Origin of the sequence: Leptospira borgpetersenii serovar Javanica (assembly GCF_003046425.1) — a bacterium.
Taxonomy (GTDB): domain Bacteria; phylum Spirochaetota; class Leptospiria; order Leptospirales; family Leptospiraceae; genus Leptospira; species Leptospira borgpetersenii.
This window is the reverse complement of record NZ_QAJG01000009.1, coordinates 57,672-115,342: the sequence shown is the minus strand read 5'-3', so window position 1 is coordinate 115,342 and position 57,671 is coordinate 57,672. Positions and strand designations below refer to the sequence as shown.

General features: G+C 40.3%; 49 protein-coding genes and 2 pseudogenes (1 of these 51 only partly in view). 18 read left to right on the top strand and 33 right to left on the bottom strand.

Features of this window, described 5'->3' with window-relative positions; genetic code table 11:
- Positions 1-902, top strand: the 3' portion of a protein-coding gene (locus CLV95_RS09305; protein WP_002732109.1) for an MBL fold metallo-hydrolase. It extends 199 nt beyond the left edge of the window; only the last 902 of its 1,101 coding nucleotides appear in the window; its start codon lies off the left edge, out of view; it ends in the stop codon at positions 900-902.
- 12 nt (positions 903-914) lie between these two features.
- Positions 915-1,721 carry an SDR family NAD(P)-dependent oxidoreductase gene (locus CLV95_RS09300; RefSeq protein WP_002722184.1) on the top strand — a complete coding sequence of 269 codons (807 nt, stop codon included), beginning with the start codon at positions 915-917 and terminating at the stop codon, positions 1,719-1,721.
- Between the two features lie 1,257 nt (positions 1,722-2,978).
- Here the strand turns inward: CLV95_RS09300 and CLV95_RS09290 are convergent.
- The 4 genes from CLV95_RS09290 to CLV95_RS09275 form a co-directional block, all read right to left on the bottom strand.
- Positions 2,979-3,875, bottom strand: coding sequence for a tyrosine-type recombinase/integrase (locus CLV95_RS09290; RefSeq protein ID WP_002722257.1), 897 nt, complete (start codon positions 3,873-3,875; stop codon positions 2,979-2,981).
- A gap of 115 nt (positions 3,876-3,990) precedes the next feature.
- Positions 3,991-4,530 (bottom strand): shikimate kinase, encoded by a 540-nt coding sequence (locus tag CLV95_RS09285; RefSeq protein ID WP_002722209.1) that lies wholly within the window; start codon positions 4,528-4,530, stop codon positions 3,991-3,993.
- Positions 4,527-5,378, bottom strand: coding sequence for an HDOD domain-containing protein (locus CLV95_RS09280; RefSeq protein ID WP_002722244.1), 852 nt, complete (start codon positions 5,376-5,378; stop codon positions 4,527-4,529). Before CLV95_RS09280 ends, CLV95_RS09285 begins: the two co-directional genes overlap by 4 nt.
- A 6-nt stretch (positions 5,379-5,384) precedes the next feature.
- Complete coding sequence (locus tag CLV95_RS09275; protein ID WP_002722220.1) at positions 5,385-5,891, bottom strand: chemotaxis protein CheD; 507 nt, start codon at positions 5,889-5,891, stop codon at positions 5,385-5,387.
- 174 nt (positions 5,892-6,065) lie between these two features.
- Between CLV95_RS09275 and CLV95_RS09270 the strand changes: the two genes are divergently transcribed.
- From CLV95_RS09270 to CLV95_RS09260, 3 genes are read left to right on the top strand one after another with little or no spacing between them, the layout of a single operon-like run.
- On the top strand, positions 6,066-7,292 hold the full coding sequence (locus tag CLV95_RS09270; protein ID WP_026054827.1) for a TraB/GumN family protein: 1,227 nt from the start codon (positions 6,066-6,068) through the stop codon (positions 7,290-7,292).
- The gene (locus CLV95_RS09265; RefSeq protein ID WP_107694931.1) at positions 7,289-9,415 is read left to right on the top strand and encodes a 7TM diverse intracellular signaling domain-containing protein; all 2,127 of its coding nucleotides are present in this window, start codon (positions 7,289-7,291) and stop codon (positions 9,413-9,415) included. The genes CLV95_RS09270 and CLV95_RS09265 overlap by 4 nt, the downstream gene beginning before the upstream one ends.
- Positions 9,416-9,985, top strand: a complete 570-nt coding sequence (locus CLV95_RS09260; RefSeq protein WP_002722249.1) for a CsgG/HfaB family protein — start codon at positions 9,416-9,418, stop codon at positions 9,983-9,985.
- 244 nt (positions 9,986-10,229) lie between these two features.
- Here CLV95_RS09260 and CLV95_RS09255 read toward each other — a convergent pair whose 3' ends face one another.
- Entirely contained in the window at positions 10,230-11,201 is a 972-nt protein-coding gene (locus tag CLV95_RS09255; RefSeq protein ID WP_002722178.1) for a hypothetical protein, read from the bottom strand.
- A gap of 51 nt (positions 11,202-11,252) precedes the next feature.
- On the opposite strand from CLV95_RS09255, the gene CLV95_RS09250 reads away from it, so the two are divergent.
- The 3 genes from CLV95_RS09250 (at position 11,253) to CLV95_RS09240 (ending at position 14,510) form a co-directional block, all read left to right on the top strand.
- Complete coding sequence (locus tag CLV95_RS09250) at positions 11,253-11,660, top strand: hypothetical protein (RefSeq protein ID WP_002731450.1); 408 nt, start codon at positions 11,253-11,255, stop codon at positions 11,658-11,660.
- Positions 11,648-13,066 (top strand): UTP--glucose-1-phosphate uridylyltransferase, encoded by a 1,419-nt coding sequence (locus CLV95_RS09245; protein WP_002722171.1) that lies wholly within the window; start codon positions 11,648-11,650, stop codon positions 13,064-13,066. The genes CLV95_RS09250 and CLV95_RS09245 overlap by 13 nt, the downstream gene beginning before the upstream one ends.
- A gap of 88 nt (positions 13,067-13,154) precedes the next feature.
- Positions 13,155-14,510, top strand: a complete 1,356-nt coding sequence (locus tag CLV95_RS09240; RefSeq protein WP_002722253.1) for an EAL domain-containing protein — start codon at positions 13,155-13,157, stop codon at positions 14,508-14,510.
- Between the two features lie 490 nt (positions 14,511-15,000).
- On the opposite strand, the gene CLV95_RS09235 is transcribed toward CLV95_RS09240, so the two are convergent.
- From CLV95_RS09235 to CLV95_RS09170, 14 genes are all read right to left on the bottom strand, one after another.
- Positions 15,001-17,400 carry a C1 family peptidase gene (locus tag CLV95_RS09235; protein ID WP_002732135.1) on the bottom strand — a complete coding sequence of 800 codons (2,400 nt, stop codon included), beginning with the start codon at positions 17,398-17,400 and terminating at the stop codon, positions 15,001-15,003.
- Positions 17,401-17,412: 12 nt separating this feature from the next.
- Positions 17,413-17,871 (bottom strand): LIC_20196 family exoprotein, encoded by a 459-nt coding sequence (locus tag CLV95_RS09230; RefSeq protein ID WP_002731420.1) that lies wholly within the window; start codon positions 17,869-17,871, stop codon positions 17,413-17,415.
- A gap of 173 nt (positions 17,872-18,044) precedes the next feature.
- Entirely contained in the window at positions 18,045-18,683 is a 639-nt protein-coding gene (locus CLV95_RS09225) for an energy transducer TonB (RefSeq protein WP_002722212.1), read from the bottom strand.
- Between the two features lie 18 nt (positions 18,684-18,701).
- A complete protein-coding gene (locus CLV95_RS09220; protein WP_002722169.1) occupies positions 18,702-19,106 on the bottom strand; it encodes an ExbD/TolR family protein in 405 nt (134 codons plus the stop codon).
- A gap of 22 nt (positions 19,107-19,128) precedes the next feature.
- Complete coding sequence (locus CLV95_RS09215; RefSeq protein WP_002732150.1) at positions 19,129-19,743, bottom strand: MotA/TolQ/ExbB proton channel family protein; 615 nt, start codon at positions 19,741-19,743, stop codon at positions 19,129-19,131.
- Between the two features lie 79 nt (positions 19,744-19,822).
- Positions 19,823-20,326 (bottom strand): hypothetical protein, encoded by a 504-nt coding sequence (locus tag CLV95_RS09210; RefSeq protein ID WP_032850922.1) that lies wholly within the window; start codon positions 20,324-20,326, stop codon positions 19,823-19,825.
- Between the two features lie 3 nt (positions 20,327-20,329).
- The gene (locus tag CLV95_RS09205; RefSeq protein WP_002732199.1) at positions 20,330-22,930 is read right to left on the bottom strand and encodes a TonB-dependent receptor plug domain-containing protein; all 2,601 of its coding nucleotides are present in this window, start codon (positions 22,928-22,930) and stop codon (positions 20,330-20,332) included.
- A 10-nt stretch (positions 22,931-22,940) separates the two neighbouring features.
- A complete protein-coding gene (locus tag CLV95_RS09200) occupies positions 22,941-23,348 on the bottom strand; it encodes a hypothetical protein (RefSeq protein ID WP_002722240.1) in 408 nt (135 codons plus the stop codon).
- A gap of 1 nt (position 23,349) precedes the next feature.
- Positions 23,350-23,886 (bottom strand): hypothetical protein, encoded by a 537-nt coding sequence (locus CLV95_RS09195; protein ID WP_002731434.1) that lies wholly within the window; start codon positions 23,884-23,886, stop codon positions 23,350-23,352.
- Positions 23,858-24,235 (bottom strand): LIC20211 family lipoprotein, encoded by a 378-nt coding sequence (locus tag CLV95_RS09190; RefSeq protein ID WP_002722203.1) that lies wholly within the window; start codon positions 24,233-24,235, stop codon positions 23,858-23,860. The genes CLV95_RS09195 and CLV95_RS09190 overlap by 29 nt, the downstream gene beginning before the upstream one ends.
- 665 nt (positions 24,236-24,900) lie before the next feature.
- On the bottom strand, positions 24,901-25,953 hold the full coding sequence (gene meaB / locus CLV95_RS09185) for a methylmalonyl Co-A mutase-associated GTPase MeaB (protein ID WP_002722187.1): 1,053 nt from the start codon (positions 25,951-25,953) through the stop codon (positions 24,901-24,903).
- Positions 25,954-25,960: 7 nt separating this feature from the next.
- Positions 25,961-28,159, bottom strand: coding sequence for a methylmalonyl-CoA mutase (scpA, locus tag CLV95_RS09180; protein ID WP_002732214.1), 2,199 nt, complete (start codon positions 28,157-28,159; stop codon positions 25,961-25,963).
- Positions 28,156-30,036, bottom strand: a complete 1,881-nt coding sequence (locus tag CLV95_RS09175; protein WP_002732133.1) for a methylmalonyl-CoA mutase family protein — start codon at positions 30,034-30,036, stop codon at positions 28,156-28,158. Before CLV95_RS09175 ends, scpA begins: the two co-directional genes overlap by 4 nt.
- Positions 30,037-30,126: 90 nt before the next feature.
- The gene (locus CLV95_RS09170) at positions 30,127-31,116 is read right to left on the bottom strand and encodes a TerC family protein (RefSeq protein ID WP_002722165.1); all 990 of its coding nucleotides are present in this window, start codon (positions 31,114-31,116) and stop codon (positions 30,127-30,129) included.
- 88 nt (positions 31,117-31,204) lie between these two features.
- Between CLV95_RS09170 and CLV95_RS09165 the strand changes: the two genes are divergently transcribed.
- The 4 genes from CLV95_RS09165 to CLV95_RS09150 all read left to right on the top strand — a co-directional run bounded on the left by CLV95_RS09165 (position 31,205) and on the right by CLV95_RS09150 (position 35,420).
- Positions 31,205-31,831 carry a lysoplasmalogenase gene (locus CLV95_RS09165; protein ID WP_002736651.1) on the top strand — a complete coding sequence of 209 codons (627 nt, stop codon included), beginning with the start codon at positions 31,205-31,207 and terminating at the stop codon, positions 31,829-31,831.
- Positions 31,832-31,893: 62 nt separating this feature from the next.
- Positions 31,894-32,793, top strand: a complete 900-nt coding sequence (locus tag CLV95_RS09160) for a ferritin-like domain-containing protein (protein WP_002732095.1) — start codon at positions 31,894-31,896, stop codon at positions 32,791-32,793.
- Positions 32,793-33,950, top strand: a complete 1,158-nt coding sequence (locus CLV95_RS09155; protein WP_002732177.1) for an aminotransferase class V-fold PLP-dependent enzyme — start codon at positions 32,793-32,795, stop codon at positions 33,948-33,950. Before CLV95_RS09160 ends, CLV95_RS09155 begins: the two co-directional genes overlap by 1 nt.
- Before the next feature lie 528 nt (positions 33,951-34,478).
- Positions 34,479-35,420, top strand: a complete 942-nt coding sequence (locus tag CLV95_RS09150) for a bile acid:sodium symporter family protein (RefSeq protein WP_002732116.1) — start codon at positions 34,479-34,481, stop codon at positions 35,418-35,420.
- 265 nt (positions 35,421-35,685) lie between these two features.
- Here the strand turns inward: CLV95_RS09150 and CLV95_RS20075 are convergent.
- Together CLV95_RS20075 and CLV95_RS20070 are read right to left on the bottom strand one after the other, a co-directional pair.
- Positions 35,686-36,241 (bottom strand): annotated as a pseudogene (locus CLV95_RS20075) (transposase); the annotation flags it as partial.
- 69 nt (positions 36,242-36,310) lie between these two features.
- Positions 36,311-36,670 (bottom strand): annotated as a pseudogene (locus tag CLV95_RS20070) (IS110 family transposase); the annotation flags it as partial.
- Between the two features lie 1,040 nt (positions 36,671-37,710).
- Between CLV95_RS20070 and rpmG the strand changes: the two are divergent.
- From rpmG to CLV95_RS09130, 3 genes are all read left to right on the top strand, one after another.
- On the top strand, positions 37,711-37,875 hold the full coding sequence (gene rpmG / locus CLV95_RS09140) for a 50S ribosomal protein L33 (RefSeq protein WP_002722197.1): 165 nt from the start codon (positions 37,711-37,713) through the stop codon (positions 37,873-37,875).
- A 17-nt stretch (positions 37,876-37,892) separates the two neighbouring features.
- A complete protein-coding gene (locus tag CLV95_RS09135; RefSeq protein ID WP_002722265.1) occupies positions 37,893-38,351 on the top strand; it encodes a TraR/DksA family transcriptional regulator in 459 nt (152 codons plus the stop codon).
- Positions 38,352-38,458: 107 nt separating this feature from the next.
- A complete protein-coding gene (locus tag CLV95_RS09130; RefSeq protein WP_016762598.1) occupies positions 38,459-40,558 on the top strand; it encodes a hypothetical protein in 2,100 nt (699 codons plus the stop codon).
- Here the strand turns inward: CLV95_RS09130 and CLV95_RS09125 are convergent.
- From CLV95_RS09125 to CLV95_RS09115, 3 genes are all read right to left on the bottom strand, one after another.
- Complete coding sequence (locus CLV95_RS09125; RefSeq protein WP_002722214.1) at positions 40,541-41,932, bottom strand: PrsW family glutamic-type intramembrane protease; 1,392 nt, start codon at positions 41,930-41,932, stop codon at positions 40,541-40,543. The genes CLV95_RS09130 and CLV95_RS09125 overlap by 18 nt on opposite strands.
- Positions 41,933-41,975: 43 nt before the next feature.
- Positions 41,976-43,907 (bottom strand): LruC domain-containing protein, encoded by a 1,932-nt coding sequence (locus CLV95_RS09120; protein ID WP_002738164.1) that lies wholly within the window; start codon positions 43,905-43,907, stop codon positions 41,976-41,978.
- 148 nt (positions 43,908-44,055) lie between these two features.
- Positions 44,056-44,790 (bottom strand): ubiquinone/menaquinone biosynthesis methyltransferase, encoded by a 735-nt coding sequence (locus tag CLV95_RS09115; protein ID WP_002732074.1) that lies wholly within the window; start codon positions 44,788-44,790, stop codon positions 44,056-44,058.
- Between the two features lie 399 nt (positions 44,791-45,189).
- On the opposite strand from CLV95_RS09115, the gene CLV95_RS09105 reads away from it, so the two are divergent.
- Entirely contained in the window at positions 45,190-45,705 is a 516-nt protein-coding gene (locus tag CLV95_RS09105; protein ID WP_002721075.1) for a MotA/TolQ/ExbB proton channel family protein, read from the top strand.
- A gap of 13 nt (positions 45,706-45,718) precedes the next feature.
- Positions 45,719-46,135 (top strand): ExbD/TolR family protein, encoded by a 417-nt coding sequence (locus tag CLV95_RS09100; protein WP_002721107.1) that lies wholly within the window; start codon positions 45,719-45,721, stop codon positions 46,133-46,135.
- Here the strand turns inward: CLV95_RS09100 and CLV95_RS09095 are convergent.
- From CLV95_RS09095 to CLV95_RS09055, 9 genes are all read right to left on the bottom strand, one after another.
- The gene (locus CLV95_RS09095) at positions 46,132-46,476 is read right to left on the bottom strand and encodes a nucleotide pyrophosphohydrolase (RefSeq protein ID WP_002721082.1); all 345 of its coding nucleotides are present in this window, start codon (positions 46,474-46,476) and stop codon (positions 46,132-46,134) included. The genes CLV95_RS09100 and CLV95_RS09095 overlap by 4 nt on opposite strands.
- Complete coding sequence (locus CLV95_RS09090) at positions 46,473-47,543, bottom strand: DUF1574 domain-containing protein (RefSeq protein WP_002721084.1); 1,071 nt, start codon at positions 47,541-47,543, stop codon at positions 46,473-46,475. The genes CLV95_RS09095 and CLV95_RS09090 overlap by 4 nt, the downstream gene beginning before the upstream one ends.
- A gap of 9 nt (positions 47,544-47,552) precedes the next feature.
- A complete protein-coding gene (locus tag CLV95_RS09085; RefSeq protein WP_002721099.1) occupies positions 47,553-48,950 on the bottom strand; it encodes an MBOAT family O-acyltransferase in 1,398 nt (465 codons plus the stop codon).
- Positions 48,947-50,107, bottom strand: coding sequence for an SGNH/GDSL hydrolase family protein (locus CLV95_RS09080; RefSeq protein WP_002721094.1), 1,161 nt, complete (start codon positions 50,105-50,107; stop codon positions 48,947-48,949). The genes CLV95_RS09085 and CLV95_RS09080 overlap by 4 nt, the downstream gene beginning before the upstream one ends.
- Positions 50,108-50,120: 13 nt before the next feature.
- Positions 50,121-51,536, bottom strand: coding sequence for an MBOAT family O-acyltransferase (locus CLV95_RS09075; RefSeq protein WP_002721086.1), 1,416 nt, complete (start codon positions 51,534-51,536; stop codon positions 50,121-50,123).
- Between the two features lie 71 nt (positions 51,537-51,607).
- A complete protein-coding gene (locus CLV95_RS09070) occupies positions 51,608-52,990 on the bottom strand; it encodes a hypothetical protein (RefSeq protein WP_002732102.1) in 1,383 nt (460 codons plus the stop codon).
- Positions 52,991-53,210: 220 nt separating this feature from the next.
- A complete protein-coding gene (locus CLV95_RS09065) occupies positions 53,211-53,813 on the bottom strand; it encodes an LIC20162 family protein (protein ID WP_002721114.1) in 603 nt (200 codons plus the stop codon).
- Between the two features lie 4 nt (positions 53,814-53,817).
- Entirely contained in the window at positions 53,818-54,960 is a 1,143-nt protein-coding gene (locus tag CLV95_RS09060) for a glycosyltransferase family 4 protein (RefSeq protein WP_002721072.1), read from the bottom strand.
- Complete coding sequence (locus tag CLV95_RS09055) at positions 54,935-56,533, bottom strand: glycosyltransferase family 87 protein (protein WP_002721101.1); 1,599 nt, start codon at positions 56,531-56,533, stop codon at positions 54,935-54,937. The genes CLV95_RS09060 and CLV95_RS09055 overlap by 26 nt, the downstream gene beginning before the upstream one ends.
- Before the next feature lie 4 nt (positions 56,534-56,537).
- Between CLV95_RS09055 and queA the strand changes: the two genes are divergently transcribed.
- Positions 56,538-57,581 (top strand): tRNA preQ1(34) S-adenosylmethionine ribosyltransferase-isomerase QueA, encoded by a 1,044-nt coding sequence (gene queA, locus CLV95_RS09050; RefSeq protein WP_002721103.1) that lies wholly within the window; start codon positions 56,538-56,540, stop codon positions 57,579-57,581.
- The last annotated feature ends 90 nt before the right edge of the window (positions 57,582-57,671 follow it).

Sequence of the window (57,671 nt, the reverse complement as noted above, 5' to 3'; positions counted from 1 at the left end):
TAATCAGAGTTCCTTATCCTACACGTTATGCACTTTTAAATGCTTACAGTCTTCCAACTCCGTACATGCATATTCTCAATCGATTATTCATCATCCAGTATAAAACTCAGGAAGGAATCAAAACGCTTTTATTTTCTCCTTCGGATTTGGATGGAAATACGGAGACCCCGTTTTTTAAAAGACTTTCCGAATCTTTCGGACCGTTTCAATCCATCGGAAGAAAGATCATCGCACCGATTTTAAGCACAGTGGAAGAATGTCTGAAAGACGCGGGGATTTCTCCCGAAAAAGTCGATTATATTTCTTATGATCACCTTCATACACAGGATATCCGTAAGTGGTTGGGAGCAAACGGAGAAAAAGGCTATTTCCCGAACGCAAAACTTTTGGTAATGAAACAAGAATGGGATTCGGTTCAGGGACTTCTTCCTCCGCAAGCCGATTGGTATTGTCCGAATGGAACCGGAGGAGTCGCAAGTGATCGGATTCTGGTCTTGGACGGAGACGTTTCGTTGGGACAAGGAATCGCTTTGATACGTACTCCGGGACATACTGCGGGAAACCATTCTCTTGTGGCTCATACTCCCGAGGGAATTTTTGTTTCGAGCGAGAACGGGGTTAGTGCAGATAGTTATTCTCCGTTAAAGTCCCGGATCCCGGGAGTAAAAAAATACGCGAAGACGACCGGTATGGAAGTCATCTTAAACGGAAACACGCTCGAAAGCGGGTTGGAGCAATATATTTCCATGGTTCAAGAAAAAGAAATGGCGGGAATTTCTTCCAGGAATTCGGACTTTTACAACGTTATGCCTTCTTCGGAAATGACAAGTTACTGGTTGTTTCCAGGGACGGCCCCTACTTTTAGTTTCGGAAGATTGTCTTTCGGTTCTCCGGTGATTTAAGGGAAATGAAAAATGATTTTATTCATCACAGGTTGTGCGGGTGGCCTTGGAAAAAAATTAGCAGAAGAAGCTTTTACCGCCGGGCATTCGATTTTAATCACAGACATCAATGAGAAGGAACTTAAAAAATTCGCGGCTCCCTGGAAAAATGAGAAAAATCGGGTACTTGTTTCCAAGCTTGATGTAACTTCTCCTGCCGATTGGAAAAAAGTAATGGATCTTGCGATCAAAAAATGGGGTAAGATCGATGTACTTCTCAATGTTGCAGGTTATTTGTTGCCCGGCTATATTTATGAAGTCCCTCCGAATCATATCGATCGGCATATCGATATCAATACAAAGGGAGTTATGTACGGAACGAGGGAGGCCGCAACTAAAATGGTAGAGGCAGGGGCGGGGCATATCGTAAATATCGCTTCCTTGGCGGGAGTTGCTCCGATTTCCGGAATTTCTTTATATTCTACCTCCAAGTTTGCGGTGAGAGGTTTTTCCCTTGCGATTGCTCAAGAATTGAGAGAAAAGAATGTTTATGTTACGGTCGTTTGTCCTGACGCGATTAAAACTCCGATGCTGGACCTACAAAAGGATTATAAACAGGCCTCGATGACTTTTTCCGGGGGTAGGATTTTAACGGTGGAAGAGGTTTCTAAAATCATCCTCGGTAAGGTTCTTGCCAAAAGGCCGCTTGAAATTTTGATCCCTAACGGTCGTGGTATTCTTGCAAAGATCGGAAACCTATTCCCTGCAACTGCCGCAATCTTGGGCCCGATTCTCCGAAAAAAAGGTCTAAAAAAACAATTTGTTTATACCAAAAACTAAAAATCTATCTCAAAATCTGAAAAGAAATATTTCTAAACGGTCCGGTAAGTTTTTAAAAGAATGTAGGAGTTCCCACGTTTAAAGGACTAATGACAGTGTTGTGGCAATACCACTCCCACAGAAGACGGAACAGTTTTGGAACAAACTCTTTTGAATTTGTTCATAAAATCATAATTTGCGGTATCTCACATTTTAAGAATAAATTTACAAAGTTCAGATTCCAATTTGTTTTTAGAAAAATAAATGTTCTTACTTCAAACTCACGTTATTTATTAGCTTTCGAATAAGAGCCGGTCTCAAAACCTTAGGAACGTAGGAGCTATTACAATCTTAAACGACGGGAGAAAACCTTCAATACGACGGTTTCTGTGGGAACTCTCACGTTTTTTAAAAACTTGCCGGATCGTTGAGAGATATTTTTCTTCAGGTTTTGAGACGGGCTCTAAGTTCCGTTGTTAAATTTCCGTCGTAATTTCTACATTTTTGTGAAACTCAAGGTATCTCGCTTCTTCTATGTTTCTTATATCAAACCCTTTATTTTTTATATAAATAATTCCTGTAATGTATCTTAAGGGTCATGTTACAGGTTGAGTTTCACTCTAAGAGTAACTTGCGACGAAGTTAGAAAGTAACCGCCCAACGAACAACATTTTTTCAATATATGTTTAAACGTATATACTACAGGAATGAAAAAAACAGGAATCGACTGGGCAAACGGATTTCAAGAATTAGCGAGAAGCGGACTATCACAGCCAGCTTACTGCAAAAAACGAGGCTTTTGACTTACAAAAAGTATGATTTTCTGATAGAGAAAAAACTACCAAGCCTTTTCACCACCTCGCTTTGCGACTCGTAGGAAGCAATGCTGTTTTAGTTTTCCCACCGACATTCTTAACTCTGTCGATTCAAGAATATCATACTCGGAACCGCCTTATGTTCAAGAATCATACTTCTTGATGGGCGCAACATAATAGAGTTGTTGGCTTTTTTGAAAAAGATCTAACATTCTAACTTTTAAAATAAACTTATTACAATATTCTTTTCATGCATCCGAGTTATAACGGTGAAAAGACAGTTTAAAAATCCATAAACTTTCCAAAAAAAAGAGAAACACAATCTGTAGGAACTGCTACATATTGCTATTGGCGACTTGACAATTGTGATTTCTCTTCAGGTTTCAATACAAACTTTTAGATACACATTTTACAAAGAACGATGTAGGAAAATTCGGAATCTTTTTTAAAATGGATTTAGAATTTAACTGGTCCTAAACTTTTTACGGATATTTTTAAGGGCTTCTTGCCTTGATTTTTCTCTGACCGAAGATCTTAGGTTCCTTTTTACCGGTAAATAAGATTCAGTACTTGCCAAAGTTTTGTGTCCTAGAAAATCCTTCACGTGATTCAAGGACGAACCGTCGGCGATCAAATGTAGAGCTCTACTATGTCTGAGAGTGAAAACGGTTATTGGACTTGAAATCCCGGAGTTTCTGCCTATTTCGGAAATGATTCTTTCCACGTTTCTAGATGTCGTATGAGATCCTAAACTTTTTCCCGGAAACAGATATGTGCTCGAGGAAGAGATGACTTCTCTTTCATATTTCTTGATCAGAGTCCCTAATTCTGCAGGGATTTCTACAGTTCTAGATTGGGAAAGAACCGGAACTTTGATGTGAATCGATTTCCTTTTTGTATCCAAATGAGCCCATCTAAGAGTAATTAATTCACCGACACGAAGGCCTCCGAAATACACCAGGCCGCACATTAACTCGTGTTTCGCGTTAGATGACGCAGTTTTTAAAATACTCTGCATTTCTTTATAAGTAATTGCATTCGGATTGTTATATTCTCGTACGGGTCTTTGAAAATCCTGAAATAGATTCATTTTCATTACGTCTTCGAAAAACATTTTCAAAGAACTTACGTTGATCTGAATGGTAGAAGAAGATACTTTTCTCTTCCTTAAATGATCCATATAACGGTTCAAATCCTTCACAGTGATCTTTTCTGCGGGTTTATCCGCAAAATGAAGAAAATCTAAGTTATATTTCATGTAAGTATAAGCCGTAGCTTTTTTATAATTTCTCTGGCGGATAATCTTTATTAGTCTTTCAACCGAGTGTTTGTTCTTTTTTGGAACGTCCAATTCTGCCATCTTTCTTCCCTGCCAATTTAGTAATGAGACTCGTGAGTTGCTTTTATATGATTTTAACATTCTTTTTCTAAAAGCTTTGGAAAAAGGGAACCAAATATCGCCAAAATGTGTCAATTCAATATTCGATTTTGTGCAGAATTCTAGAACAAACCTCTTCCACCTTCAAATCATCTATTTCAAGATAATAATCCGAAACACTTCGATAATGGGGCAATCGATTCTCTACTATGCTCCGATAAGAGTTAATTGCACTGAGTGGAGGGCGAGTAGGGTCGTTTTGAATCTTTTCCACTAAAATTTCCGTGGGCTTGGAAAGCCCAAAAACGACCGCAATGGATTTTAAAAGATCAATTTTGCGGCTACTAGGGACCTCTTTCCCTTTGGTATCCAAATCAAATAGAATACCACCTCCACAATCTAAGATAATTCCACGGGAGGTTTTGAGTTTTACTAAGATCTGGAACTCTAAGTCTCGAAAAGTTTTCCAATCTCCTTCATTTTCTTGAATGAATTCCGGAATGGAAATTCCTCCCATCTCGTAAACTGCAATCATGTCCGTAGATACTACGGGCATTCCTGTTATTTTAGAAAGCTTGCGAGAAATTTTGGATTTTCCGACCCCTCTCGGACCGATCAGAGCAAAATTTTTTCTCAAGCCTGAATCAACTCGCGGATGTGTTTCTGTATTTCCGGAAGGGCCGTATAGTACATTTGTACATCAGAGTCGGTAGTTCCTATTATTTGCAAGGCCTTATTGGAAATCGGGGTGGATAAGCCTGCAATGTCAATTCCTACTCCCGCTGCTATGGAAATCGAATGAGCTACATGAACTACGGATACCAATTCCTGAAATTCTTTTTCATTTTCGGGTTGGCTGTAGTTCCGTGCCACATGAATCAATTCTTTTGGAAAATTCCATTTTTCTAATAATTTCTCACCCACTTCTTCGTGGGAATATCCGAAATGTTTTCTTTCTAATTCTTCGAACGAAACAGAATGAGTTTTTAATTCTTCCCTAAGGTTGGCGATCACGGCGGGAAAAAAATCGGCGAGAATCACTTTTCCTATATTGTGTAAAAGACCGCCAGTAAACGCGAGGTCCAATCCGATTTTAAGTTTTTTCTGCTCACAGATCCTTTTGGAAAGTTCCGCTACTGTGAGAGAATGAATCCAGTTATCTTCCGCTTCTATCTGATAACCTTTCAGATCTTTTTTAAGAATTCCTCTCGCCGCGGTTAGTAGGATGATATCCTTTACCGTTTTGATTCCTAAAGTCATTAGAGATTCTTGTACGGTTTTGATTGGTTTTGCCGCTCGATAATAGGCCGAATTGGAAAGTTTAATTACATCGGCTGTCAAACCCGGATCGTGTGAAATTTCCTTTGCTAGATCCGGAATCGCTACATCTTGTTTTTGCACCATTTGCATTACTTTCGTAACTACGGACGAAATTCTAGGAAGTTGAGCGTCGTTTAAAAAAAGTTGGTCTATTTTTTCTTTCATCTTTTCTTACCTGACCTTGTAGAGATACTTTTCAAACCCGCCTTTTTTTAAAAGAACCCGGCCGTCGTCCAAATACAAGCTGATAGTTCTACCGTCGTTCCCTCCGACATCCTCTAAGATTAAAGGAATTTTACTTTGCTCCAAAATAGTTCTGGCGATAAGAATGTTCTGTTCTCCGATGTTTTGTAAAAAACTGGATTGAACTCCTTTGAACATGGAGGCACCTCCGAAGAGTCTTACCGAGTATTCTCCGTGGTTGCAGCCCATTTCGCTCATTTTTTTGATCAAGAGAGGAATTGCAGTCTCTGCGTATTTGAAAGGATTCTTTTGTGAATCTTTTCCGCTTGGGTCTTTGGAAAGCATAAAGTGAGCCATTGCTCCTATCTTTTTGTCAGGAGCGTAAAATACCACCCCGATGCAAGAACCCAGAGTGGTTCTCAAAATTTCGGGAGACTGTGCTCCCTGCATATCGGCGATTCCTACGTTGACTACTTTTGATCCTTTTGTCAGCATTTGTATCCCGTTTCCCGGTCATTTTAGTTATAAAAGTGTAACAAGACTTTATAGGAGGCTCTCGAATTCTTCAATACTTTTTTGAGACAATTTGAAGAAGTAGATGCTTTTGAATCTAAAAACGGCAGAATTTCATTTTACTCTCGGATATTAATTCCATATATTGCCTTTGGAATGGTAAAAGCGGCACTTAAAAGTAAGATAAAATCCGAACACAAAAAAAACGTCTCCGGCTCGGAACCGATTGAAACGTTTAAACTGGACAAGACGAACGTAACGATTCTTGGGACTGCACATATCAGTCAAAAGAGTATAGACGAAGTTCAAAAAATCATCCGGAAAGAAAAGCCGGACATGGTTTGCGTTGAACTTTGTAACTCCAGAATGCGTTCCCTTAAGGAAAACGAACACTGGAAAAAATTAGATATATTCAAAGTTTTTAAAGAAAGAAAGATGTATCTTCTCCTTTCAAGCCTTATTCTCTCCGCGTTCCAAAAAAAACTCGGTAAAGGTTCTATTCGCCCCGGGGACGAGATGAGAATGGCGATCGGCGAAGGTGAAAAAATCGGCGCTAGAATCGTTCCAATCGATCGAGAAATTTCAACGACTCTCAAAAGAGCCTGGTGGAACATCGGAATTTTCAATCGTATGTTTCTTCTTTCCGCGCTGTTGGCTTCTCTTTTTGTGAAAGAGGACGTCTCCGAGGAAAAAATCGAAGAGATGAAATCGGAAGATGTTCTCAAGGATCTTTTTTCCCAACTTCCGAAACGCTACGAGTCTATTAAGAACGTAATCATCGACGAAAGGGATTCCTATCTCGCTCAAAAGATTCGAGACGCCTCAAAGGAAGGGAAGAAAATTTTTGCCGTAGTCGGCGCGGGTCACTTGCAAGGTATCATGAATCACGTCTGGGAAGAGAGGGATATTTCCAGTCTCGATCATTTACCTCGAAAAACGGCTCTGGATCGTTGGAAAGGTCTTTTGATTCCGGGAATTTTTTTCGGTCTGATTTTAACCGTTTTCTATTTCGGAGGCAGACAACAAGGTCAGGAATTAGTTCTTCGTTGGATTTTAGTCAAAGGCGGGCTTGCCGCATTAGGTGCTATTATTTCTCTCGCGCACCCTCTATCCGTGATCCTTGCGTTTCTTGCGGCTCCCGTAGGTAATTTTAATCCGATTATCAAGCCGGGCTGGGTTGCCGCGTTATGCGAGTCTTGGTTGCGCAAACCACTTGTCGAAGACTTCGAAAAAATCGCCCAGGATTCGGAACACTGGAAAGGATATTGGAAAAATAACGTGATTCGTATCTTTCTTGTGTTTATGCTTCCTCAAATAGGGAGTAGTATCGGTACGTTTATTGTAACTGCAGACTTATTCCGAGTTCTTAAGGGATTGATGTGATTTCCGAGCTTCGGAAATCTAAGGCCATTTTCTTTTTGATTTTGGCTTGTTCCGGAGCTTTTTTCGCAATTCATTCCGAACCGTCCGCCGAATTCGAACCGAATGCGGTAATGAAAGGATGGAATCTTCAACCGTATCTAACGTATTACGAAGACAAATCGGGGGAACTTTCTTTTTCCGAGATTCAAAGTATCTTTCGGTCTGGGAAATCGATTCCGCTGTTCAATACTAACCTCGGATACTCTGATGCAGCGATTTGGGTTCGGATTCCGGTTTCTAATTCGGAAAAGAGAACAAAAAATTGGGTTCTTCTATTCTCTTATTGTCTGATCGACTCTTTGCAGTTTTATTCCGTTCGAAACGGGCTTTCACCTCTGGTGGTTTCTGGAGATAAACTTCCGTTTGCAACGAGACTTGCAGAAAATCGGAATTTCCCATTTCAATTGAGCGAACCTCCTCTTTCCAAAAATGACTATTATATTCGAATCGAATCCAAAAATTCGCTTATTGTTCCCTTATCCGCGTATTCACGGACCCAATTTTTGGAGCAAACCGCAAAAGAATATACCGTCCTAGGTTTGTACTACGGAACGATGTTTGTGATGTTTATTTACAATCTGTTTCTTTTGATTACGATTCGAGATATAAGTTATCTTTATTATAGTATATTCATATTTTTTGATATTCTGTTCCAGATGACTCTGAACGGTTTGTCCTTTCAGTTTTTATGGCCTAATAATCCAAGATGGGGGAACGTAAGCCTTCCGTTTTTTATGTTTTCCGCGCTTCTTGCGGCGTGTTTGTTTGGAAAATCCTTTTTGGAATCTTCTAAAATGACTCCGATCACGAACAAATTTTATTATCCAATCATAGCGATTTGTGGGTTCGGTTGTGCCGGTTCTTTGACTTTTTTCACTTATACGTTCAGCGTGATTTCAAGTATTATCGTTCTTTTGATTGTTTTAACTTTGCTTTTGACCAACAGTCTTCAATGTGTATGGAAAGGACATCGCCCAGCTCGATTTTTCCTAATGGCTTGGTCCGTTTTGATTTTGGGGAGTTTTTTGTACGCGATGAGTGCCTTTGGAGTGTTTTCAGATAACTTTTTTACTCAATGGGGCTTGCAGATTGGATCCGCGATTGAAGTCGCTCTTCTTTCTTTGGGATTGGCAGACCGGATCAAACAACTTTCCTTAACTTTAGAAATGCAAATGACTAGTTTAGGCCTTTTGAAGCAAAGACACGAACAATCTGCAGTTCAGTATAAAAATTTATACGAAGGCGAGGAAGATTTTCTTTTCGATTTGGATTTCAACGGAACGATTACAGGAAGTAATAAGTCTATCTCTACGTTTTTAGGTTTTAAATCGCAGGATGTGATCGGTAAAAATTTTTTTGATCTAGTGTATAAAACAGGGAGTTTGGAGGACGTATTCAAGAAATTGTATGTAATGGAAAAGATGGAAGAGTTGTATTCCACGAGAAAACCAGTTTATTTCCGAGTCGATTTCGTTCAGAAATATCTGAAGGAGCCGAAAGAGTTACAGGTTCGCCTTCAAGTTTTGGAACACAAATACGGTCGCGATATCTTAGGAAGAGCTTTTGAACCGGATCGGGATCTGATAGGGAGATTTCTAGATGAGGAAAGAATCGTGTTCTCAATGGACAATTCTCTTCAAAACGCGGAACTTCTGAGTCAGAGACTTACGTTTAATCTTATACGTTTTACTAATCCTGCTGTGGTTTTTTCGATTCGGACGGGCCTTAGAGAAATACTCGTCAACTCGATTGAGCACGGAAATCTTAATATATCCGACGAAGATAAGACCAGATCCTTAAAAAGTGGAAATTATTTTCAATTTATCCTAACTCGTCAGAATGATCCACATTACAGGGATAAAAAAATTCTCGTGGAATATTTTCTCTCCAGTCAAAAGGTGGGTTATAGAATTACGGATGAAGGGAAAGGATTCAATCACGCGAGAATTGTTCGGAATGCTCTTTCTAAAACGAATGAAAACACGACTTTACGGACTAGAGGAATCGCGTTTGCACTTTCCACTTTCGACGTAGTGAAATTCAATTCTACAGGGAACCGAGTTACCTTGGTTAAGTATTTCTAAATGAAACATTTTATTTTTGTAATATTATTTCTTTTGTTATTTTTCGTAGATTGTACGGTTGCAGGACGTTCTTCGAAAAAGAATCTTCCGAAACCTTTAGGCGTGGTCTTGCAGGAAGTTTCCACCGCGCTCAAAAAACAGATCAACCTCAACCGACAAACTTATTTTCCCCAAAAAAAAGGCGCGTTAAAACTTACGGTTCTCCCTTTGTTAAATGAAAACGGCTTGGTTACCGTTTTAGGAACCACGATTTCCTCTCAACTTCTGCCACAAATGTATGAACCGGAAAAGATTGCACTTGTGGAAAAGTCTCAATTGGGGCGACTCATCAACGAGCAAAGTTTTCAAAAGTCCGGATTGGTACTTTCAGATCAAAATTCGGAGATCGGGAAATTATCGGGAACGGATCTTCTACTTTTGGGAGTGGTCCAATTCAACGATCAGACATTTTTACTTCAATTGAGAGTCGTATCTCTTCAGTCGGGAGAAATTCTTGCCTTGTCGGAATCCGTCTTTGATTCGGACGATACTCTTTACAGTCAGTATCGTTCTATTACTACGGCTCCTTAGAGCCGGTCTCAAAACCTGAAGAAAAATATCTCTAAACGATCCGGCAAGTTTTTAAAAAACGTGAAAGTTCCCACAGAAACCGTCGTATTGAAGGTTTTTCCTGTCGTTTAAGATTGTAATAGCTCCTACATCCTAAGGTTTTGAGACCAGCTCTTAGAAAGTTCATAGGGTAAAACCTCCACCCTTCGGGTCTTCTCGTGATATAACAGACAATGTTCGGAGCTTATTCTCTCATATATTTCGCCTAACGCTTATTCTTTTTCGCTACCGACTTCTTTTTGCCGGAAACCGAAACCGGCTTTTTTCTAGACACATTTTTCGTTTTGGAGCGAACAACCTGCGGATTCACGACGGACTTCGTTTTTCCTTTGGGGGTCTTTTGATCTTTTGCCGTAACATTTTTTTTAACGGGTGGTTTTGATTTCAAATTACGTTTTTTCGCCGATTTCTTTTTTACCGAAAGATTTCCTTTTAAAGTTTCGGATTGAAATATTTGTAACTGGGCTTTTGTTATAGGAATCGTTTGCTTTTCGAATTCCTGCGCGACCGCACTCGGATAATGGAACGAAAGAAATTCTAAAATCGTTCGAATATTTTCCGCTTTGCGAACTTGGTTGTAGTTTCCTGGGATATCGAACCAAAGATCTCTTCCTTCGCCATAAATGGAAGAAGAAGCTGGGAGAAAGATAAATTCTTTTAAAGGTGAAAGAGGATGAAAACGGTCCATGAATAAAAAAGTTTTAAAGAGTTCTTTCAAATACTCGGAACCGTAATATAAACCGCTTAAGGGAAAAATGGAAAACAAATAACTTCCTCGAAACGGAGTTCCTAAAGTTACGAGTCCTCGGATTTTCTGACGGCTTCGATCCGGAAGTAACAAAGTCAAAAGTCCGCCCGTATTGTGGGCAAGTAGAACGGATTTAGAGGGAATTTGATCCATCTGTTTTGCGAGAATTTCCACGGCTTTTTTCGTGTTGAACAAAAAAGGAGGGATTCTCAGAATTTTAGGCTGATACCCTTTCAATTCTAAAGCCTTGTGTAGCTTGGAATAAAACAAAGTTCCCGAAAGATAACCGGTTACGATGTAAATATCTCCTTTGGAAAGACTTGGATCCGCACTCGAGGGGAATAACGAAGAAATTAAAGAAAACATGAATTCTAAAATTTCGGAAAGGAAATAAAAAAACGTTCTAAGAGTAGGTAGGATTTTTTTCATGAGAATGGCTTGAAGTTATGGAGTGAAAAGATAAGACTGTCAGAGTCTTTCATGAAAACAAAGAAGCTGATTCTCTTCCTGTGGATTTTTTTCATTCTACCCTCCGTTGTCTATTCAAATATTCCGACACATTTCGGTATGGAAAAAAATTTCAAGGAAACTTGGAGAAAGTCGTTTCCGGTTCCGTATACGAAAATTTTAAAACACGATTTGACGGGTAAGGGAGTTTTGGTTTATAAAAAAACTCCGAAAACTATCGTTTATATCTATACATATCTCGTTTTTCTTCCTTTGTATTCGGAAAACGAAGAAGTCCCTAAGGCGATTCCCGGTAAAGGAAAAGAAGTAAGAGTAAAGCTTTTTTATGAACCTTCGAACCCATCCGAGAAATTCTTGATTGAGTTTACCGAGTTCGACGAACAATACAATAGCAGATCGGTGGTTCGATGGATTCGATGAAATTAAAGGTGGATGAGCTCATCCAAAAAAAAATGGCTGCGGAAGGTTTGTCCCCCGCTTTCATCCAGGACTTTTTGAAAAAAACGGATCTGGTTCGAAATGGAGAAACTGGAATTGTTCGTTGGGAAGAAGTAGGCGATCTGGATCCGGTTACGGACGAGATCTCTCTCGAACAAATCGAAAAAGAAAATGCCCCGAATCCGTCGATCCTTAGGAATCTGGTTATTATCAAACTGAACGGAGGACTCGGAACTTCGATGGGGCTTTCCAGTCCTAAATCTTTGATTGAACTGAAAGACGGAATGTCTTTTTTAGAAATCGTCGCCAAACAATCCGAATTCATTCAAAAGAAATATAACGTGTCTGTTCCTTTGATTCTGATGGACAGTTTCAATACACAAAGTGAAAGTCAGGCGGAACTGAAAAGAATCGGGTTCCGACAAAAATTCCCGACTTCTTTCTTACAGCATAAAGTACCTCGTCTTTTAAAAGAGAATCTAACGCCGATTGTGTGCAAAAATCCTGATGACGAATGGTGTCCTCCAGGCCACGGAGATATTTGGATTTCTCTTTTAGAGACGGGATTTTTGGACACTCTCATTGCAAATGGATATAAAGTTGCGTTCGTATCTAACGGAGATAATTTAGGAGCTACGGTGCATCCAGGAATTCTTTCTTATATGTTGAAAGAAAAATTGGAATTCTGTATGGAAATGACTCCGAAGACTCTTGCCGATAAAAAAGGCGGGGCGATTTACAAAAGAATCGTTCATGGAAAACTGGAGAATTACCAACTTCTCGAAACGGCTCAAGTTCCTCAAGAACACATACACGAATTTGAAGGTTTGGGCAAATTTAGAACTTTTTCGACCAACAACCTCTGGATCGATTTAATTGCTCTTCGGGAAAAAATTCTTCAAGGTAATTTTGAACTTTCTCTGATCGTAAATCCGAAAACAATTGAAGGAAAAGACGTTCTTCAGCTTGAAACCGCAATGGGATCTGCGATCCGAAATTTTAATAAGATCAAGGGGATCATTATTCCCAGGGATCGATTTACTCCTGTAAAAAAATGTGAGGATTATCTTGCCCGAAGATCCGACGCGTATTATCTTTGGGAAAACTACTCGATGACGATGTCCGACGCAAGGAAGGAATCGGGGTTAGGCGAAGTATTGATTACTTTGGATGAAAAATACTACAAGAAAATCCAAGACTTCAATCGACTTTTTCCGGAGATCCCTTCTTTGGTGCATTGCGCTTCTCTCATCGTTCAGGGAGAAGTGCTATTCGATCAAAAAGTCTCGATCATAGGTGACGTAGTGATCCAGAACACCGGTTCCGGGCTTCGTAGAATATCGGACTTGGGATCGGGAGTTTTAGAGTCCGGAAAATATTCCTTTTAAGGCTTTACAAAGAGGATCTCTTATTGGAATTATTGGAACGAATCGGTGTTCAGATTTTAGACTGACGGATTTTTTGAATAAGGTTAAAATGACAACTTCTAAAAGTTTGAAGATTCGATCCTTTGACGAAGGTGAAATTGAACAGTTCAAGAATGTCTTTATCAACGAAAACAGAGGTAAGCCGATTGTTCTTCTTCGATTTCAAGATATAAAATCCTTATCCTTTATCGATTTTTTACAACTTGTTCCAATCAAAATATCGGAATTGTGTCCCGGTGTGGAAAATCACTATTCTTATTATTGTTATGGAGATAAAAAGAATCTGCTGATCGGAGTTGCTCCGAGTCAAATGAGCGGCGGCTCAAACGGATTTTTAAACTTTGATTCGCTTCTTGGACGATTCAGAGAAATTTCAATCAAAAACGGTTCTATGAATTTCGATTTCGGAATCGCAAGAACCCAATGTAATTATATTTCTTATGTGGACGAAATTTTTCATGAATTGGAAGTTTCTTCACTCAAAAATTTGCAGGACAATCTCATCCGTTGGAGTTGGACTTATCTCAATCGGGTCAATGATTATTTTGCCGGCGAAAAAGCGGATGCTGTCATTCAGCCGATTATTTACTACAACCACAAGACACATACGTATTCTATGAAAGGAGGGGAGGTTTTTGTCGGAGGAGAAGCATACTCGGGTTATGCAGATCTTATTCGGGATATTCCTCACGATCAGGATCTAAATCGAATCGAACTTCTTATTTTGGAAAAATTGACGGTGTGCTGTAACGGAGCTCCTGGTCTTTTAAAATTCAACATTTCTCCACAGACTCTTATCGATACGTTCGATACAGACGAAAAGGTAACTCGTTTTCATAATCTTCTTCTCAATCAAAATCTAAATCCGGCTCTCATAAGAATGGAATTAATCGAAAAGCCGTACGAAGAGGTAGATGTCACACTCAAGAGTGTATGTAAGAGATTTTGGAATTTCGGCATCAGTTTTGCGGCGGATGATTTCGGAGTTAAAAGTCAAAGCCATCAGATCGTTTTGGATTTGGGAGAAATGATTAAAGAATTCAAACTTGATCCCATCAGTTTTAAATTTAAGGCCAATCAGGATCTTACCAAATTCTTGGATAACTTAGCATTTATAGATTATTGCAGAAGACTTTCTGACAATCGGGAAGCGATTATCACAGCCGAGGCTTTGGAAGACATAGATTCCTTGAACTTCTTAATTACACACCAAGTTTATTATTTTCAAACGAATCTATTTTGTAAGAAGATTTCCGTCGAAGAGTATAAGGAAATTTTTAAGGACATGCAGAATCTTCCTGAAACGATCGTAAATCAAATTTTGAGTTCAGAAGAACTTCTTTTCAGACTAAGTAAAAAAGGAAATATCTTCAAACTTGCAAAAGAACTGGAACTTGTTTCTTAAATAAAAGTTTATGTGAGAATTGAATCTAAAAATCTTATACGCTTACCTTCCGAGTTAAGTTTTATTTAACGTGAATTCGATATAAAAAAGTTTGGGCGAATCACTTGCAAACTTCATGGCTAAAATTATTCGCGATCTGAAACGCTTTCGTAACAAGCGTTTCACCTTGAGTTTCTCTGGATTAAAGTGCTGCTTTCTACGGGTCACAGCGCTTCTTCGAAAATACGACGGGCCATCCACAAACGCTTCCGCTTGTTGCCTTCCGTCGCAGCTCCAAGTTCTGCATTAACCGCCATCACCCGCGTGGGGTGTAGAAGAGGTGATGGTGGAACTCCTGTAATTTTTTTCTGTTTACAAAATTAGGATTTTGTAAACAGAAAGTTCCCTTTGTAGGCACTGCTCATTTTTAATACCACGATTTCAAACACTTTTTCCGGCTTAAGAGAGATTAGTGCGATAGAATATTGCTAACTTTTAATCAACGATTTCCTCATTCTTTTAGAAAAGATAAGTTGGACTTTTGGTTTACAATTGATGCGTCTTTCATTGTGACCGAAAGAGCATCCCCTGATTTTTCAATTTCTATTTTGAATTTTCCGTCCTTATCGATAATCGGTGATTCTTCCACATATTTACCTTCGAAGATTTTTTTCTTATTGAACTTTACGGCATATGTGACGTTATCCTCGCTTTCGATTTCTAAAAGTACTTGGCTTACTCCATTATTTCCGTCCCAGGCCATTGCAGTCCAAGGACCCTTGAATTTTTCCAAAGTGGAATCTCCACCGAACGTTCTTTTCTTAGGAGCGGTAACTGCGGTAGAAATTACGGCCGACACGGGAAGGGAATTTTCGCTTTCTCCTCCGAGATCGGTTTTTGAGGTCACAGAATAAAGAAATAAAGTTTCCTTCTCCGGGATGGCGGCCACGTAATCGTTTTTATTTCCCGCAGAACCGAGAAAAGTCCATTTTGATTCTCCTCTTTTCTTACGAAAAACATAATATTCTGATGCCTCTTTCGTTTTATCCCAGGTCAGACTTATCTTAGCCGCTTTTATATCTATAACACCTTTTAAGTTTTCAGGAGAAGTGACTTTTACCCCTCTTTGTTTGTTGGGATCGGTATATCCATAGGCAAAACTTGAGAACGGACCGTTTTTCCCTTCCGAATTTACGGCCGTTACAGAATAGTATGCGAATCGAGCAGGCAGATTTTCATCGATGAATTCTTCCGCTCCCGTTTCGGAAATTTTTTCCCAAGCTCCTCCTCCAATCCAACCGGATTTTACATATCGAAATACGAAATATTTGGAAGCTCCGGAAACTTTCTGCCATTTCAATTCCACTTTATTTTGATAAGAACCCCGACTTGCAACTAATCCCAACGGCTTTGCAGGAGGGGTCTTAGGTTGGGCCGTAAAACCGCTCACTGCATCAGAAGGTTCTCCAGTTTTTCCGCCAAGTTTTCCGGAGACCACATAGAATTCCACAATACCTTTTTTTGCCGCAGAATGATCCACGTAACTGTTGACCTTGGAGTTCCCGATCGGATTGTATCTCTTCTGAGCCTTATTCCATTTAAAGATTTGATATTCGGAAGAAGCACCTCCCGGTTCCCAAGTGAGTTCGATTTTGTTGTCGTACTGACCTTGTGTCGCTTTTACCCCCAAAACCTTGGGAGGAGGTTTTAGCTCTTCCGTTTTTGCAAACCCAATCACTTCGCCTTGCGATAAATCGGAAACGGAAGAATCCGTTAAAGTCATAATCTTGTATCTATAGGCGAGATTCGGCTGAACTCCGTCATCGTTAAAGCTATTTGTGCTCGCCAAACCGATCTTCCCGAAATTAGAATCTCCTGGACCCTTTCTGTGAATTTCATATCCGACTGCGTTCGGAACGACTTCCCAGTTGATTAAAACCTTATCCGTAAAACTTCCTTGAGAAGCGGTAATAGAAGAGGGTGCTACTGGATTGGAATCACTCACCACCAAAGTAGGTTCGGGAGTGGTGGAATCCGGCTTTCCTTGATCGCTGACGGTTTCAACTTGGTCGATCATTACGAAGGCGCCTTGACAAATTCGAATGAACCAACGATAGTCTATATAGCCGTAACCTTGGTCGCCCCAATCCGTTCCCCAAGAATTGATGAATTTTACGGCATTCTTAGAATCGTCGTAACCGACGATCGCGATTGCGTGCCCTCCGTAGGTTTTGCCCAAACCCTCTTTGTAAATCTGATTTCCTTTCAGATTAAAGAAATTCTCATAAACCAAAACTCCTGCGACAACCGGCTTACCTTCCGCAAGTTGTGCTTTCACTTCGGTTATGTCCGTCGTTTTCACTCTTAAAAATTCTTTAGCTTTGTATTTGGAAGCGGCGTCAATTGCTGCTTGAGAAGGGCGGGTTCTGTAATCGGCGGAATTATAGGGCATAGTATCCCAAGGTGCTGCCCCCATTTCCACGATCACACGCATTGCATCGGAGATCAAGGATCCGTTGTCTCTTCCTCCATTGATTTGATTATAGATAAACGCGGGCGAGAAGATTTTGCTGTAATTCGGATTTCCTTCGGGGGTTCTGAGAGACCAATCCTTGGAACCTTTTCTTTCGATATATTCTTGGAAACTTTTAGTTGCATAGGCAGTGGACCAAGCGACACAACTGCCTTGTTCTCCCTGGTTTCCTACAGGAGGCATGGAAGGAGAAAGATCCACGTTCGAAGCAAGCCCTCTGTGAGAAATTCCGTACGGATTCGTGTCCCTTAACGAGGAAAGAAGTTCGGAGGATTCCCGTTGCATCCCCAAAGAACGAGTCGACGGTTGTGCAAAAACCGGATTGAGAGCGAGTGAAAAAAGAATCGATGTTAGAATAGAATATTTTAAAATTCTCATATATTTTTCCTTTTAATTCCCTTTTTGGAATTGAACTATTTCCCGGATTTTATCTTCCGTTTCTCTGGAATATTCCTTAAACGCAAAGGGATGGGGTTCGTAGAGTGTAATCAATTGTGATTCATTTCCTTTGCTATCCTTAACCGTTTTTTGATTTAAAAATAAAATATAATCCCCTTCAGGAGGAGCGGCTTTCAGCCATTTTCCTAAAAGCTCCGGAAAGATCATAAATCCGATTTCAAACTTAGTGGGAAGTTTTTCTCCACCTTTCCAGGGTTTTAGAATTTCAACTGTAGCTATTACGGAAATCGAAGTTTCGGAAATTTTTTTTTCGCGAACGTTTGTGATTCGAGTGAGGGCTATGTAATCAGAATTTTTAACCTGATGTTCCAGGGTAGGGGGAGTTGGTACCGATAAAAGCGGCAAAGTAAAAAATAGTAAACCGATCCAAGCAAACGCTTTCAAATTCATCTTTGTCTCCATCGGCTGATTTCTTTCAGCCAAAAATGAAGTATGAACTTACAATTTGACTCCGCAAGGAATTTTTTAAATTTCAAAGAAGAGAACTTTTGATTCTTGAAAAGAATGGAGAACGAAATATAGTTCGAATGGAAATCTCGAAGAGCTTGAGATTTGAAATAAAATCACTCTTCGAGATTAAAATGAATCGGAACTCGATGCGACATTTTTGTCGGTCTGCCTTGGACGTATCCAGGACTCCAGCGCGCCAGTTTGACGATTTTAAGTGCCGCTTCGTCAAAACCAAAGCCTGCCTTTCCGGAAGCGACTTTTGCTCCTTGTAGGTTTCCTTGTTCATCGATTTGAACAACGACAACAACTTGTTTTGTTACGATTCCGGCGGATTTTGCTTGAGGCGGAAAAAAATCTCTCAAATCAAAATCGATAATCGGAGTCGGAGTTTTATCTCCGTTGTAGGAGAATAAAAATCCGTCTTTGTCTGTTCCGTTTCCAGAAAGAGCGTTCGGATTCAAATCCTCATCGATCGGATCATCTGCATTTTTGTCGGAACCTTCCACCCATTCCTGCTTTTCAACGGGAGCAGGAGAAGAGGTCCCGCCAATCAATTCGGGGGGAATGTCTTCTAGGTCTACTTCCACGTCCTGAGCATCCAAATCCTCGGAAGAGATCTCCGCATCGGGAATATAGGTCGCGATGAAGTAAATTCCGATTGAAAGTGAATGCAAAGTAAAAGACGCGATCAGGCAAAATCGGAACAAGCCGAATCGAATGATCTTTTGTTTAATTTCAGAAACGTTTACCATTCTACTGTCCCGTTTCCCTTAACGTTTTACCGAAAGCGCAATTCTAGTAACTCCAGCTTTACGAATCACTCCCATCGTTTCTGCGATTTTCCCATACGAAAGAGAAGAGTCGGCTGAAAGAGTCAGACGCATATTCGGTTTAATTTTAGAATCTCTTTCAAGTTGAGCTTGTAGTTTTTCTATAGAAGCTTCCGCTCCTTCTATCAGAATTTTTCCGTCCTTGGTCAAAGCGACTTGAACCGATTGAGCTACGTTCGGATCTGCCGCCGCAACCTTGGGAAGATTGATGTTGATGGATTCTTTTTTTAAGAAGTTAGCGGTCACCATAAAAATCACTAAAAGAACTAGAATCACATCCACCATCGGAGTGATATTAATATTACCTATTTCTTCTCCGTCGCCGGAGGGAGCAGAACCTGCCATGTTTTACCTTCTCCTTATAAGTTTATTTCTTACGGGAAAGACTTGCAAGAAACTCTTTGGAAAGAATTTCCAAATTTGCCTGAATGACCTTTAATTTACGAGTAAAATAGTTATTCGCCATTACGACCGGAATTGCAACTCCTAACCCAGCGGCGGTTGCAAGAAGAGCTGTAGAGATACTTCTCATTACGAATTCAGCTCCAGTACTTCCTAACGTTCCTAATCCGTAGAAGGCTTTGATCACACCAAGCACCGTTCCCAGTAGGCCAATAAAAGGTGCGTTATTTCCTAAAGTGTTTAAAATGGGAAGATGGTTTTCGAGCTCAACTCTTTCTCCTATGATTTTGCCTTCTTGCAATTCTGCAAGGGCTTCGTGCCCGACTTCGTAATTTTCTGTGGAAAACTGGGAAAACTTTGCATATATATTTGTAGGATGTTCACTTGCTACGGTTTTTATGGCCCCAAAATCTCCTTTTCTAATTTCAGAGGTTAAGATAGGCAAAACTACGTCAGTATTTCTAAGATTTCTGCGAAAAATTAGAATTCTTTCTGTTCCTACTGCAAGAGCGATAATGCTGGCTACGAGCATGACAATAAAAATGAACGTCTCGCCGTATTCAACTAAAAACATAGTCATAATTGGATCCTCTAATATACTTTATTTTATAAAACCATTAAGGTTCAAACTGTAATTGTTCTCTTTAAAACAATATTTTTTATTCCCCGGAAATACTCACACAAGTTTTTGTACAAGAAAAGGTTCCGGTAGATAATCCAGAAATCTGAGAAAGCCCGCTTTCCCCGCAGGTTCCCGCAGAATCTTTATTCAACCAATAGGACCGATTGCAATTCATTACACAGGTTTTGGCTCTATTCGTAAATTTTGCGAACGTAGAGGAGTTTAGCAAAATACTACAAAAATCCTGAAATGTTTCAACTGATGCATTCCCATTACTGAACAAGACAGCGATAGCTCTTTCCGAAAGTGGGGTTGGTAAGTCAGAAGTTTTGTTCAGACAAGTTTGAGCTGCTTGCAGAGAAGTGACACAGGAATCAATCGGATCCGTCGGAGATAAGAGTAGATATTGAAGGAGAACTCTTTTTTCGTTTTCTCTATTGAAACTATTGCTTTCGTTTGGGAGATTACAATCCAAAATCAAAAGGAATATAAGTAGGAAATACGAAAAGTGCTTCCACAAAATAGTGAACGGATTCTTTATTCATTAGAACTTCACCTCAATCCCTATGTTAAAGAACGGGATAACCACCCCGCCCGATAATGTAATGGTACCGAATGTCGGACTCGGTTTCGGGTTTGTAGAAGAATAAGGACGTGTAACGTTAAAGTTTTCTCCAGAAACGTTCTGCCTCATGTAGACGTTGATAATTTCGAAGAACGTGTTTACATAGCCCCATTCGTAATTTAAGAATTTATCGATTCGAATATCAAATCTATGATAATCCGCAAGACGTTTCGTGTTGACATAGTCGGCAAGATACGGATTGTTTGCTGAAACTGGCGCCCAGATTGTTTGATTGTTCGCCGGATTAGAAAATCTACCGCCGTCGTCTCCTACGATTGGAGTGATTGGCATGGAAGTTAAGTAAGACCATCTTCCGCCAAGTTGCCAATTCTGGCTGAATTTCCAACCGAAAACTACGTTGATGATATGAGTACGGTCGTAATCATATAAGGTTTCCTTCGAGTTATGATAAGATTGAGCGAGCAATCTTTGTTCCGGTCCGGTAGCAACAGGAGCTATCATTCCGTCAGGTTTATAAATATTAGGATTTCTAAATGTTTGAGACCAAGTGTAAGAAATCCAACCGAACCAATCTCTCTTTCCAGGAGTCGCAACTTTACGGATTAAGAGTTCGTAACCTCGAGAGTGCCCGGTTCCATTATTCGAATAATTGAGAGGTTTATTGAGAATGTAAGGTTGAAAGACTTTTCCGTACTGATCCGGATTCGTTCCGATAATCTCCGTAATATAAGGATCACTTCCGATCAAGTTGGAGAATTCTTGTTTAAAAACTTCACCTTTAGCTTGCCAATTGGAAGTGAGCTGATGTTCAACTCCGCCGCCGTATTTAAAAGCCTTTTGAAATTTCAGGTGAGGATTTCCGCTTTGTTCGGAAAAACGAGTGTCTAATGGAAAGTTAAAATGATTTCCCGCACCCCCGAAAACGGTAGTCCCTTTGAGGAGACCTTCTTCAAACTTATAAGAAATTTGTGCTTTTGGACCGAGGGCGCCGTTTTTGATGTAAGGAATATAATCGTATCTGGCTCCGGGTTCGATGAGTAATCCACCGAATTTAATTTTCATCGTCGTATAAGCATTGTAGTATTTGCTTCGTACTCGGTTATTATCCGAAACGGTTTTAAAATCGGGAGTTACCGTATCATACGGGTTCGGATCCGGATTATTCGAATCGGTTTGTTGGATCGTATTTCCTGTAGTACTATAGTTGAGAAATCGCATTTCGGAACCGAATTCCAAAGTTAAGTGCTTATTTGGATCCCAATAAGCATCTTGTCGAATCCCGTTGTAAGCACCGCTCGCTTTTTGTTTTGCTTTCAGAGAACCGAACAAAACGTTGTAATCCACAAACGGATCGTAACTAATCAAGGTGATCCGATTTACGAATTTTTCGGAAGGTCTCCAAATATAACGTAAGGCTTGAGTACGATAACCTTGGCCCACTGAAAGATTTCCGCCCGAATATTCGGCAAATTGGTCTTTGGTAGGGTCGTTGTATCTTTTTACGGGAGGATTGAATGCGGTATCGTCTTTTGCAGTCAAAGAATAGAACGAAATCTGGTGCTGATCGTTAAAGTTATAAACCATTTTTACTTGAGAATCCGTATAATGCGGTAAGCGTACCCCGTCTGGAAGAGAACTAACGCCTGTAATTGTTCCAATAGTCTCAAATGTTTTATCCATATAACCGACTTTCACAGCTCCTAGGATATAACCTTTTCCATTCGCAAAAGTGGTTTGGTAATTTGCGGAGGCGGCCCAGAGAGAAGACAAAAAATTTCCGCTGGATCGTTCCACTTTATCGGGAGATTCGATTTCGATTACCCCTCCTAACGCGTTGTTGAAGTTTGCGGGGAGAACTCCCGTATAAACGTCCATCGATTTGATTAAGTTTCCGTTAATCGTACCGGTCAAACCGTCAAAGTGAAACGGGTATAAAATCGGAAGATCGTCGTAAAGATAAAGATTCGTAGTCGGGTCTGCGCCTCGGAAGGAGTAGTTACTTGCACCACCCCCGAAAGCGGAAACAGGAACCACTCCAGGAATTGTTTCGATCGAACGGAGCGGTTCTCCGAAAGTACCGGGCATTCGCTTGATTTCCTCAAAGCGGAGTTTGGTGCGAGACATGAGTTGTTTTTCCCGCTCTCCGGTTACGTTGATTGAACCTTTCGATCCACCGCCACCACTTTTGGTGGATTGATCGGAATCAAGAATGACAAGTTCCTCTCCTTCTCCGATTTCTTTGCGAATTTCCTGAGCCCCTGTATCTTTTAAAATGCGAAACGTATAAACACCGGAAGAAGGGGCCACCGCTTGAAAATATCCTTCCACATCGGTCTGGTAGAACTTTTTGGTTTCAAAAAGCAGAACCCTTACATTTGCCTCTCCCGAATTTTTACTACGAGAATAAACACGGGCACGAAAAGAGACTTCCGCAAATACTTCCATAGTCGGAACCGTAAGAAAGATAAGAAATAAAAACGAAATTCGTTTTTTCAACGTTACGAATCGCTCAATTGATACGGCACGAAGAATGACTAATATGGTTTTAATGATTTTCATCGTCGCCTTACTATAATTTAATTTTTACGAATACTTCCTGAAAGTTTATATACCAAGGTATATCGCCGATGGGATTATCCACATAGATTAGAACACAAGCCAAAGGATACGAAACAAAAGGACATTCCGAACGGGTAATTGCGATCGTGCAAATGTCCAAATTTCTTTGTTTAACGCCTTGTACAGTGAACGGCATCGGAGTGGGAATCGGATTTCCACATTTATTGCTCAAATAATTTGCGGCGGCGTAAATCTGACTCTGAGAATCTCCCGCCGAAACAACCTCGGATTTTGTGCAATTTTGCAAAAGTACCGCCAGTACCAAAATAGAAATAAGTCTCAAAACGGTACGTTGCAAAAGTATCGGTCTTTGTCCGAAGGTATTCTTTTTATTTTCTACTGAAGAATATTCTAACATATTAATTCTTTTTATTGCCTCCCACGGAAATTCCTCCGGACTCAAGAGTCGGATTTTGTTTTTGATCTTTTGGAGGGGGAGGGGCGGCGGCGTCTTTCTTTTGTAATTCTAACCTGAGTTTTTCTCTTTCCGCTTCCTCTTTGTTTCCGATGACGCTACCTTTGACCTTCAAAACGGAAACGGTTCCAAGAGGAAACATGACATGCGTTTCGTGCCAAACTTTAATATTTATAAGACTCCTTCCTCCCGGAACTTTTTGAACCGCTTGGCTGAGCGCATAATCGATACTAATCGGATTTGTGATTGGCATGAGCCCAAAGATAAAAAATGTTGAAGACTCACCCTCTGACTCTTTTTCTAAAATATCATATTCAGAAGTTCGTATAATCGTTGCTGAATCATAAAGAGCCGGTGAACGCACACGTCCACCTGGTTTGAATAAGGTAGCTCCCATACAATTTCCGAGAACGGAAAAAATTAAGATCGTTAAAAACCCAATGATAAGATTCTTATTTTCTTTTTTTGGCGTTCTGGCCATTGAGTTGATCCTCGAATTTGATCGCTTCCGCATTGATATGGAGCCTATTGACAGTGAGGAAAAGAAAAATGTATTTATCCGTCCAATAACGGATATTAATCAAAGCATCCGCTTCCTTTTCAGTCAACATCGTAGTTACTACTTTGTCGATCGGAGGTTCAGAGAGGGGGATTCCTACAATTGCAATGTCAAATGTACTCCAAAGTTTATGTCCTTCCACAGGGCCGATTACGTTATATTTACGATCCGCAACCGGGATATTACTTGTCGCAATTCCTGCGGAAGAAGTTGCACAATGGAATAGAATCAAAGATAGAAAAAACAAAGAAAGAATTTGAAAAGTTTTCACAATTACCCGCCTGCAACCCTAGTTAATTTATTTCCAATTAGTTTTGCGTCTCAATTATTTGATAGAACATTATATCTACTGGTATTGTTTATGGGATACGCCAGCGCAAGAAGAATTTTAGGTTTAAATATTAAATATTATAGATTTCGATTGTTGAATTGATTTTCGGATGAATGAGGTGACGTCTACTCACCAGGATTACCTTTTACTACTTGAACACATGAAAAGAATGCCATAGTAAAGGTTTGTTTCAAAAGTTAGAATGTTGATCTTCCTGGAAAATAGACCATTTCTGGATTCGATGCAATTTTGTGAGGACTTCTATATTTTTACAAAAATTGCCTGTTAATTTTCTGTACCATTTTCATGCGTCCGAGTAGTAAGTTCATTTTTTATATCTCATTGAGAAAATAAAACAAAAGACAATTCCCTTATCTATATATTTATTCCAAATCAAGAATATAATTAAATTTCAGTAAAAGACTTAAAAAAATAATTCCATAAAATAGAGTTGTTGAAAAATGAATTCTCTATCCGTTTCTGCTGTATTAAAATGGGCGTTTGAAACGGTTTTGTTAATTTGAATCATGGAATTTTTCAACAACTCTAATGATAAAGAAGACATTCACTTGTATAAGAACTTTGAAATTTAAATCGATCTATTCTTAAATACGTTTTCGATATTCTGCGATCAATTTCTCAGCCGCTTGAAAAGAACTAATTTGATGGCGGCTCACCTTGTCTTTCATATCTTTGTAGAGTTCTTTCATTTGAGCCTTAAAATCTTCCATAAGATGTTCGGACACGGTCTCTTCCAGCCAATACTTTGCTTGATTCGTTCTCCGAGTTTCGAAATAACCATTTGACTTCAGTATTTTAGTATATTCTAAAATTTGATTCCAGATTTCAGGAATCCCTTCTCCAGAAAGAGAGGAGCAGGTAAACGCCTTTGGTATCCATCCGCTTTCGTTGATCGGAAAAAAATGAATTGCGGATTGAGTTTCGGTTCTGGTTATTTCGGCTCTTGTCTTGTTATCTCCATCCGCTTTTGTTATAGCGAATAAATCGGCCATTTCCATAATTCCACGTTTGATTCCTTGGAGTTCGTCTCCTGCTCCTGCAATCAGAAGAAGTAAAAACAAATCCACCATGGAATGTACCGCCGTTTCCGATTGCCCGACTCCGACCGTTTCCACAAAGATCGTATCGAAGCCTGCCGCTTCACAAAGATAGATCGTTTCCCTCGTTTTTCGAGCGACTCCTCCTAAGGACTCTCCGGAAGGAGAAGGGCGTATAAAGGCGGATTCGTTTCTGGAAAGTTCGGGCATTCTAGTCTTATCTCCGAGAATACTTCCTCCCGAAATTTGACTGGAAGGATCGATAGTCAATACGGCTAATTTTTTTCCTTGAGAGATTGTGTACATCCCGAAGGATTCGATGAACGTACTTTTCCCGACTCCGGGAATTCCGGTGATTCCGATTCGGATCGATTTACCGGAATGGGGAAGACAAGCATCTATGATTTTTTCTGCAAGTTCTTTGTGATCGGGACGCGCGCTTTCGACGAGTGTAATCGCTCTAGCGAGCATGGCTCTATTTCCGGAAAGAATTCCTTTTACGAATTCTTCCACCTTAGGGAGAACTTTTCTGGAAATCCCGGTGGATCGGATTCCTCCGCTTGCGTTAGAAGAAATCCCCGATTGTTCTTCAGAACTCATTCTTCCCTTAGGCGTTTACTTTAGAAGTTTCTAAATCTTTAATGAGAAGTTCCAAAATACCCACGGCAGCTTTGGAGATTTTTGTTCCCGGTCCGAAAATCCCAGTAACTCCTGCTTTGTAAAGAGTGTCATAATCTTGTTGGGGGATCACTCCACCCGCAACAACCATAATGTCTTCTCTTTCAAGTTTTTCCAATTCTTGGATGACTTGTGGGACAAGGGTTTTGTGACCTGCGGCCAAACTAGAAATTCCTAGGATATGTACGTCATTTTCCACTGCTTGTTTGGCGGCTTCCGCAGGAGTTTGGAAAAGGGGGCCTATATCGACGTCAAATCCCATGTCTGCAAAACTTGTAGAAATCACTTTCGCGCCTCGATCGTGTCCGTCTTGTCCCATCTTGGCCACCATGATTCTAGGGCGACGTCCTTCTAAAATCGCAAATCGGTCCGAAAGTTCTCTTGCTCTTTTGAAATCCGGATCGTCTTCTATCTCGGAGGAATAAACACCCGAGATAGAACGAATTGTGGCTTGGTATCTTCCAAATACTTTTTCCATAGCGTAGGAAATTTCCCCGAGAGTCGCTCGTTTGCGAGCAGCATTTACCGCAAGCGCTAGAAGGTTTCCCTCTTCGCCTCCGGCACATTTTGTGATCGAGTCGAGTGCGGCGGCAACGTCGGCGCCGTTCCGATTCTTTTTTAACTCGGCGAGTCTGCGAAGCTGAGCCTCTCTCACCGCAGTATTATTGATATCTAATATGTCTAACGGTTTTTCTTCTTTCGTCTTGTAGCGGTTGACTCCTACGATCACATCTTTCCCGGAATCGATCTTAGCCTGTTTGCGAGCGGCGGCTTCCTCGATTCTCATTTTGGGAATTCCGGTTTCGATCGCCTTTGCGATTCCGCCTAACTTTTCCACCTCTTCGATCAATTCCCAAGCGCGATGTGCAAGAGAATGTGTCAAAGATTCCACGTAATACGAGCCCCCCCATGGATCCACGACACGATGAATGTTTGTTTCTTCCTGCAAAAAGATCTGCGTATTTCTGGCGATTCTCGCGGAAAAGTCGGTTGGAAGCGCGATCGCTTCGTCGAGTGCGTTTGTGTGAAGGGATTGTGTATGACCGAGTACCGCGGCCAACGCTTCGATACAGGTTCGTGCGACGTTGTTGAACGGATCTTGTTCGGTTAAACTCCAACCGGAAGTTTGGCAATGGGTTCGGAGCGCGAGGGACTTTAAATTCTTAGGATGGAATTGTTTTACGAGTTTCGCCCAGAGAAGACGACCGGCTCTCATTTTTGCGATTTCCATAAAGTGATTCATCCCGATCGCCCAGAAAAAAGACAAACGAGGCGCGAATGTATCCACGTCCATTCCCGCTTTGATTCCTGTTCTTAAATATTCCAGACCGTCCGCGAGAGTGTAAGCAAGCTCGATATCCGCCGTCGCTCCTGCTTCCTGCATGTGATACCCCGAAATCGAGATCGAATTGAACTTGGGCATAAAGTCGGAAGTGTATTTGAAAATATCGGCGATGATCTTCATCGATGGAGAAGGTGGGTAGATGTATGTGTTCCGCACCATGAACTCTTTCAAAATGTCGTTTTGGATTGTACCTGAAAGTTTGTCCGCACTTACGCCTTGTTCTTCTGCGGCGACGATATAAAACGCTAATATAGGAATTACGGCACCGTTCATCGTCATCGATACGGACATTTGATCCAGAGGAATCTGATCGAATAGAATCTTCATATCGAGAATCGAATCGATCGCAACCCCGGCCTTTCCGACGTCGCCTACGACGCGTTCGTGATCGGAATCATATCCTCTGTGAGTCGCTAGATCGAACGCCACCGAAAGACCTTTTTGTCCTGCCGCTAAGTTTCTACGATAGAACGCGTTGGATTCTTCCGCAGTAGAAAAACCGGCATACTGACGAATGGTCCAAGGCTGCTGAACATACATTGTGGAATAAGGACCGCGTAAATAAGGAGGAATTCCCGCAACGTAATCGAGGTGCTCCATGTGCTCCAAATCTTCTGCTGTATAAACCGGTTTGACTGGAATTTTTTCGGGAGTATTCCACAGAATTTGTTCCATGGAATTAAGGCCTAAATCTCCAAGAGCGGCTTTTTCCCAGTCGGATTTGGAAATATTTTCGCTTCCCTGTGACACATAACGTTTCGGGTCGAAATTCGGACGTTTCATCGGATGCCCAGCCTTTTCTGAATGAGTTTCAGTGTTTCTAAATGTTGGGATCTGACATGAATGAAAAATTCAATTCCTTTGGATCCCAGAGAATCGATTTGTTCTGTTGGATTTCCCGCTACGATTCCGACCAGATGGTGATTTTGTTTTTTCAAAACCGCAAAAGTAGAATCCACAAAACCGGTTATTTCTTCGTCGCTCGTACAGAATACGACGATGTCCGCCTTTGTTTCTCTCAAACCTTGAAGCGCTTCTTCGGGGGTGGAATAACTTCCCGGATCAATCACCTTATAGCCCGCACAAGCCAAAAAATTTTGTGAAAAAATGGCGCGCGCTTTTTTCATTTTGAGATCTCCCATCGGGAGAAGAAGAACAGTCGGGACCTTCCCGTTTTTGCTCGAAAAACTTTCCGTTTTCAGTCGAATCTCTTCGATTCCGGCTCCGGCTCTAAATTCGGAGATCCTTTCGCAAGTAATTTCACCTGCAACACTATCAATATCGCCTAACGCTTTGTTTTGATTGAGAGTAGAGACTCTATCTTCTCCGTTCGGGTATTGGTTAGTTCCAAGAAGAATCTCCTTGCGGTCAGCAAGATTCTTTTCTTTCTTTTTTCTAGACTCAACGATTCTTTTTTGGATGATTCCTTTTCGAACGGCCTCTAAAAATCCTCCGACGGATTCGATCTCACAGAAAATTTCCCAAGCTTTTTTTGTGAGTGAATCCGTGAGCGACTCGAGATAATAGGAACCTGCAGAAGGATCCACTACCTTATCCAAGTGCGATTCGTGTTTCATCAACAGTTGGATGTTTCGGGCGATTCTCAAGGAGAACGAATCGGAAGTTTTTAAAACACTGTCGTACGGAGAAACGGCGATGACCTCACAACCACCGATTGCGGCGGACATGGCTTCGGTTGTTGCGCGAAGCATATTCACATTTGGATCATAGGCGCTGTAATTGTATCTACAAGTTTGTGCGCTTAAGAAAGCGTGGAGAGAACTTTCCTTCTTGGGGGAAAATTCTTTGAGAATCCCGGCCCAAAGAATTCTCGCGGCGCGTAACTTTGCGATTTCCAAAAAGTAATCCGGACCGATGGAAAACTCGAACATCAACTGGGAGGAAATTGTATCCACGTCCATTCCCGCTTCCCGCAGTTGCTGCACGTACTCTGCGGCGGAGGCTAACGTAAACGCAAGTTCTTCGGAGATCGTAGAGCCTCCGTCCCGGAACGTGGATGACGTTACCGACAAACCTCTGTAATACGGCCAAAAAGAAGCGATCGTTTCCAAAATTTTTTTGAGCCCCGTGATCGAATGTTTTCCCGATTTTCCTTGTTTGAGAAGAATCCGATACGGATCGTATCCGAGTCCGCCGATAAACACTCTATCTTTGGGAAGCCAAGAAAAAATTTCAGGGGATCTCTCTTCCGCAATGAAGTGAAGAGTTACTTGGTCGAAAGGAAGTCCTTCGATGAGGTTTTCCAAATCTTTGGAAGAATGTATCGGAATTCCTGCTTGGGAAGATGTTTTATTTTCGATGATAAATCCGATCGCTGTCACACCGTTAGTTGCCGCTTCCTTTGCCAATCGATTGGCTTCGGCTATCGAAGGTGAATCGAAATCTTGGCGAATGCTCCAGTCTTGAACGAGTTTTCGAGTGGATCTGGCAAAGGGAATCGTTCCGGGAAGATTGGAAGTCAGCCATTGTTTATCGTCGATATCGTCTTTCGTATAAACAGGTTGGATCTTAAATCCTTCTGCCGTTTCCCAAACTAGTTTCTTTTCAAAGTCCGCTTCCTTGAGATCTTTTTGAATGAGTGCAATCCAGGCTTCCCGAGTAATGGGAGGAAAGTCCGTAAATAGTTTTTGATCGGCCATTTTGATTTTTCTCTTTTTTGGGAAAACTTTTACAAGGTTCCCTTTCTAGGGAACCTTGTAAGACTCCGGTGTAAAGCCAAAAACCCGCTTTTAAGTTCCGTTTTTAATTTTGAGATAGTGGGGAACCGAAGCCAAAATTGAAATAACCAACGTTCCCAAGATGATTCCCAGAGAAACTAAAATCGGAATATGAATTTCATATCCGAAAATGTAAGGAGTAAAAAGAGGAAGCAGTAGTTTGATTCCTACGAACGCGAGAAGGACTGAAACTCCCCGTTTGAGAAAAATGAAAAGCTCCATCACACCTGAAAGCATAAAATAGAGAGAACGAAGTCCGAGAATAGCAAAGATATTGGAAGTATAGACGATAAACGCATCCGTAGTGATCGAAAAAACCGCGGGAATTGAATCGAGAGCGAATAGGATGTCGCTAAACTCCACGATCAAAAGAATAATGAATGTGGAAGTGAATAAATATCTTCCGTGTTCTAAAACAACGAATTTTTCCGGGTAATGGTTCCGAGTCATTGGAAGAATCTTCTTCGCAAGTTTGACTACGAGAGAAGATTCCGGGTGAAAATCCTCCTCTTCACGGTGAGTGAACATTTTCATTGCGGTGTACAGAAGAAAAATCCCGAAGAGATATAGAATCCAATCGAACTGAGAAACCAATTCCGCTCCGATGAAAATCATAATTGCACGAAAAAACAAAGCTCCGATGATTCCCCACTTTAAAATCAAAGGTTGATATTGAGGCGTTATCCGAAATTTCTGAAAGACCATAATAAAGACGAAAAGATTATCCACGGAAAGAGAATATTCTAGAAAATAACCGGTGATAAATTCAAGGGCTTTGGTTTTTCCCAGAGTCGGGTCGCCGGATGATTGATTCATTACGTAGATGAAAATACCGAAAGAAATCGCAAGGCTGAACCAAAAAAGAGACCAATAAATCGATTCTTTGAAAGGAATTTTATGGGCTTTTTTGTTGAGAACGAAAAGGTCCAAATAAACGAGAAAACCTAAAACCACGGTAAAAACGACGGCTAAAATCAATTCTCCCGAACTCCAATGCCCCATATTCCCTCTTTGTTTCTACGATTCTTAGATGACAAAAGTACCGTCTCTTTACAAAATTACAATCCCAATTCCCATAAAGAGGCCCCATATGATTCCACTCTTATTTTCCATTGCTTCTATTACTCATTTGTTGGTTTTGTATTTCGTTCCCGATGAAGTCGTTTTCAAACTAGGAAGTAAAATCCTACCGATCCTCATTTTGATTTTTCTCTATTTCTTTAGAGGCAACTGGAAAGACAAAGCCGGAAGATTTATTTTCGCAGGTTTGATTTTTTCTTTGTTCGGGGATTCTTTTTTAGCTCTTCCCGGAAATTATTTCGTGTTCGGGCTTGGGTCCTTTCTTATGGCTCAGATTTTATATTCTATTGGATTCTCAATCGGAAATCCGGTACATCTTGTCCGATCCATTCCGTTCTTTGCATTTGGAATTTTCTTTTACGCTTGGATTTTTTCCGGGATCGAGGTTTCTCTTTACGTTCCGGTGGCGGTTTATATCGTCGCGATTTGTACAATGGGTTGGAGAGCAGCGTCTAGAGAATGTCCCAGTTCAGCATTCCGGAAATCCTTGACGGGCTCTCTACTTTTTATCTTATCCGATAGTTTCATCGCGATGAATAAGTTCACAACGATTCCGATTCCTTGGATCGGAGTTTGGATCATGACAACTTATTATGCAGCGCAGTTTCTCATCTATGAATCTATGGCAGAAAATTAAATAATTATTGATTCGGTCGGTAATGTAACTAAGATAGCAAAGAAATCGGGAGGAATTTTATCATGAATATTAAACCTTTAAAAGAAACCACATTTTTAGAAGCGGTTGCCGCGGCAATTCAGCACGAAAAAGATTATTTCGAATTTTATATGAACACGTATGAAAAACTTCCTCCCGGGGACACCAAGGAACTTTTTGAAAGACTAGCGGAAGAAGTGGACGATCATATCAAATTTATTACGGAATTGTACGAGCAAGCGGAAGGATCCGAACTCCCGAATCTTAAACAACTCACCGCAATCCATAAGTTCCACGATTCGACTCTTCAAAAATTGATGAATAAGGTGGAAAGGACGATCGCGGGTCCGGGAAGCAAAGACGCACACGAAGCTCTTGAACTTGCGATTCGAGAAGCGGAAAACAGCGTTTCTTTCTATGAAAAACTCGCAAACAAGTTCGAAGACGTGAACATCAAATCTCTTTTCACGAAATTAAAAGACTACAGTCAAAACTATCAATCTCTTCTGGAAACCGAGCTGAACGGATTGGATCAATCCGGTTCAGGTCAGGGAACTTTTTTTTGGGACGAACAAGCGGAAGAAGTGGCTAAGGCAGAGTCTAAATCGGAAAAAACTCCGACTTCGAAAAAACCGAAGGCTGTTGCAAAACCCGCTGCTTCAACTCCAGTTGCAAAGACCTCTACAACTAAAACTGTAACTTCTCCAAAACCGGCTACGACTGCCAAATCCGCCGTAACGACGAGTGCAAAAAAAGCGACTCCTAAAAAGAAAGCTGCAAGTAAATCAGCAGTCAAAAAAGCCACCCCGAAGAAAAAAGTGACGACCAAAAAAGCGCTCACAAAACCGAAAAAGGCAGTGAAGAAAAGCGCAGCCAAAAAGGTTTCTCCCAAAAAATCGACTCCTAAAAAAAAGTCGGCGGCAAAGGCTAAGAAAAAAAGGTAATGCAATTCACCACGATCATCGATTGGAAAGAAATCCAAGATCTCTATCCCGTAAATCAGGAAATGATCTGGCTGAACAATTGTGGAACAACTCCTTGTAACCTAAATACAATCCAGGCGGTCGGGGAATACTTGAAAGGTTACTCTAGAAAAGGAGGCCTAACGGAAGTACGTAAATATGCTTCCGTAAAACAATCGATTCGAAAGATTGTCGCAGGGCTCATCAATTGTGACGTGGAAGAACTTTGTATCATCCACAACACGAATGAAGGGATGAATTTTCTTTCTCTCGGTTTTCATTTGAAAAACGGAGATGAAATTCTGCTCTTAGAGAACGAATATCCGAGTAATATTTATCCTTGGGAACATTGGAAAGAAAAAGGAATTAAGATAGGGTTCATTCCGATGGCCTTTACCCCGGATCAATTTTTAGAAAATCTGAAATCTTCCATCAGTTCTAAAACCAGAATCGTGGCTCTTTCTGCCGTTCATTGGTGTACAGGAATGCCGTTTCCCTTGGAAGAGATCGGAACTTTTTTAGATTCTAGAGAGATTGAGTTCGTTTTGGATGGCGCTCAAGGAATAGGTTTGGTTCCAGTTGATGTTAGAAAGATGAAATTAAAATACATCGCTTTCCCTGCTTGGAAATGGCTTTTAGGTCCTCTTGGTTTGGGAATGTTATACATTCAACAAGATAAAATTGATACGCTTTCATTTCCGTTTAAAGGAACAGGCTCCGTAATCAACGACGAGGTTTACTTACCTTATCGCGCCGAACTAAAATCCGGAGCGGACCGTTATGAAATTTCCACCGGAAATTTTATCGACTGGGTATATTTTCAATCCACGCTCGAAATGCTTCAGAAAATAGGATTTCATTCCGTCATGGAAAGAATTTATGAACTTGCGGATTATCTTTCCGAAGGAATGAAAAACGTCGGATTTCAAATAGAACTCGATCATTTCCCCGACAATCGAACTGGAATCGTGGTGGGATATAAGGAAGGAATTTCTATGGACGAACTCGTTTCTTACCTGAAAAGAAACGGAGTCATGTGCGCCCTGCGCCTCGGGAAAGTGAGATTTTCTCCGCATATCTATAACCGCAAAGATCAACTGGATCGAGTTGTGACATTACTCAGTTCTTTTCCACGTTAAACAAAACTAAGAGCCGATCTCAAAACCTTAGGATGTAGGAGCTATTACAATCTTAAAGGACAGAAAAAAACCGTCAATACGACGGTTTCTGTGGGAACTCCCACGCTTTTTAGAAATTTGCCAGATCGTTTAGAGATATTTTTCTTCGGGTTTTGAGACGAACTCTAAGTATAATTTCACCGGTTTGAAATACAATAAAGTTGCCCAAAAATTAATTCTCCATTCGTTTCTGTTTCATGAAAATTGTCATTGAAGCAGTTTTATTAATTTGAATTTTTCAACAACTCTAATGTAATTATCTCAACATTCGAAGATTTTAAAACTTGTCCCAAAACTGTCTTCTGTGGGAGCAGCATTACCGCGACAGTGTCATCAGTCTTCTGAACGTGGGACCGAATTTCTAGACTTTTGTAAAAAATTCGCGATGATATTTCTACTGGAGTTTTGGAGCAAACTCTAAGTTTTTCTTTCAAATTCCATTTGGCGGTAGAAAACTTAGTTTTTAGGAAAAGTTGTAATCAAAATTTGGTGGGAAACAAACTACAAAAAATCGGAGAAATCGGCACGTTGTTGTTTCCGGTCTGGGTTTTAACCGGATCAATTCTTTCTTTTTTCTTTCCTGAATGGTTTATCTGGTTTACCGGAATTTGGATCACTTATGGTCTCGGTTTTACGATGCTCGGTATGGGAATCACACTCTTACCCCAAGACTTTCGAAACGTGTTTCAGACACCAATTCCCATTGTTTTGGGAGTGGCCTTACAGTATACTGTGATGCCACTTTCAGGTTGGGGAATCGGAATTATATTTGGCCTGTCGACTCCTTTAGCAGCAGGACTTATCGTCGTTTCTTGTTGTCCTGGTGGTGTTGCGTCTAATGTTATTTCTTATCTTGCAAAAGGAGATATAGCCCTTTCCGTATCTATGACCGCATCCTCAACAATTCTTTCCGTTTTTATGACCCCGTTACTTACCCTTCTTTTAATCGGTAAAGGCGTCGAAGTCTCCGTGAGCAGACTGTTCTTGGATACGTTTCAAGTTGTCATTTTACCAACAGTGTTTGGAATTTTGCTCAATTTTTATTTTCCAAAAATTTCTAAAAAAATTCAGACCATATCTCCTTTCGTCGCCGTTTTACTGATCACGATGATCGTCGCTTCGATCTTAGGAGCAGGTAGAGATAAAATTCTCCAATCTATGGGAACTTTGATCGCCGCAGTCATCAGCTTACACGTTTCAGGCTTTTTGTTCGGCTACTTTTTATCCTGGTTATTCATCCGAAAACAAAAAATATCCCGAACGATCTCAATCGAAGTAGGGATGCAGAACTCAGGTTTGGGAGTTGTTCTTTCCAGAAATAATTTTCAGGACCCGTTGGTTGCAATCCCAGCGGCGATTTCCAGTCTCGTACATTCTCTGATCGGAAGTTTACTTGCGGCATTTTGGAGAAAACGAATGCCGCAAGAATAATTTGTTTCTTTCCGAACCTCACAGTTAGGGAATATGTAAAACGTAAATTTGGAGTTTTCTTAATCTCTGAAGGAGTGTGGAATTTTGACAGGACATTCTTATAATCTGTTTTGCTAAAATAACTACAGTAACGTGAGTTCAGCATATTCGCAAAAAGCGTCACCTGAATTTTTCAAACTAAAGCCGCATTACTCCCTTTATGTATCTTGTGTCAAGCCCTTCGAATTTTATTACATAAGACCATATTGAGCTAACTTTCGATTTAATACAATTTTTGATAGAGTTCTTTTATCTTTCCGCCATATTGACAACGGACAAGGCTCCAGGTCGCCTGAACGATCATTCTTCGAATTGAATGACAACCACGACTGACAATTCTGCCGTAATAGACGGAGTTGTCCGAGATATCAACCCTCGGCACAATACCTACGTAGTAAGCGACCTGTTTAACCGAAGAGAATCGTTTACAATCACGCATGCAACTTATGATCGCCAAAGAAATAATCATATCGATCCCGGACATGGATAGGATCGTTTGAACGTAACTCTGATTTTTTTCGGAGCTTCTTTAATTTTTTCTTCTATTTGTTTTAGATTTAATTCTACTAAATCCGAAACTTTTAAGATTCGTTTTACTTCTCTTTTGTATCGTTCAGGAAGCAAAGCCACACAAACTTCTCTATTCGTTTTTGTTGGTAAATGTTTCTTTATAATTTCAGTCAAACCGACCTGAGTGAATAAACTGCGAAGCCGATTTTTACCTGCGTTAGTTGCTTTGTCTAGTTCGCCTGTTCGCTACAAAGTCTTCGATTATTCTCTTCATCAGGAAAACTCAACACAACGCTTGCTGAACTCAGATCTCGCTTTCGATGGGTCGCGAGATAGGGCACGTTGTGGAATCGGAACGACCGGCAATCTTTCTATTGGAAAAAGAAGCATGGGCCTCGCAATTTTGAGCGAGTCTTCTTTATCCGTCTTTTTTAAGGATTGATAGATTGTAGCTAAGAGCCGGGTTTCAGGACAATTACTTGAATCCCTTTGTTTAATATTGATTTGCGATTCTTAAGCTATGAGATTCTGTTTCCAATCCTACGATATCATTCCAGGTTAACCATTTTAGTAAACTGTTGATACCGCTTCCCGTTGTGTTGAACTGTCGACATTCGAGCGAGTTCTCTGAATTGATTCGAACAACCTCTAACTTTTTTACCGCAATCAATTCCCACATATTTGCTATCTTGACTTTTCATAGTTTTTCTCTTATCGAGCGATTCATAAAGAGCGAGGATTTTTACTTGCAAAAAGTATGATTTTCTAATAGAGAAAAACCACCGGATTCTTCCCATCGCTTTTCTTTGCGACTCATAGGGAGCGAACGCGGCTTTAGTTTCTCCACCCAAAGAAACTCAATGTGTCACTCCCTACCATAACCTTACCCACAAATACTTGGATCTGAAGATAAATCTGTCGGAATTACTACAAATCCTCTGTGAAACTTACGCCCCACCCTGATTTTGGGTGGAGGGGAGAGGCGGTGGGAAGACTCGGGAGGTTTTCTTTACCACAAAATCATACTTCTTGCAAGTAAAAAGCCTCATTCTTGTCGGAACACTTGAAAAATATCAGTTTTTGATCCTTATGATCCCAAAAGCCTTCTTAACTTGTGGGTAAGGTTATGACTCCCTACGGGTTGCTCTGAAGAACTCAGAGCAGAACTTTCCTACGAGTCTCTCTGCAGGGTGGGGCCGAGCCTATTTCCGGAGGATTGTCGGAATTCCGACAAGACCCAAGTAATTGTAGGTTGATTATGATAGGGAGCATTATGCCTCAAGTTCTTCAGAGAGATCAATCCATCCATCGAACGACCCGACGGGAGCGAAGATGTTTTCGTTTCCTCTATCGGCCTTCTTGACTCCGTCGAATCAAGAATATCACATTCGGAACTGTCTTACGCCCAAGAATCATACTCATCTAAAGATCACAGCATAATAATTGCTTTCGCATTGGTCATGCCAAATTCACGTTAAAACCTAACAACTTGAAACGTAGGAACTCCCACAAAAGTTCCTTTTTTTGATTCTTCTCAAATCACTCTACTCATTCGAAAAACTCTTTCTTTTTCGGGAATTTTCTCTAATCCTCCTTGATTTTTAAGCCCTTTCCCATTTTCTAGCACAATTAACAGTAGGGTTTTTTAAGTCTATTTCTAAATTTTCAGAGAAGTTGGACTTAAAAATGCGATTTATTCCGTCTACTGAGAGAAATTTATTGAAATCGAGACATTAGCGCCATGAGAGAAATTATCAAGCTCGTTTGTCAGGAACCAGGCTGTTCCAAGGGAAGAAGCACCTATTTTCTCACCAAGAACAAAAAAGCTAAAACGGAAAAATTAGTTACTAAAAAGTTCTGCAAATTTTGCAGAAAACACACCGAATACAAGGAAACCAAGGTCTAAGGTTTCTAGGTACTAGGATGACTGCAAAAAAAACAGCTCCGGCATACGATAAAAAAGCTCTTCAAGAAATCGCCGAGCTCCTCCACGAGAAGAAAAATGCCCTCCTGGAAAAATACGCCCATTGGGAAGATAATAGTAGACCTTCCGGTCTCAAGGAAATGGGAGACATTGCGGATATCGCGTCCGAAATCAACGAAGAAACTTTGAGCTCTGTTCTTTCCGAAGCGGAAATAGAAACGATTCGCGAAATCGATGCCGCATTGGAAAAAATCGAAGGTGGTACTTACGGAGTTTGCGAAGGAACAGGCAAAAAAATCCCAATCGCACGTCTCAAAGCGATTCCTTGGACCCGTTATACCGTAGAATACGCGGAAACTCTTTCGAAAAGTAAGGGTTTTTCCCGAAAGAACAATAACGCGGGAAATCTTACAGGCACATATAAAATTCCATCCGATATGGATTCGATGGACGACTGAATCTCAATTCCTCTTTCCTTCTAACTCATCATCTAAGTTATACTATTTTTTAAAGAAGGAAGAGAATTTTCGATTTCTCAGAAGTCATATTTTCAACCGTTTTTCGATTGAAATCTGAATCTTTTCCAAAATCCTCTTCATTCGTGTCTGGATTATTCAATAGACTAAAGCTCCTTCGTACCCCTACGTTTTTCGGACTCATTCTTTGTTCTGTCTTTTCTTACCTTTTGTTCCGAAGTTTTCTTTTCGTAAGAGAAACGGAAGGAGCAGGGGTCGTTGTTATCGGCACGATTCAATTTCTTTTCGGATTTATACCGAATCTCTATCACCGTAAACCCGGAAGAATGTTCACAATGGCGGGGGCTTTTATTCTACCGGGACTACTCTATGATAAAACCGCAATGTTCAGCTCTTTAAGCGGACTTTTTGCAGGAGCAACTTTCGGAATTTTTCTGAGACAGTATATTTCCACTTTTCATACACAAACGGTAAACGAAGAAGATCCTATATTCCGTTTTTTTTATATTAATCGACCTTACAAATCATCTTTACCATTCCATCAAAACCCTAAAACCGGAATTTTGATTTTTCTCGCACTGCTTCTTTTGGAACGATTTTTCGTTTATTTCAACGCTCCTCCGTTCAAGGGTTTCGGTATTTTAGATACCGTTTATTTGCCAGGAATCAGCTCGAGATACGCATTCGGTCTTAGCCTAGACTTTCTTGGTTCCTGGATGCTCATCATTCTTTATTTTCTTGCAGAGGAATCATCCTCTCACGAAAGCGATTCCCCCATTAAGTATTGGAGACAAGGATTGTTTGCGGGAGTATTTTTAAATATTATACTATTCTTAATTCAAGGATTTACGAAACATTCTGTGATTCCTTTCACTCCTATGGTCGGTGATTCCTATTCTGTTTCCGGCTTTTTTGCGGATACCGGTTCTCTCAATTGGTTTTTCCCTCTTTTAATCGCGTATTTCTTTTATTATCTTCATTCCAGAAGCTGGCGTTTCCACACGAAGATCGTTTTGACCTTAGGGCTTGTCCTTCCTTTTTTCATTTTAGGAAAACATTTCAGCGCAGGTTCTTGGATTTTATTTCTTGCCCTTTTGATATACGGATATTCCGTCACAGCTTTTTCTAAAATCCGAAACCGTTGGTGGAAATTATCGTATATTCCGGCTTGTACGATCATATGGATCGTTTTTACGGTTTTGATCTTATGGATGGGATCATTTGCTTGGTCACCCGAACCCTGGCAGGAACTTTATCAAACCTGGGCCAAAAGTTATCGTAGTCCGGGTGGAGGCTTCTCTCGTTTTTTGGATCTTTATTGGGGAGAAGGATGGATCCAAACCAGATCCGCGTGGAACTGGATCAAACAATCAATTTGGATGGGTAACGGAGCCGGAAGTTTTGTACTCAATTGGATCGACTCCAGATCCACAAATCCAGTACCGCCTGGAGGAATTCGGGAACTCGGACTTCCTTCCTTTCTTTTTTTATTACATGACGGAGGGATCTTTCTAATTCTCGTTTTCTTAATATGGATCGGTTTGGAAATCGCGTTACGCGGTCATTGGAAAGTTCTGCTTCTACTTCTGCCAATATCGATCTTCTTTCTACCTTGGATCGGAAGTAGCGGAACAACCGCCTTTTTCTGTCTTTGGCTCGTTACATCCTCCTTCCCTCAAACAAGACAATTACACAAAACTGTCGTAGCAGGATTCAACCTTTTCGTATTACTTCTCGGTTCTTTTTCTTTGTCTTACTCTTTGGTCGGGATTGCACCGAATCTACGTGGACCCGAGTTCCGTTATGCGGAACTAAAGTCCTACCAAATTATGGCCAAACGGCAGAATATAGTTCAAAACGGGATTCGTTATCACGAATTTTCCTCCGGTGCAATTTGGGTTATAACGAGTAAGTCCGCGATACACTTGAAAGCGTTCATTCCTCAAGAGAAAAAACTTTCCAAGCATGATAAGATCTACGCACGTTGGTCTTTCCTCGGACCGGACTGGATCGAAATCCAATCCAAGACCTTGCCTTTATTTACGAACCCGAGCACGGTCAGTTTAACCGTTCCGAACAACGCCAAATACTTGAAAGCAGAAATTCTTTCTGATTCTTTTTTCGGAATCCACGTAAAAGAATTTGGTATTTTTGCGGAAAACTTCGATGGTTTAAACCGAGTGAGATGAACCGATCGGATGTGCAATTTGATGAATTAGATTCTGAAATTGTTGTTTTATCCGCACCAATGATCTCCAAAAAAGAAGTTTCCAAGGCGGATTTACGAAAATAAAAACGGCACCAGATTCAAACTCAGGATCATCTTCCCTTACGTTCAACCAAACGGGAATCGCAAGAATATTAGGAAATTCCTTACCCGCCACGTAAAAAGTCACGTATACACGATCTCCTATGCTCAACGTCTTTTCGACCGGAGAATAGAATCCTTTTCTGGAAAGCGAATACGCCAAAGAATGATATTCCCTTTCCTCTTGAACGATAGACACAGCGATAAACAAAGGAATTTTGAGAACTCTTTCCCGAAAGAATTTAGGATTGAAAATTCCCCTGAAAAGAATCAAGACACTGAGCCAGATCGGATAAATCAAAAAAAGTCCGATGAACTCGGAAGTGCGAATCCCCCCGAGAAGAAGAGGAACTCTTTCCGGAAAATTTAAATAAATAGAATATAATAAAGATGGAATTAAAAAAAGAAAAACGGATATAAAAATCTTTCCTTTGGGAAGCTGTCGCAACAAAGGAATCGGATCGAGCTTTTGGTTCCGACTTTGACTGGAACGCATCCACGAATCGTAACGGGTGAACCTGGAAATCACTTGATAATCGTCACTAAACAATCCAATCGATTGTAGAACTTCGATCGGGAGGATGTTTTGGGAAATTGTGAGTAGATATTCTAAAACAAAAAACCCCGCCGCAAGGATAAACGGAAGCAAGATCATAAAATTTCCGTTTATAAGTAAAATATAATTAAATGTTCCATGCAACAAAAAACATCCGAACAGGCTATAAAGGATTCCCAAAAAATCAAACGAAGAGGGCCTGGAATGATAGTATTGCATCGTCGCAAAACCGTAAATTCCTCCGGTAAACGTATGGATCGGCAGGGAGGTAACCGCCCTTAAAAACAAGGGCCAAAAGTCCAGAATCGGAGAGTAGAGAAAATTCTCCAGAAGTCCGAAAGAAGCGCCTAATGTAAGTCCGAAATAAATTCCATCGGAAGTGTTATAAACCGTTTTTAGTCCTTTGAAATACCAAAGGATGACGATCAGTTTCGGAACTTCCTCCAAAAGAGAACTACCTTGGAAGGCTCTTTCGAAATAAGAGTTTTCGTCTATATATTGTTTTGCTAATATTTCTGGAAAGATTGCCAACCCTACGGTCAAAATTCCACAGAAGATCGCCGAGAAATCGAAACTCTTTCGATTCGGATGGTAGTAGGTGTTGCGATAAAAAAACCAATAAAATCCGGCGGCGGAAGTCGCCGTGCCGAACTTCAAAAAGGTAATTAAGAATCCTTCAAATTTTAAGTAAAGGAGCATATTCCTTTAAAGTATCGGAATATACTCACTTTCTTTTAATCAGTTAAGCTCGGGAAAGAGTTCTTCTTTTCAAAATATATGCGGCTATTGCCCCTGCACTTATCAACAAGATCGCTACAAATATTGCATTCTTTTTCACGGAATGCAGTAGAAATCCCATCAGTTCGGAATCCTCATCTGGAACCGGGAACACTTTCGCTTGATTCGTAATGTGTTTATACCAATCTTTGTAAGACGCGCCATTCGACGCTACCCAAAGGTTAAACTCCTTATAACCCGTTTGTGTTTCCTTACGAATGTCCAAACCCTCGTATGGATATTTCCAAGCTCCCGGAACCAAAATGGCCCAAGGAAAATTGTTGGAATCCAAATACTTGTCCGTTCCATTTGAATTCTTATAAAGTCCCGGAAAATGAATTTCTTTCCCTGTATTAGTCACTTTGATAAAAATATCGTAGGGATAAATTCCAAGAGTCGATTTTTTCACCGGAGAGTTAAATACGATTTCGATCGTGGCGATATGCCCCGGTTTGTAGACTCCGCCTGGATTTACGTTAGGATTAGATGTGGTTTTATTGGACTCTTCGTGAATTTGGATTCCTTGGTTGAGATCCGATGCCGAGACAGTTTTAGTGGTCAATTCCGTCACTACCTTACCGTCTTCCCTTACCACTTTTCTCGAAAACGTAGCTCCTATCGATACGGGAAGTTTTAAAAAGAACGTATGTTTGTATCCGGCGCCTCGGGCCACGTGTTGATAAGTTCCTCTCAAACGAATCACATCTCCCGCTGTATTCAAGTCCTCCTCATTGTGAATGTGAAGAACGTAATCGTTTAAGTCTGCATCACCTGCACTCGGATATAAATCCTCATACGCTACGGTACTTACACCTTCCGTAGGAGTCCGTATCAAAGCGGAACGGGTAGGATCCTGAGGATACGTATCCAATGTGTCCGGAACTCCATCTTTATCCGAGTCAACCGGAACGGCCACAACCGGTAATAAGATTTCGTACTTAATTTCCCGATTAATTCCGACTACATTGATCAAATTGATTATGTTGGAAATGGATTCTCCCCCTGCCGTAATTTCAAGTGTAATCTGTCCTAGCGCGGTTTCCACGGTGATACTTCCGGAAACTTTTCCCATACTATTTGAAATTCCTTGAAAAAGAATATGTCCCTCGTTATCGGAAACGATCACAGTCGCCCCAGAAATCGGCTTGGATTGTTTATCCGTTACGATTAAATTCAAAGGGATCGTCTGCACTGTGTTATACGTAAAAGGAATACTGCCTATTTGATCGTTTACGGTAATCACGCCTGTAATTTTCTGAGTTGGAGTTACGGAAGAACCCGAAGAGGAACCCGCATCCGTTCCTGCAGAGCCTGTAGTACTTGTATCGTTTCCAGCGCTAGAGCCAGACCCAACATTGGATCCAGATCCGGTATCGGAATTTCCCCCCACATTCGTATTTGTATCACTTCCCGAATTGGAACCACCTGCACTTATATTCGTACTACCACCTGTAGAAGATCCGGAACTATCGTTAGAACCGGATCCGGGACTAGGTCCTGTATCGGAACCGGAGCTTCCTACATTCGTACTTGCATTCGTATCACTTCCCGAATTGGAATTGTTGTTCGATCCGGATCCTGTGGGAGAGACGGAATCTCTGGAAGAACTGTTTCCCGACGAATAAGATTGAGAATTGGAAGAAGGATTCGAAGAAGAATTGCTGCCGTTATTGGGAGAAGTATTACTTCCACTTCCCGTATTGTCTACAATTACGACCGCACCTCCATTAGAAGCTGTCGCAGTTCCCGCACTCGTTTCGGATTTCGTCCCCGATGTAGATGCACTCGCATTTTGGTTTAGCAGCGTCAAAAACGGAAATAATATTCCTTTTTTCTTATGGCTACAATTGATAATCAAAACATTCGAAACAATCAATAATATTAGAATTTTCTTCATAATTCCCATATCCCTTTTATAGTCAGAATAAAAGACGAATAGTATTAAATCTTAAATACCATTCGGGGAAGGAATTATAGGAGATTTTTTCGATTTCAACAAAACTTTTTTAGGGATTCAACAGAATTTTAGGTAATTTTTATGCATTTCAAAGAGGTTTCTTTGCGATATGCAAAACCGCATTTCCGAAAACAAAATTCTTATATCGCACCTCTTGAAAACCCAGTTTTTCAAGAATCAACTTTAGATTTTCTTGATCTGGATATACAAGGGAAGAAACCGGAAGATAATCAAACATTTCGTTCTTCCCACCCCAAAGAATATAACCGAGAATCGGAACTATTTTAAAGAAATAAAAATCCGCGATCCAACGAATCCAAGGATTTTTAACCTTACCAACGTCCAAATTGAGAAATAATCCCCCTGGTTTTAAAATTCTGAGAATTTCCCTAACCGCTTTGGAGAGATCATCTACATTGCGGAGACCGAAGCCGATTGAAACCGCATGAAACTGAAAATTCTGAAAATTTTTGAGTTCTGTCGCATCTCCTAGCTCGAAATGGATTCGACCTTTTTCGATTTGTTTTTTAAGTCGAGTTTTTGCGATTTCGAGCATGTTTTCTGAAAAATCCACACAGGTAATATGATCGATCCGAGGAGAATTTCCCAGACGTACTGAAATATCTCCGGTTCCACAGCAAAGGTCCATCACATGTAAGCGGTCAGAAAGATTTTCTTCAATTTCACGAACTAGCCGGTTTTTCCAAATCCGATGAAGCAAAAAGCTATTCCAATCATTGAATCGATCGTATTTATTCGCGATCTTGTTAAAATTCTTTCGAACAAAATCCGCTTTGGTATCAACATGAGGCATTTGAAACATAACTTTAATGAAATGATTTGAAAACGTTTACCGATGGCAAGAAGTGTTTTATAGAAATCCGATTGCAAACGGACGCTTCAAGTTGCGAGTGGTTAGAACTTAGAACTTGTCCCAAAACAGAATGTAGAAACTTTTTAGATGTCAGTGGTTAGGACTTTCATGCTTAGGAGACGTTGCCCTTTTTTCCCCACATCCGTGGATGTATGTAAAGTCCTAAATCTAACCGCTAACCTATCGTCACTTGAAATGTAAGAGCTCTTACAGATTGAACGAGCCTGTTTTTGAGTAGTTTTATGATTCCCAACTATAAGAAAGCTCGTACCACCTAGCAACACTGAAAGATTAGAATGACAAATGAGAAGGGAATGACAATCTGCTCTTAAACTCTCGGGGGGGTTTGTGGAAGTTTTATTTGCAAAAGGAGGATGGGTTTCGATTCTCATTTTAATCGTAAGTTTCGTCAATCTTGGACTTTTTATCAGAGTTCGCACCTTTCTTCCGATCCTCAAAAAAAACATTCTTTTGAGACTCCAAGATAACGATCCGAACGGAAACAAAGAAAAACAAAACCCGGACTTAAAATCCATTCTCGAAGATTCAGAAGAATTTTTTCGGAGAGAATTTTTTGTTCCGGAAACTATGATCTCTTGGATTCGAAATCTCGCCGGAATCGCTACGATGCTCGGACTTCTCGGAACCGTAATCGGAATCTCGGTTGCTTTCGAAGAGATGAAAAGCGCAGGCACGGTAAGTTTGGAAATTTTCTCCGAAGGAATTCGACTTGCCTTAAATACTACAATCCAAGGATTATGCGTAGCTATTCCTTCCGTTCTTGGATTTCAATACCTCAAAGTTATACTTCATAAAACGGAAATAGAACTCAAATCTTCGATCAACGACAAAACGTCGGTGTAATAAAAACCTAAAAATGAAAAAGAATCCACAAAAAAGGAAAAACCTTTTAGAAGGAGACGACTCTCCTCTCGACATGACGAGTATGTTGGATGTCGTTTTTATTCTTTTAATTTTCGTCATGGTCGCAATGAGCTTTCAAAAAGAAGTTCATTCCTTACCAGTAGTTCTTCCTAAAGCAAAGGCGGAAATCGGCGAAAGCGGGATCAAAAAAGAGATCTTTCTTCTAAAAAACGGAGATATACGTTACGCGGAGTTAGATTTTACGGAAGCTGATTGGAAACTGATCGTCTCCAAAGGAGAATTTCAAAATCAAGTCGTCTGGATTTACGGAGACAAAGATATTAGTTACGGGAAGTTCGTATTCGTATTAAACAGTCTAAAAAGCTCAAACCTGAAAGAACTTCATCTCGCAATCAAAAAAGAGTATTAGAACCGAAGTTTCGGATTTTCTTTGTGACGATCCTTATCTCTTTCAGTATTTTTCTTCAAAGTGGCACGTAACGCATCTTCCAGGGAAATTCCCATTTGGTTTGCAAGACATATCAGGACAAAAAGAATATCCCCAATTTCTTTGGAAATTCCCTCCGGATCCTCTCCCTTCTTAAAAGATTGATCCCCGTATTTTCTCGCCACCAACCTCGCAAATTCTCCCACCTCTTCCATAAGAATCGCAAGATTCGTAAGTTCCGAAAAATACCGAACCCCGAAATCGGAAATCCACTCGTCCACTTTCTTCTGAGCCTGGCTAAGAGACAGTTCATTTTCATTCATCTTTGTAGATCCAATCGATCAATCAAGATTGCCGTCGGTTCGGGATAACAACCCCCGCTTAAATGATGAGGATCAATGTATTTTCTACATTTCACTTCAGCACGGAAATCGTTCATATCCAGGGAATATACATTCTTAAATTCTGATATAATTTGTTTACGAAGTTTCTCCCAGCTAGGATAAAACTCCGCGGATTTAACCCTCTTTTCCAATCCTTCATAAAGAAGAGGGGACCAAAGTACGACTTTGACTTCGTTTTTTTCCGCGGTTTCCAAAAACTGAAACAGGAATTTTCTCTGCACGGAAGATATCCTGATATAACGATAAACGTCATTGTAGTACCTTTCAGATTCCTCCTCTAATTTTTCGGGAGGAGTATTCGTCAACAATACGTTCGGAATTCCTCCTTTGAATTTATCCGATTCGCTCATCAGAAGATCTCGAATTTTAAGCATTGTATCTTTGGAAGACGGGTCTTTGATTCTTGCCATCGCTTCCTTGAATCTCGGTGGAAACACAGTGGTTCTAAAAACTCTGGATCTCAAAAACGTGTCCCAATCATTTGTAGAAAACTCGTTCGCATAACGTAGAAAATACGGAAGATCGTAAGAATAACGTAAGGGATAACGATTACAAAAATCGGTCATAGAATCGGGATAGAATTCCAAAATCGCGTAGTCCGGTTTTATGCCGGTGGAAAGTATCTTTTCAAGATTATAGTTATGATACGAAAAAGGAGCCGAAGGGGCGGAAAAATTATACACGATTAGATCCGCTCTTTTTTTGCGAATCGTATCAAGAGAGAATTCTCCCATGTGAGAAGTTCCGAAAAAAATCAGAATTTTTTTGTCCTTTTTTGCCGCGGATTTCTCTTTAATTAAGGCTGCAAGTATCTTGTCTTTTATTTCATAAAAGTAATATTCCGCCCCGGCTTCAGTGTATGGCCTTACCCACCGCGAGGACAAAAGACGATCAAAAGAAAAAACGAAGATAAAAAATAAAAGCGGGACCGTTAACAGTTTTTTACGAAACAAAGGGATCAAACTCTGTCGTTTTGAAATACTCATTCTCCCTCCTTAAAACTGAAAGTAGATAAAGTCCTGACCCTTGCCGGCATAATTGGAAAGAAGCAGTACTAATAAAATTAGAAAAACAGAAATTAGAATTTTCTGATATTTAAAATAAAACCGAAGTCCTTTTTCGAAATATTCCAAAGTATGGAGCAAAATCCCCGCGACTAAAAAAGGAGCAAGTAAGCTGGTTTTCAAAACCAACTTCGAGGGCTCGGTTATCCATCGAACTCCATAAAATAAGATATGCCAAGCGTCCGCCAAAGAGCGAGATCGGAAAAACACGGCGCCTATCATAAAAATAGAATACACGACAAAGGCCCGAATAAGCCACCACACAAATCCTTTTTCCGGTAATTTAGGAATACCGATCCGATCCATAAGTCGATCAATTACTAACCACAAGCCATGCCAGAATCCCCAAATTACATAAGTCCAACTGGCTCCGTGCCAAAAGCCGCCTAACGTGAACGTTATGATCAAATTCAGATATACCCTGGGCTCGGAAGCCCTAGAACCCCCGAGTGGAATATATATATAATCCCGAAGCCATGTAGCTAGAGTAATGTGCCATCTTCTCCAAAGATCTTGAATACTTTGGCTAAAAAACGGAGCACGAAAATTTACGGGAATGTTAAAACCTAAAAGAAAAGCACAACCTCGAGCGATATCGGTATAACCGCTAAAGTCGCAATAAACTTGCCAAGTAAATCCTTGGGTGGCTATAAAAAGGGAATAACCGTCATATTCAGAAGGGTTCCGAAACACAGGATCTATCAAAGAAGCGATATTATCGGCGACTAAGATCTTTTTTGCGATTCCAAGTCCTAAAAGATACAAACCCGCATAAACGTAAGAGGGTTTGATTCTTACCTTATCCAAGATCGGGAAAAAGTCCTGGTGCCTCATGATCGGCCCCGCGACCAGCTGAGGAAAAAAAAGGATAAACAGAACAAATCGAAAAAGGCCGCAATCGTTCGTAATCTTACCGCGATAGACATCCACGACAAACGCTATGATCTGAAACGTATAAAAACTGATCGCAAGTGGAAGAATAATCTGAAACCCGAAACTTCTCTGGTCCAAAAAACTCCATCCTGTCCAAACGTAGAAATTATCCGTAAAAAAATAGAAGTATTTGAAAACGCCAAGATTGATCAAATCCAAAACAACGATCGCCCTTAAAACTCCGAGACTTTTCCTTTTAAATAAACTCCGAATCGCCAAATAGTTAATATAAAGAATTCCTAATAAATGAAATAGAAACGGAAGGCTCCAGGTCGCGTAAAAAACCAAAGAAGCGATTACGATCACCCATTCCCGATAGTTCCTCCCGTCGTAAGCCCAATAAAGTACATAAACACAAAGAAAGAACAGAAGAAAGAGAGTAGAGGTAAAAATCACTTGTTTTCCTCTTTTAAAAGGACTTTCAAATCTTTTGCAAATGCAATCGTCAACTTTTGCATCCCGATCGAATTGAGGTGAATCAAATCATAATAATAGTCTCCGTTATTCGGACCGTCCAAAATATCCTGGTAATCGAGTAACTGCACCGGATCGTAAGGATGGATTCTTGAAAGTTCCCTTTTCCAAACATCGTTTCGTTCCGGAAGCCTCCATCGTTGAATGAGTTGGCTATAAGGTGCGACAACCCCGACGATCCGAATGTTTTGACCGTTCTCTTTTCCGATTCTTCGAATCTCATCGTGCAGAATTTTGAGTCGATCGAAGTATTGTTTTGTGACCTCGTCTTCATTCGCATGGGTCAATGGATTACTTGCAAGGATACAAGTATCGAAGATCGCCTTTTTATGAAATCGATCCGAACCTTCCGGAATCGGAAGACCGTTGGCAGGATCGGTCTTTGCGACACAATCGGGAATGTCTACAATCGGATACATACTGATCTTTTCTCGATAAGAATTTTCGTAGTCCCAAGGATGATGATTCCTTGTTTTAAAACGTTTCCCTATATCTTTAATTCTTTTAGAAGGACTTAAAATCAGATCCTGAATATCCCTTCTATACGCAATCGACTTCAAAGTGATATAGATAAGATCGTCGGCATTTACATCGTAACCGAAATCGTAAATTCTAGGATATACTTCCGAACGATCGAATTCGGAAATCATCGCAAGCGTATGTAAGTTCAAAAGTTTTTGGCCAACCCAAGGAGTCGTAATTTCGAATACGTGAATCACCGTCTTTACGTTTTTGAAATGAGGAAGAGTTTTCAAAACAGCTAAGTCTTGGACGATCAGCTCCGTTCCAGGAATCGCAATCGACTGAATCTTCTTACCTAAAGGGGCAAGTTCCCTGTTTAACATCGGAATGGACAAACCCTGATAGGCTACCGATGTTCCGACAACCAAAATATCCGGATCAAATTCTTTTTGTTTATCAAGAACGTGATTCGTAATTCTCAAGACGTTGGCTGCATAGGAATTCTTTTTTAAAAAAGGCCGGTAACAACCAAATTGCATTCCGGTCTCTAAAAAAATCAAAATTAAAACCGGAATCCAGAATTTTGGGTCTTTGAAAAATGCAAGGTATTCTTTCATAACGGATGTTTTCCTAAAACGCAAAGTAGAGGAAACTCTGGCTTTCCGTAATACCGAAAACCAAAAGCATAAAGACGTTTGCAAGGAAGAATAGAATGAATTTCCATTGACTTCGAACGATTTTTTCTATATTATTTTTTTCGAATATATAAGAAGCCGCAAAACAAACAAACAAAAAAATTCCGTATGTATAATTCGAATATTCTTTAACCCCCACAAATCCGTTCGAACTCAAAAAGAGAAGAGATTTCATCATCAAAACGGCCTTTTCCATTGTTTCAGCACGAAACATAACAAATCCAAACGTTAAGCAAAACATAGTAAAAATTCTCGCGCAGATATCGTAGACGATTCCTCCCTTTTCGTTCAGTAAGGCGGCAATTTTTGTTTTGGCATATTCCCTATGCGTAAAAATCATAACCCCTTGCCAAAGTCCCCAACTAATAAAATGGTAGGCCGCCCCGTGCCAGGCTCCGGCAAAAAACCAAGTAATGAAAATGTTTCTATAAGTCAGAAGCGTCGTTCCTCTCGATCCTCCGAGTGGAATGAAGATATAATCCCGAATCCAAGTGGAAAACGAAATATGCCAACGAGACCAGTGATCCGTGATGTTTCTTGCGACCATGGGGAAATTGAAGTTCGGATCGAACTTATATCCGAAAAGACGAGCCACACCGATTGCAATGTCCGTATAACCCGCAAAGTCGAAGTAAATCTGCCAACCGAATGCGAGTGCTCCAGTCCAAATTTCAATCGGATTGAGAGTCGCATAATTTGTAAACGTGGAGTCCACGACCTTTGCGAGATTATCCGCAAAAACGATCTTACGCGTAAACCCGATTAGAATCTGACAAAACGCAATTTGTATGTCTTCCTTCCGAACCGGAAGAGGAAATTCCAAATCCCGAAAGAATGTCTGCGCACGAACAATCGGCCCCGCGACCAATTGAGGAAAAAAGGAAACATAAAGAGCAAAATCCAAAAAGGACTTTTTCGCTTCTATTTGTCCCCGATATACGTCGATCGTATAACTCAAAGATTGAAACGTATAAAAAGAAATCCCGACCGGAAGAACGATATCATAATACGCAAACTTAAATCCGGCGGCGGGAGTAAGATCGTTTACAACTCCTAAAAGAAAGTTCGTATACTTAAAGTAGGCGAGTAACCCCAGATTTGTGACTAGGGACAGCAAAAGCCAAATTTTTCTTTTTTTTGAACCAGGAGCCGCCGCTTGGATTTTGAGAGAAGCAAAATAATCGATAACGATCGAATAGAGCAAAAGAATGATGAATTCTTTTCTCCAGGACATATAAAAATAAAAACTAGTTCCGAGAAGAAAAATCCTTTGGATCTTCCCCTTGAGCAAATGATTGATGACGAGTACAACGGGAAAAAAAAACAAAAAGTGAAGCGAGTTAAAAAGCATGTTTCGTCTAAATCGGATCTTAAAGATCTGAAGAGCAGTTTTTCAAGACGGAATATCCTTACAACTTCAATTTACGGATTTGAAATCCTCGGTAAAAATACCGGTTTTTCCGACTCGAAGGGGAGATAAACCTTTTCGGGAAGGATGGATTCCAATTTGAATTCGATCCCCTCAATATAACTCACCGTTTTTTTAGAAGAACGGGGGAGGGTGGAAAACGAAAAATTGACTAAAAATAAAAGAAGACACCAAACAAAAAGAATCGAATGATAAAAAGCCCTACTACCGAACGCGAACGTTCGAAGCTCCAAAGACTTTAGAGTCAAACCTGCGAGTAGAATCATTCCGATCGATGTCCCAACCCAAAATTCGAAAAAATAACCTTCCCACCAAGTGTAAAAAAGAATCGAAGGGACAAGCCAGAATACAAGCAAAACCGTTTCGATTCGGAAACGTTTCCATACTTTTCTAAGATTTAAAAGAAAAAGAGAAAAGATAAAAATCCAAAACGCGAGATTGAGATTGTAAGGCAAAGATCCTCTATCGTCCCAAGAAAGCGGACGAACTCTCAAACCGCTTTTCACTCCTTCGAAATTGAGGAACGCATCTCCGATCCCACGGTAAAAATTCATCACGTAATTTTTCGCTTCGGGAGAATTTCCCCATTTGTCCTTAGTCGCATACAAAAAAAGCCAATTCGCAAAATTCCTCTCACTGTCCAAAGGAGCAGAAAGATTTCGATTCAACACAATAAAACCTACGTAAAGATAGGATAAAGTAAGAATTCCCACAAGAAGAAAACAATACATGAACGTACATCGTAGTTTCCAAGCGAAACTGAATTCCCTCCCTTTCCAAGTCCCGGAAAATAGGATCGAAATCGGCACCAAAGGTAAAAATAAAATATCCGATTGATGAAAATACACTCCGAAGAGTTGAACCGCAAAAAGGATAAAAATAGAAATCGGTGAGTGTCCGTTTTTAGCAAAATAGACACAAAACAGATATAAAACCGCGGTTAGACAGGAATGAATGAGAGGTGTATCGTTATGTTGTGCGTAAAACCAAAATCCCTGAGAGAAATGGACAGCCAGACCCAATAAAATGGCGCCTAACGTGTCCGAGTAAATTTTACGATACATCCAGATAAAACAAAATAGGAAAAGAAGGGCCGATCCCAAAATACGAAGACGAAGTCCGAACATTACCGATTCTTTCCCGAACCATTCCCTCCAAAATTTGAGATAAAGATAACCGGTGCTTTCAAAACCGAGATGGTGAGGATTATAAAAAATTCTCCAAGTAAGATCGGAATTGATATTGTATGCGTAGACAATCGCGTCCCAGTCGTAATGTCTAGAAAGGAACCGAAGATCGAAAAGAAAAATTGAAAAGAAAAATAGAATTAGAAATCCGAAAAAAATCTTATTCTGAAGAGCGTTTTTGAAAATCATCCGTAATTCAATCCATCTTTTACAATTATCTATCAAAACAAATAAAACGAAAAATCCCCAAAACTTTTCGAAACGAATTTTTGTTTGTTAAACGACCGAATTTTAAAAAGGTCGTTTTTATTGTCGAGTCGCGACTTCTAAAAACAGAATACTTATTCGAACATCAATCCTCGAAACGGGATTTTCACCGAAAAAGCCATAATTTTAGAGAAACCATATTCTAATTCTTGAATAAACCCCGAATCAAATTTCGGTTTTGAGCCCGAAAGAAAAACGGAGAATACAATCCGAATTCCGAGTTACTTCTTTCGGATCTTAGATCGGTGGCAACGATCACGATTCTTTCCAAACCGAAAAATCTTCTGAATAAACCGGTTTTATATACGATTTGAATTCCGCTTTGTCTGCAATTCCACCGAAATACGTTTTTTCCGAAAAGACCCCTCGTTTCCAAGGAAAGAATATCCCCTTTGAGAAAAACCGCTGTCAAACAAGTCCTTTCGATAAAACGGACCCAATCCAGAAAAAAAGCAAAACCTATATAACCGAAAACAAGGTACCCGACCGTCGAATAAAGTCCACGATCCTGTAAAATCGGAAGATTCAACACTTTCGGAATGAGTAAAAAGTCCGTAAATTTTTGAAGATAAAAAGCGGAAACTTCTCCTCCTAAGTAACAACCGTATAACATTGCAAAGACGATCAAAGTTCCAAAAATCGCAGGAAGCGGATTGATTTTCAGACGAATCGGAGTTCCAGAAGAAATTTCGTTTGCATTTAAAAGCTCCCATCCCGAATAAATTCTTTTTTCGTTCTGTCTCATATTCTTAGTGGCACAGTTCCTTTCTATGTTTCCAGAGATCGATCAAACCTTCTTCGATTCTTTTCGCGGTCAGATCCCAAGTCCACTGAGACGCATCCCAAACGGAAGATCTTTGTAATTTTTTATGTTGTAACTCCGACAGGGAAGAAACCCAGGCATCTACATCCAAAGGTTCCGCAAACAAATCCACATTTCGTTCCAAAATTTCATGAAATACCGGAATATCGGAAGCGATGCAGACCTTTCCTTCTCGAAGCGCCTCTAACAAAGGAAGACCGAAACCCTCGTGAACGGATGGGAATAAAAAAGCAGAACATTTTCTATAAAGCCAAGCAAGCACCTCGTCCGTAGGATTCTCTATAAAAAGGATCCCTTCCGATTCCAGGCTTCCTTCCTTTAAAAGTTGGGTCAGCCCTTCCGATTTCCAACCCAAACGGCCGGCTATCACAAGAGAGAAAGGATAGGAAGAATTCTGTTTTTTGAGTTTTCGATATGCATCAATCAGAGTTCTTAAATTTTTTCTAGGTTCCAAAGTTCCAATGGTAAATAAGAAATTTCCAAAAATTTGACGCAGAGGCTCACGTATGGAAGGGAAGGATTCCACTCCGGGATATACAACTTTCAATTTTGGACTTAGATCCGTTTTGAATTTTAGGATGTCCCGGCGAGTGTTTTCGGAAAGACAAAACACAAGATCGGCTCTGTTTAACGTCTTCGGTGAAAAAATCCTATGTTGCCAAAGATTTGCGGTCGTCATCGTTTGAGGTGCGGAACGAAAGTTAAGATCGTGATAGTTCACGGCGGTTAAAACGTTTCCACAAGAAAGAGGAAGTAATTGAAGAGTTCCCCAAAAGAGATCCAGTCTGTCCTTTTTGATCCGTTTAGGAATCGTCCAATTCAACCAGGCAAATCCGGGGAGTTTACCGGCCATAAAAAAACGGGAATTTACGTTTGAAAGAATATCATAAAATACGCTATGAATCGGTTTGTTCGAATAAAGATAATACTCCAGAGGAGATTCATTTGTAATCAATCTTCTTAAAACTTCCGCGAGATACCTGGAGTTCCCGGTAATCCCATAAGCAAGAGGGCGAACATCCACCCCCACTCTAGGTTTATATTTAAGTTCGTTGGTTCGGATCGGCATCAGTTCCAGTCGTATTCAAGCTTATTTTCCGAGTCTCAGGCTCATATTTCAAAGCGAACAAAAGCAAAACATATTGAAAGATGGCAAAGTATAAAAGATAAGAGGCCATCATTAATTTTTCCTCGATTACGCTTCCAATAATCGAACGGTTACAAAAAAGGATCAAAACGGAACCCGCCATAAAACAAAAAGACACTTTATCATTTTTAAATATTCTTTTTATCGAATATAGCCCCTTTTTCGAAAGAGAGCCCGTATCCGCTTTCCAAAAGGGTAAAATCGCATACTCCACAAAGGACCAAACTCGATCCAGTAAGATCGCAGACGGATACAAAAGAAAAACGAAAGCGTGCACCCAGGAAATTCCGCTGAAAACGATTGAAAAAACGAACAGACAACCCAAAGCAGATTCCACATTTCGTTTTGCAAATACTTTCCCAAAAAAAGGAGCGATAAGTATCAAGGAAAAAACGGAATACATTCCTTTAACGATCCATTCGCTCAGTTCTAGGATGGGATACCCGAGCCTGGACTGATTCAAAATATCCGCATAATTAAGAAAATATTTCGCAAGAGTTGCGTTTAAACTTTGATTGTTCTTCCAGGCTCGAAATAGAGGAGACTTTAGATAGTTGTCAAGAATCAACTGTTTCCAAGTTAAAGTCATTTCGATCGTAAACGAAGGAGCATACAAACAAGGAAGAAAAATCCAGAATAACGTAAATACGAACGTATAAAAAACCGCCCGATAACGTTTTTGCATCAGAAAGAGAAGAACAAAGGCTCCCGGAGTCAACTTAATCACAATTGCGAGTGCGAGTAAAAAACCGGACAACCAATCCTTATTTGTATGAACGGAAGCTAAGATCAAAAAGATCAGAATAAAACCGACCTGATTGTTATTCTGATGATTTTCCAAAAATCGCAGATTGAGGAGACAAAGAACAACACAAAAAACGAGATGCCCTTTCCTATGAAAACGGAGAGAAAGAATATACAAAGAACCGAGAAATGCCAGGAAATTTAATGTAAGAAAAACCGCGGATGCAATCTCGTACGGAAAAAAAGAAATCGGGATCAGTAAAAAGGCGAACGTGGGAGGATAGATATAAGAGCCAAGCCCTTCCATCATACTTTTAAGTTGTAAAAATACCTTCGGAGTAAAAACCTCTTCGATTTTAATTTCTCCCGATTGAAGTTTCCCGAGAATCCCATCAATCTGATCCAAGTTATATAAATTATTTCCTTGGGTAAATCGAACCGAAGCATTATAATAATCTCTGAAGTCAGAGCGGTTTCCGGTTTTTGAAATCCCATTTATAAAGAGGAGTAAGAAAAACAAAATGGTTCCCACAAGAATCCAAGTTTTTCGGTCTCTCAATTGCATTCTGAAATGCTTTTCAAACGCACTCGAAAAGCCAACCAATAAAATTCTTCCAACCGAACACTTTCTTCTACAAATACAACTTGTCACGAAATTATCTTCTGCGAAAGCGATATCCGGCAGTTTGCTGACGCTTCCATCCCGACAGAAAAAAGATTCTCCTGCAAACCGTTTACGGATCCACTGCAAATAGATGTTGTTCGAAGATCTCAAAGAATTCGAGTTTACGTTGTCCGAAGAAAGAATCGCTCGTTATCCGGCGGCCAATCGGGACGAAAGCAGGTTGATGGTTCTCGACGTGAATGTTGGAAATATCTTCAGCGAATCTTCGTTTAAAAACCTTGTTTCCTATTTGAAAGAGGGGGACGTTTTAGTGGCCAATCATACTAAGGTAAGCAAACGCAGAGTTTATTTAAAAACGCAAATTCGCACCCACGAAACAATGTTTCTCGAAGAAAAAGAATTACTTTGGAAATGTAAAATTCGAAACTCCAAAAAATTGAAAGTAGGAACAAAACTTTCCGACGAAAAAACGCAACGTATCTCATTTACAGTGGAAAAAAAAGAAGGTGAATTCGTTTTTTTAAAACCGGAACAAACTCTACAAGAAGAAGATTTTCAGCAAATAGGAGAAATTCCAATCCCGCCATATTTCAAAAGAAATCCAGACCCCAAGGACGAAATTCGATACCAAACACTCTTTGCAAAAACTCCTGGTTCCGTTGCCGCTCCGACAGCAGGTTTGCATTTTTCAGAATCCATCTTTCAAACCCTGAAAGAGAAAAAGATTCGATTCTGCACTTTGGAGCTCAAAGTCGGTTACGGAACCTTTCAACCCCTTACCGAAGAAAATTTTCAAAATCAAAAATTGCATCGGGAAGAATTCTTTCTGGAAAAATCGAGCACGGAAATTTTGAATCTCGCTAAAAAAGAAGGAAGAAGAATTTTTTCGATCGGCACCACAACACTGCGAGCGCTCGAATCCGCTTATGACTACGCAACAAATTCTTTCCGTTCGGGACGCGGCACCACGGAACTTTTTATTCAACCGGAAGATCGACTGAAAAGCTGCGAATGCCTAATCACAAACTTTCATTTACCGAGTTCGAGTCTTCTTTTACTCGTTTCCGCATTTGCGGGAAAAGAACTGGTTTTAAAAGCATATCAAAAAGCGATTCAAGAAAAATTTAGATTCTATTCTTACGGAGACGCAATGCTGATTTTAGGAAAACGATGATTGAACGGACCCATCCATACTTCTTCGAGAATCGATATGATGTTTCGTCAAATTAATATATTGATCATACAAGGAACCCGACGGAGAATC

Excerpts from the sequence above, each read along its gene's own strand:
- CLV95_RS09065 (WP_002721114.1), bottom strand. The coding sequence starts at position 53,813 with ATGAGACAGAACGAAAAAAGAATTTATTCGGGATGGGAGCTTTTAAAT.
- CLV95_RS09250 (WP_002731450.1), top strand. The coding sequence starts at position 11,253 with ATGAAAACAAAGAAGCTGATTCTCTTCCTGTGGATTTTTTTCATTCTA.
- CLV95_RS09100 (WP_002721107.1), top strand. The coding sequence starts at position 45,719 with ATGAAAAAGAATCCACAAAAAAGGAAAAACCTTTTAGAAGGAGACGAC.
- CLV95_RS09230 (WP_002731420.1), bottom strand. The coding sequence starts at position 17,871 with ATGAATTTGAAAGCGTTTGCTTGGATCGGTTTACTATTTTTTACTTTG.
- CLV95_RS09275 (WP_002722220.1), bottom strand. The coding sequence starts at position 5,891 with ATGCTGACAAAAGGATCAAAAGTAGTCAACGTAGGAATCGCCGATATG.
- meaB (WP_002722187.1), bottom strand. The coding sequence starts at position 25,953 with ATGAGTTCTGAAGAACAATCGGGGATTTCTTCTAACGCAAGCGGAGGA.
- CLV95_RS09245 (WP_002722171.1), top strand. The coding sequence starts at position 11,648 with ATGGATTCGATGAAATTAAAGGTGGATGAGCTCATCCAAAAAAAAATG.
- CLV95_RS09225 (WP_002722212.1), bottom strand. The coding sequence starts at position 18,683 with ATGGTAAACGTTTCTGAAATTAAACAAAAGATCATTCGATTCGGCTTG.
- CLV95_RS09260 (WP_002722249.1), top strand. The coding sequence starts at position 9,416 with ATGAAACATTTTATTTTTGTAATATTATTTCTTTTGTTATTTTTCGTA.
- CLV95_RS09255 (WP_002722178.1), bottom strand. The coding sequence starts at position 11,201 with ATGAAAAAAATCCTACCTACTCTTAGAACGTTTTTTTATTTCCTTTCC.
- CLV95_RS09115 (WP_002732074.1), bottom strand. The coding sequence starts at position 44,790 with ATGTTTCAAATGCCTCATGTTGATACCAAAGCGGATTTTGTTCGAAAG.
- CLV95_RS09170 (WP_002722165.1), bottom strand. The coding sequence starts at position 31,116 with ATGGGGCATTGGAGTTCGGGAGAATTGATTTTAGCCGTCGTTTTTACC.
- queA (WP_002721103.1), top strand. The coding sequence starts at position 56,538 with ATGTTGTTCGAAGATCTCAAAGAATTCGAGTTTACGTTGTCCGAAGAA.
- CLV95_RS09135 (WP_002722265.1), top strand. The coding sequence starts at position 37,893 with ATGACTGCAAAAAAAACAGCTCCGGCATACGATAAAAAAGCTCTTCAA.
- CLV95_RS09175 (WP_002732133.1), bottom strand. The coding sequence starts at position 30,036 with ATGGCCGATCAAAAACTATTTACGGACTTTCCTCCCATTACTCGGGAA.
- CLV95_RS09280 (WP_002722244.1), bottom strand. The coding sequence starts at position 5,378 with ATGAAAGAAAAAATAGACCAACTTTTTTTAAACGACGCTCAACTTCCT.
- CLV95_RS09290 (WP_002722257.1), bottom strand. The coding sequence starts at position 3,875 with ATGGCAGAATTGGACGTTCCAAAAAAGAACAAACACTCGGTTGAAAGA.
- CLV95_RS09200 (WP_002722240.1), bottom strand. The coding sequence starts at position 23,348 with ATGTTAGAATATTCTTCAGTAGAAAATAAAAAGAATACCTTCGGACAA.
- CLV95_RS09070 (WP_002732102.1), bottom strand. The coding sequence starts at position 52,990 with ATGATTTTCAAAAACGCTCTTCAGAATAAGATTTTTTTCGGATTTCTA.
- CLV95_RS09125 (WP_002722214.1), bottom strand. The coding sequence starts at position 41,932 with ATGCTCCTTTACTTAAAATTTGAAGGATTCTTAATTACCTTTTTGAAG.
- rpmG (WP_002722197.1), top strand. The coding sequence starts at position 37,711 with ATGAGAGAAATTATCAAGCTCGTTTGTCAGGAACCAGGCTGTTCCAAG.
- CLV95_RS09205 (WP_002732199.1), bottom strand. The coding sequence starts at position 22,930 with ATGAAAATCATTAAAACCATATTAGTCATTCTTCGTGCCGTATCAATT.
- CLV95_RS09095 (WP_002721082.1), bottom strand. The coding sequence starts at position 46,476 with ATGAATGAAAATGAACTGTCTCTTAGCCAGGCTCAGAAGAAAGTGGAC.
- CLV95_RS09060 (WP_002721072.1), bottom strand. The coding sequence starts at position 54,960 with ATGCCGATCCGAACCAACGAACTTAAATATAAACCTAGAGTGGGGGTG.
- CLV95_RS09220 (WP_002722169.1), bottom strand. The coding sequence starts at position 19,106 with ATGGCAGGTTCTGCTCCCTCCGGCGACGGAGAAGAAATAGGTAATATT.
- CLV95_RS09165 (WP_002736651.1), top strand. The coding sequence starts at position 31,205 with ATGATTCCACTCTTATTTTCCATTGCTTCTATTACTCATTTGTTGGTT.
- CLV95_RS09090 (WP_002721084.1), bottom strand. The coding sequence starts at position 47,543 with ATGAGTATTTCAAAACGACAGAGTTTGATCCCTTTGTTTCGTAAAAAA.
- CLV95_RS09155 (WP_002732177.1), top strand. The coding sequence starts at position 32,793 with ATGCAATTCACCACGATCATCGATTGGAAAGAAATCCAAGATCTCTAT.
- scpA (WP_002732214.1), bottom strand. The coding sequence starts at position 28,159 with ATGAAACGTCCGAATTTCGACCCGAAACGTTATGTGTCACAGGGAAGC.
- CLV95_RS09195 (WP_002731434.1), bottom strand. The coding sequence starts at position 23,886 with ATGGCCAGAACGCCAAAAAAAGAAAATAAGAATCTTATCATTGGGTTT.
- CLV95_RS09240 (WP_002722253.1), top strand. The coding sequence starts at position 13,155 with ATGACAACTTCTAAAAGTTTGAAGATTCGATCCTTTGACGAAGGTGAA.
- CLV95_RS09215 (WP_002732150.1), bottom strand. The coding sequence starts at position 19,743 with ATGACTATGTTTTTAGTTGAATACGGCGAGACGTTCATTTTTATTGTC.
- CLV95_RS09270 (WP_026054827.1), top strand. The coding sequence starts at position 6,066 with ATGGTAAAAGCGGCACTTAAAAGTAAGATAAAATCCGAACACAAAAAA.
- CLV95_RS09235 (WP_002732135.1), bottom strand. The coding sequence starts at position 17,400 with ATGAGAATTTTAAAATATTCTATTCTAACATCGATTCTTTTTTCACTC.
- CLV95_RS09160 (WP_002732095.1), top strand. The coding sequence starts at position 31,894 with ATGAATATTAAACCTTTAAAAGAAACCACATTTTTAGAAGCGGTTGCC.
- CLV95_RS09300 (WP_002722184.1), top strand. The coding sequence starts at position 915 with ATGATTTTATTCATCACAGGTTGTGCGGGTGGCCTTGGAAAAAAATTA.
- CLV95_RS09080 (WP_002721094.1), bottom strand. The coding sequence starts at position 50,107 with ATGAAAGAATACCTTGCATTTTTCAAAGACCCAAAATTCTGGATTCCG.
- CLV95_RS09120 (WP_002738164.1), bottom strand. The coding sequence starts at position 43,907 with ATGAAGAAAATTCTAATATTATTGATTGTTTCGAATGTTTTGATTATC.
- CLV95_RS09075 (WP_002721086.1), bottom strand. The coding sequence starts at position 51,536 with ATGCTTTTTAACTCGCTTCACTTTTTGTTTTTTTTTCCCGTTGTACTC.